Here is a 46,082-nt window from a genome sequence, read left to right on the forward strand (position 1 = left end):
CGGTCCGGTGGTGAAGTGTCCGTGGCGCGAGTGCGGAATGTCCGCGGTCCGGTGGTGAAGTGTCCGCGGCGCGAGTGCGGAGTGCCCGTGGCCCGACGCGACGTGCCCGCGCCTCGCGCCCGGAGGGGCCGTGCCTCGCGCCCGAAGGACCGGCGGTGCCCGGCGCGGGGGGCGTCGACGCGCCATGATTTCGCTCACTGTACGGACCGGTCCGGGCGGAACGCGAGAGGGACCGGGGGAAGTTGGGAAAGGAGCTGTCCATCCGGCTGCACCGCGCACCGCTCCCGGAGTACCCTTCCTTGATCGTTGGGACGGGGATGCTCGGGGGAGCGGAAGGCGGTGCACGGGTGGGCTCGGGAGGCCTGGAGCTTCCCCCTGGTGACGAGGGTCACGAGGGGAACTCCGCAGACGTCCCGCCCGGCGCGGTGTCCCTGGCGCGGCCGATGGACGCGGGTGCCATCGGCCCGGAGCTGGACTGGGACGCCGACGCCTGGCGCGAGGTACGCACCCGCGCCCAGCGGGCCGGCCGGGCCTACATCTGGCTGAACCTCGTCGAACAGCGGCTGCGCGCCGTCGTCTCCGCGGTGCTGCGGCCCGTCTACGAACCCGTCCACGGCGACGACTGGGTGGTCGCCGCCGCCGGACCCGCCGGACAGGAGTGGGTGCAGCGCGCGGTCGCCGTCCGCGAGGTCAGCCGCCGCAAGGGCTACCTGCTCGACCCGGCCGACGACAATGTCGTCAGCTTCCTCACCCTGCCCCAGCTGCGCGAGCTGATGGTGCAGCACTGGCCCTGCTTCGAGCCCTACCTCGACGAGCGCCGCGACGTCGAACTCGCCCTCGACGAGCTGGAGGTGACCCGGAACGTCGTCTCGCGCAACCGGGCCCTGTCGGAGGCCGTGCTCAACCAGGCCGAGCGGGCCTCCGCACGCCTCCTGGAGATCCTCGGCACCGGCGGCGACGTGCCCTCCGCGCGGCGGCTGCCGGTCGACGCCGTCGAGGACCTGGTCGGCGACCGGTACGCGGACGTGGTCGCCGTGCACCCGGACCGGGTGCGGCTGCTGCGCCAGTTCCCGGCCGAGGACATCTTCGGCGGCGCCCGCCGCCTGGACGCCATCGGCATCGGCCTGAACCTGCTGGTGCAGAACTTCTCCGGCCGCCGCCTGGTGCGCCTGGCCGAGTCCGGCTGCCGGGTGCGGCTGCTGTTCCTGAACCCCGCCTCCAGCGCCGTCAAGCGGCGCGAGCGGGAACTCGGGCTCAAGCGCGGCGAGCTGAGCCGGTCGGTGGAGATGAGCATCCTGCACATGCGGCGGGTCCGCTCCCGGCTGCGCGACCCGGACGCCTTCGAGATCCAGGTCTACGACGAGACGCCGCGCCTGACCGCCTACCTGGTGGACGGCGACGGATCCGACGGCATCGCGGTCGTCCAGTCCCACCTGCGGCGCAGCCGGGGCATGGAGGCGCCGGTGTTCGTCCTGCGCAACGGGAGCAAGGTGGTCAAGTCGGATGAGGTGGGCGAAGGGGGACTCTTCTCCGCCTATCGCGAGGAGTTCGAGATGATGTGGGCGGATTCGCGTCCGGTGTCCTGACCCGTCTGAGACACCAGGAACGCCCGAAGCCGCCCGCGAAAGCGGAACGCGGCCCTCGGATTGTCAGTGGCGCATGCGAAGGTGGGGACCACTGGGGGAAGCACCACCGAGAAGGGGGGCCGCCATGGGCTGGCACCGGGAGCTGCTGATCGGGTTCGACCTGGAGACGACCGGGACGGATCCGCACGAGGCGCGCATCGTCACGGGCGCCGTGATCGAGGTCAGGGCGGGCGAGCCGCTGGGACGCCGGGAGTGGCTGGCCGATCCCGGCGTCCCGATCCCCAAAGACGCGGTCGCCGTGCACGGGATCAGCAACGAGCGGGCCGCCGCCGAGGGCCACCCCGCCGACCGGGTCGCGGACGCGATCGCCGACGTGCTGACCGGATACTGGAAGACGGGCGTACCGGTCGTGGCGTACAACGCGGCCTTCGACCTGACCCTGCTCTCCGCCGAACTGCGCAGGTACGGGCTGCCGTCGCTGAGCGAGCGCCTGGGCGGCGCCGAACCCGGCCCGGTCGTCGACCCGTACACCATCGACCGCGCGGTCGAGCGCTACCGGCGCGGCAAGCGCACCCTCCAGGCGGTCTGCACGGAGTACGGCGTCGTCCTCGACTCCGCCCACGACGCCGCGGCCGACGCGCTCGCGGCGGCCCGGCTGGCCGGTGCGATAGCCGGCCGCCACCCCAAGGTCGCGGCCCTCGGCCCGGCGGAGCTGCACCGCCGCCAGATCGAGTGGTACGCCGCCTGGGCGGCGGACTTCCAGAGTTTCCTGCGCCGCAAGGGCGACACGGCCGCGGTGGTCGACGGGACGTGGCCCCTGCGGCAGCCGGCGGACGAGACGGTCTGACGGCCGACGGCCGAACGCCCCGCGCGGGCGGCGAGGGGGAGGAGAGGCGCGAGGGGAGAGCGAGCGCAGAGCGGGTGAAGGGCCGGTCAGAAGGGGTACCAGCGCACCGTCTCGTCGCCGTCCCGTAGGGACGCCACCCGGCGTTCGAACTCGGCCAGCGCCTTGGGGTTGCTCGGGGCGTGCTGGGCGACCCAGGCGCAGCTGGCCGTCTCCCGGGCACCGCGCAGCACCGAGCAGCCCGCCCACTCCCGTACGTCCCAGCCGTAGACGGAGGTGAAGGAGTCGTAGGCCTCGGCGGGCAGACCGTAGCGGTCCCGGGACAGGGCCATCACCACCAGGTCGTGCTCGCGCAGGTCGGCGGAGAAGGTCTCCAGGTCGACCAGGACCGGCCCGTCCGGCCCGACGTGCACGTTGCGGGGGAGCGCGTCCCCGTGGATCGGGCCCGGCGGCAGGTGCGGGGTGAGGGCGGCGGCGGCCGTCGCGAAGCCGTCGCGGCGCTCGCGCAGGTACGCCGCGTCGGCCGGGTCGATCGCGTCACCGGCCAGCCGCAGCCAGCGTTCCACGCCGCCCAGCAGTTCGCGGGGCGGCAGCGGGAAGGAGGGGGAGGGCAGCGCATGGACGGCACGGAGCAGTTCCGCGAGGTCGCGCGGCTCGGCCGGGCGTACCGCATCGGGCAGCCGGTGCCACACGGTCACCGGGTGGCCCTCGACGAGCAGCGCCTCGGGCTCCGCCGCCCGGACCGCGGGCACACCGGTGCGCGCCAGCCAGGCGGCGATGTCCAGTTCGCGGCGCGCGCGGTCGAGGAGTTCGGCGTCACGGCCCACCTTGACGACCAGGTCACCGGCGGCGAACACGGCGTTCTCGCCCAGCGCCAGCAGCCGTGCCTCCGCTGCCGTCGGCCCCAACACCGCCCCTGCCGCCGCCAGCACCTCGCGCGCCCGTGCTTCGTCCATCGTCCGCCTCCCTGTCCGCAGATTTCCCGCTGTGCGTCGGCCAGTCTCGCATTGGCACAGGTGGGACCGTGTGCGCGGTCTCTTGACGGGACGCGGCGCCTTCACGACCATGACCAGGCCCGTCCCCGCCGCGCAGAGGGTTGATGAGACGTGACATCGCTGACCGAGGTGAGGACGCCGGCGCGCCGCGTGCCCGGTCCGGGCCTGCCCCGGCGCGGCCACGACCCCGGCGCCTGGTTCCTGGTGCTGCCCGCGCTCGTCCCCGTCCTGGTGCTCAGCGTCGGCCCGCTGCTCTACGGCGTCCTGCTCGCGTTCACCGACGCCCAGGCCGGGCGGACGGACCCCACCCGCTGGACCGGCACCCTCAACTTCCAGGACCTCGCGCACGACACGCTGTTCTGGGAATCGTTCCGCGTCGGCCTGGTGTGGGCCGTCGGGGTCACGGTGCCGCAGTTCCTGCTCGCGCTCGGCCTCGCCCTGCTGCTCGACCAGAACCTGCGGCTGCGCCCGCTGGCCCGGGCGCTCGCCATCATCCCCTGGGCGATGCCCGAGGTCGTCGTCGGCATCATGTGGCGGCTCGTCTACAACCCGGACGCGGGGATCCTCAACGAGACCCTGCGCGACCTCGGCCTCGGCGACGGCCGCGACTGGCTCGGCTCACTCGCGACCGCGCTGCCGGCCGTCGTCGTCGTCGGAGTGTGGGCGGGGATGCCGCAGACCACCGTCGCCCTGCTCGCCGGGCTGCAGAACACCCCACGCGAACTGCACGAGGCCGCCGCGGTCGACGGCGCCGGAGCCTGGCGCCGCTTCCGCACGGTCACCTGGCCCGCCCTCAGACCGGTCGCCCTCGCCATCACCGCGCTCAACCTGATCTGGAACCTCAACTCCTTCGCCCTGGTCTACGTGCTGACGGGCGGCGGTCCCGGCGGCCGGACCCGGCTGCCCACGCTCTTCGCCTACGAGGAGGCCTTCCGCTACGGGCAGTTCGGGTACGCGGCGGCGATGGGCTGCGTCCTGGTCGCCGTCGTCTCGGTCCTGCTGGCCGTCTTCCTCGTCGGCCGGCTCCGGGGAGGTGAGCGCAGTTGAGGACCTCGCCCCGCGCCCGCGCGGGCCAGTACGCCGCGCTGCTCGCCTATCTCGTCTTCCTGGCCTTCCCGCTGCTCTGGCTCCTGTCCACGGCGTTCAAACCGCCGCGCGAACTGGCGGACCTGCACCCCACCTGGGTCCCCCGCCACCCCACCCTCGCCAACTTCCGGCAGGCCTTCGACGAACAGCCGCTGCTGCACGCCGCCCTCAACTCCCTGCTGGCCGCGCTCGGTGCCGCGGTGATCGCCGTGCTGATCGGCACGCCGATGGCGTTCGTCATGGCCCGGCGCCGCTCCTGGCTCACCAGGGCGGCCACCGGATGGGTCGTGGTCAGCCAGGCCTTCCCCTTCGTGCTGCTGATCATCCCGCTCTTCCTGGTACTGAAGAACCTGAGGCTGATCGACTCCCTCGCCGGGCTGGTGCTGGTCTACGTGGTGTGGTCGCTGCCGTTCGCGCTGTGGATGCTCACCGGGTACGTCCGCGCCGTGCCGGCCGAGCTGGAGGAGGCGGCGGCCGTCGACGGCGCCGGGCGGCTGCGGACGCTGGTCTCGGTGACGGCGCCGCTGCTCGCCCCGGGGATCGTGGCGACGGCCCTGTTCGCGTTCGTCACCGCGTGGAACGAGTTCTTCTTCGCGCTGGTCCTGCTCAAGACACCGGGAAAGCAGACCCTGCCGGTCGTCCTCACCCACTTCATCGGCGCCGAGGGTGTCGCCGACCTCGGTCCGCTCGCGGCGGCGGCCTTCCTGGCCACACTGCCCTCGCTGCTGGTCTTCGCCCTCATCCAGCGGCGGATCACGGGCGGCATGCTCGCCGGGGCGGTGAAGAGCTGATGCGCGGCCGGCCCTCCTGGATCCTCGCCCTGGTCCTCACCGTTGTGCTCGCCGGCTGCGCGGGCGGTGGTGGGGGCGGTGGCCACGGCCGGATCACCCTGCGCTTCCAGTCCCTGGCCTGGCAGCAGGAGTCCGTGGCGGTCAACAAGGAACTGGTGCGGGAGTGGAACGCCGCCCACCCCGACGTACGGGTCGAGTACGTCCAGGGCAGCTGGGACAGCGTCCACGACCAGTTGCTGACCTCCTTCGAGGGCGGTGAGGCGCCGGACATCATCCACGACGCCTCCGACGACCTCGCCGACTTCGCCTACGGCGGCTACCTCGCCGACCTGACCGGACTGCTGCCCGCACGGCTGAAGACCGGCATACCGCGCCGCAGTTGGGAGACGACCACCTTCGGGCACGGGATCTACGGCGTGCCGTTCCTCCAGGAGCCGCGGGTGCTGATCGCCAACGCGCGGCTGCTGAAGGAGTCGGGCGTGCGGATTCCGACGCCCGCCCGGCCCTGGAGCTGGGACGAGTTCCGGCAGGTGAGCAAGCGGCTGAGCGGCGCGGGCGGATACGGGGTGGCCTGGCCGCTGAAGGAACCCGTCTCCGCCACGCTGAACCTGTCGCTGTCCGCCGGCGGGAGCCTGTTCCACCGCGGCCCCGACGGCCGGGTCACCGTCCGGTTCGAGGCCGCCGACCAGGTGGTGCCGCGCACCCTGCGCGAGCAGGTCGGCACCGACCACAGCGCCTCCCCCTCCACCCTGGGCAGCGGCGGCTCCGACACCCTGCCCGGCTTCTTCGCCGGCAAGTACGCGATGGTGCCGCTCGGGTTCTCCTACCGGCAGCAGATCCGGCAGCAGGCGCCCAAGGGCTTCGCCTGGCAGGTGCTGCCCGCCCCGGCCGGAGCCGACGGACTCGCCCAGGGGGTCAGCCCGCAGACCCTGTCGATCGCCGAGGACAGCCCCCACAAGAAGGAGGCCGCCGCGTTCCTCGACTTCCTCCTCCAGCCGGAGAACATGGTGCGCCTGGCCCTCGGCGACTGGATGCTGCCCACCGGCACCCGCGCGCTGCAGGCCCCCGCCCTGCACCGGACGGCGTACGGCTGGGCCACGGGCACGGCCCTCGTCGCCGGCCTGCGCAGCGCACCCGCGCAGTCCGTGCGGGGGTATCCCGAGTGGAAGGACAAGGTGGCCACACCGGCGTTCCAGGAGTACTACAGCGGAGCGATCGGCCTGGGCGAACTGCGGGAACGCCTGGAGAAGGACGGCAACCTGGTCCTGGCCCGCTATCAGCGCTGAAAAACGCGTTGCACGAGACGTCTCGTCTCGCCTAAGGTCGGGTGCATGACCGCTCCCGCCCACATCGCCATGTTCTCCGCCGCCCTGCACGGCCACGTCAACCCCAGCCTGGAGGTGATCCGCGAACTCGTCGCCCGGGGGCACCGGGTCACGTACGCGATCCCGCCGCTGTTCGCCGAGAAGGTCGCCGAGACCGGCGCCGAACCCAAGCTGTGGAACAGCACCCTGCCTGGACCCGACGCCGACCCGGAGGCGTGGGGGACGACGCTCCTCGACAACGTCGAGCCCTTCCTCGCCGACGCCATGCAGGCGCTCCCGCAGCTCACCGAGGCCTACGAGGGGGACGAGCCCGACCTCGTCCTGCACGACATCACCTCCTACCAGGCCCGCGTCCTCGGTCGCCGCTGGGGCGTACCCGTCATCTCGCTCTCGCCGAACCTGGTCGCCTGGAAGGGGTACGAGCAGGAGATCGCCGAGCCGATGTGGGAGGAGCCGCTGAAGACCGAGCGCGGCCAGGCCTACTACGCCCGCTACGGCGCCTGGCTGGAGGAGAACGGGATCACCGACCACCCCGACGTGTTCGCCGGTCAGCCGGCCCGCTCCCTGGTGCTGATCCCGAAGGCGCTCCAGCCCAACGCCGACCGGGTGGACGAGACGGTCTACACCTTCGTCGGCGCCTGCCAGGGCGACCGCACCGCCGAGGGCGACTGGCAGCGGCCCGCCGGCGCCGAGAAGGTCGTCCTCGTCTCGCTCGGGTCCTCCTTCACCAAGCGGCCGGCCTTCTACCGGGCGTGCGTCGAGGCGTTCGGCGACCTGCCCGGCTGGCACCTGGTGCTCCAGATCGGCCGGCACGTCGACGCCGCCGAGCTGGGCGACGTGCCGGCGAACGTGGAAGTACGGTCGTGGGTACCGCAGTTGGCCGTCCTCCAGCAGGCCGACCTGTTCGTCACGCATGCCGGGGCCGGCGGCAGCCAGGAGGGGCTCGCGACCGCGACGCCGATGATCGCCGTCCCGCAGGCCGTCGACCAGTTCGGCAACGCGGACATGCTCCAGGGGCTCGGCGTCGCCCGGCGCCTGGACACCGAGGAGGCCACCGCCGAGGCGCTGCGCACCGCCGCCCTCGCCCTGGTCGACGACCCCGAGGTGGCGCGGCGGCTGACGGACATCCGGGCCGAGATGGCACAGGAGGGCGGTACGTGCCGCGCGGCCGACCTGATCGAGGCGGAACTGGCGGCGGCCAGGGCGGCCCGGACGGCGTGACGGCGACGGTCCGGCCGCCCGCCCGGTAGCCCGGCAGGACGGCGGCCCGGCAGGACGGCGGCCCGGCGTTCTAAGGTGGACGGATGACGACGTATGCGGCGCTGCTGCGCGGGATCAACGTGGGCGGCAACAGGAAGCTCCCCATGGCCGCGCTGCGCGCGCTGATGCAGGAGACCGGGTACGACGGCGTCCGCACCTACCTCCAGAGCGGCCAGGCCGTCTTCACCACCGGGCACGGTGACGAGGAGTCGATCGCGGCGGAACTCGCCGCCGCGATCGAGCAGCGCTTCGGCCTCGCCGTGGACGTCATCGTGCGCGACCACGCCTATCTGCGGGCCGTCGCCGACGCCTGTCCCTTCCCGGCCGCCGACCTGGAGCCCCGGCAGCTCCACGTCACCTACCTGTCGGCCCCCGCCGACCCGGCCCGCTACGCGCGGATCGACCGGGCCGCCCACCTGCCCGAGGAGTTCCGCCTCGGCGACCGGGCGCTCTACCTGTACGCGCCGGACGGACTCGGCCGCTCCCGGCTCGCCGAGCAACTGGCCAGGCGCCCCGTGCCCAGGGGTCTGATCGCCACGACCCGGAACTGGAACACGGTCCTCAAGCTGGTGGAGATGACGGCAGGGTGACCTTCCGCACGCCGGTGTGCGTGGTGTACGAGGTGATCACCTCCGGGACGGTCAGGCGCGGATCCTCCTTGTAGAGCCGCCGCAGCTCCGCCTCGGTCCGGGCGGCGGCGACCCGGTCCACCAGGGCGATGTCGTCCTCGGTGAGCGAGGCGTCGTCCGAGATCCCGCGGCCCCAGGAGTCCCAGGGCAGCAGCTCGACGCCGTTCAGCGCGGCCAGGTCACGCAGCACGTCGCCGCCGACGAACCACAGCCCGGCGATCCCCTCCAGCCCGATCACGCCGAACCGCCGCGGGTCGGCCCGCCCCGTCCGGCAGGCCCGCCAGGCGTCGGCGGCCACGAGGAAGCGGTCGCGCGGCACGTCGGTCGGATCGAAGTCCAGGCCGTCGTACGTGTGGTGCAACTGAGCGTCGGCGAGCCGCCAACCCCCTTGCGGGGTACGGAACTCCGTGACCCAGTGGTCGGCGTGGTCGCCGCCCTCGAAGTACGTCGCGAAGCCGCAGCGGACGCGGGCGGGCGTCCCCGTGGCCCGCAGCAGCGAGCAGTGCAGCAGGGCGAAGTCGCGGCAGGTGCCCACGAACCGCGTCCCGGGCGGCCGGCGCACGGTGAGCGGCGTGGCGGCGCGTTCGCGCAGCAGGCGCAGGATCTCGCGGACGTACCGGGACTCGGCGTCCTGGTGCAGCCGGTCCGGGGGAATGGCGTAGCCGAAACGCTCGCCCTCGCCCCGGTGGATGACCAGGTCCCGCACGACCCCCGCGAGCAGGCCGGGATCGCGCGGCAGTCCGCTGACGTCGAGGTCCCCCGGATCGCTGTACGGCGTCTGTCTCAGGTGGCAGTCGTCCATGCCGTCCATGCCGTCCATGCCGTCCGTGTCGTCCGTGTCGTCCGTGTCGTCCATGGACGCGACCCTCGGCCTTGACCCTGGGGCAGGGTCAAGGCGGGGGCACGTCAGACCAGGGCGTCCAGCCGGGACAGCTCGTCGGGCGACAGCAGCACTTCGGCCGCGTCCAGGTTCTCCTCCAGGTGGGCGAGCGTGCCCGTGCCGGGCGTCGGGCAGAGCACGGGGGAGTGGTGCAGCAGCCAGGCCAGGGCGATCTGCGCCGGGGACGCCCCGTGCCCGGCGGCGATCTCGGCGCACACCGGGTCCCCGGCCAACTCGCCGTTGCCCAGCGGGAACCACGGCAGGAAGGCGATACCGTGCTCCTCGCACAGCCGCAGCAGCGGCTCACTGGCGCGGTCGAGCAGGTGGTAGCGGTTCTGCACCGAAACCACCTCCGTCAGCTCCAGCGCGGCCGAGAGCTGTTCGGCGGTGACGGTGTCCAGGCCGATGTGCCGGATCTTCCCCTCGCTCCGCAACTGCGCGAGCGTGCCCAGCTGTTCGGCCACCGGCACGGCCGGATCCAGCCGGTGCAGCTGGTACAGGTCGATCCGCTCGCGCCGCAGCCGGCGCAGGCTCGCCTCGCACATCGCCCGCAGCGAGGCCGGCCGCCCGTCCACGTGCCAGGCGTCGTCCCCGGTGCGGACCACCCCGCCCTTGGTGGCGACGACCACCCCCTCCGGGTAGGGGTGCAGCGCCTCGGCCACCAACTCCTCCGCGAGATGAGGACCGTAGTTGTCGGCGGTGTCGATCAGGGTCACCCCGCGCTCCACCGCCCGCCGCAGCACCGCCACCGCGTCCTCGGTGGCACCGCGCGGGCCCCAGTAGCCGGGGCCGGTGAGCTGGGCGGTGCCGTAGCCGAGGCGGCGTACGGGCAGGTCGCCGCCGAGTGTGAAGGTCTGCCAGGGCTGCACGTGGACTCCTGGGTCTCGGGGGAGCTTTGGGTCTGCGGGGGCTGTCGACGGGCGGTGAGCGGCGCATGGGAGGCTGCTCCCATGCGCTACATCATCATCGGGGCAGGGGCGGTCGGCGGTGCGGTCGGGGGGCGGCTCGCGCAGAGCGGGCGCGAGGTGGTGCTGGTGGCACGCGGCGCGCACCTCGCGGCGCTGCGCGCGCACGGGCTGCGGCTGAGGGTCCCGCAGGGCGAGGCGGTGCTCGACCTGCCCGCCGTCGAGGGGCCCGCGGAGCTGGGCCCGCTGCGCGCCGACGACGTGCTCGTCCTGGCCGTCAAGACGCAGGACACCCAGGCGGCGCTCGCGGCCTGGGGGCCGGCGCCGGTCGAGGGCGGCGGCACGGCGGCACAGCGGCTGCCGCTGCTGTGCGCGCAGAACGGGGTGGAGGGGCAGCGGCTCGCGCTGCGCGGCTTCCGCCGGGTCTACGGCGTCTGCGTGTGGCTGCCCGCCACGCACGTCGAACCGGGCGCCGTCTCCGCCGCGGGCACCCCGCTCACCGGCATGCTGCACCTGGGCCGCTACCCGCACGGCACCGACGACACCCTGCGGCGGATCGCCGCCGACCTGGAGTCGGCGCACTTCGAGGCGCCGGTCGTGCCCGACGTGAGCCGCTGGCAGTACGCCAAGCTGCTCGGCAACCTCGCCAACGCGATGGAGGCCGTCAGCGGCCCCCTGGTGAGCGAGGAGGCCGTGGCCCTGTACGCCAGGGTGCGCGCCGAGGGCGAGGCCGTGCTCGCGGCGGCGGGCATCGCCTACGCGAGCGCGGAGGAACAGAGCACCCTGCGCGGCGACAAGATCACCCTGGTTCCGCTGCCCGGCGCGCCGCGCGGCGGCGGCTCCTCGTGGCAGTCCCTCACGCGCGGCACCGGCACCATCGAGGCCGACCACCTCAACGGCGAGATCGTGCTGCTGGGGCGGCTGCACGGCGTACCCGCACCGCTGAACGAACTGCTGCAACGCCTCGCCAACTCCTTCGCCCGAAAGGGCCGGGCCGCCGGGTCGCTGCCGGTGGCGGAACTGGTCCGGCTGGCCGACGAGGTGGAGCAGGAAAACAGCCGCTGATTGGGCCGTGATCGTGCGCCAATGGGCCACTAGCGTCCAGGGCATGACCAGTACCCGTACACATACCGATCCGGGCACCGCGGCCCCCACCCGGGTCGACTTCTACTTCGACCCCGCCTGCCCCTTCGCCTGGATCACCTCACGCTGGCTGCTGGAGGTCGAGCGCGAACGCCCGCTCGACCTCCGGTTCCACGTGATGAGCCTGTTCCTGCACAACACGGGCGACGAACTGCCCGACTGGTACCGCGAACTGGTCGGCAAGTCGATCGGCCCGGTGCGCGTGGCCGTGGCCGCCGCCGAGCGGTACGGCGACGAGAAGGTGCTGCGCGACCTGTACACCGCCTTCGGCACCCGCATCCACGAGCGCGAGGAGACGGACTTCGACGCGGTCGTCACCGGCGCCCTCGCTGAACTCGGGCTCTCCGCCGACCTGGCGGGCGCGGCCCACGACCCGGCGTACGACGACGCCGTGCGCCGCAGCCACGAGGCCGGTGCCGAAGCGGAGTCGGGCGGGTACGTGGGGACGCCGACGATCCACGTCGACGCAGCGGTGTGGTTCGGACCCGTCCTGCGGGCGGTTCCCCGGGGCGCCGAGGCGGCCAGGCTCTTCGACAGCTTCCGGGTCCTGGCCGGACATCCGGACTTCTTCGAACTCAAGCGCACCCGCACGGGAGCGCTGCGCTTCGACTGAACGGAGTCCGGGCCGCCCCCGGCCCGCCCCCGTGTCAGGCGCCGAGGGCCGCGACCAGTGGCAACCGTGCCGCGTCGTACCGTTCGAGCAGCACCCGCGCGACCTCGGGCGCCGGGCCGAGCACATCGGCGAGCACGTCCGCCCCGGCCGCGCCGCGGGCGATGCGGTCCGGCAGGAAACCGGGCGCCAGGACGTACGGCGCGACCGCCACCCGCGCACAGCCCAGCTCCCGCAGTTCCCGCACCGCGTCCTCGGTGCGGGGAAGGGACGCGGAGGCGAACGCAGGCCGCACGGCGCACCAACCGGTACGCCACCACTCCCGCGCGATGTCGGCGATCACTGCGATCGCCTCCGGGTCGGAGGACCCCGCCGAGGCCAGGACGACCCCGGTCGAGGACTTGTCGGCGGGACTCAGCCCCGCCTCGTGCAGCCGGCGTTCCAGGGCCGCCGTCAGCAGCGGCGAGGGCCCCAGCACGTCGGCCTGCCGGACCCGCAGCCCCGGCGGTGCCTGGCGCAGCACCGCCGGGATGTCCGTCTTGGCGTGGAAGGCGCGGGTCAGCAGCAGCGGCAGCGCCACCACGTCCCGGACCCCGTCGGCGGCCAGGGTCTCCAGCACGCCCGGCACGGACGGCACGTCGAAGTCCAGGAAGCCGGTCTCCACCCGCAGCTGCGGACGCACGGCCCGCACCCGCCGCACCAGGGCGTGCACGGTCGCGGCATGCCGCGGATCGCGGCTGCCGTGCGCGACGACCAGGAGGACGGGCTGCGGGGACACGGGCGTTCAGCTCTTCACGAAGAGGCCGCGGCTGCGCAGCACCCACCGCTCCAGCGGACTGAAGATCAGCAGGTCGATGGCGATGCCGACGAACAGGATGAGGACGATGGCCTGGAACACCATGGACATCGAGCTGGCGTTGCGGCCGTTCTCCAGCAGCGCGCCCAGGCCGATGCCGAGGTCCGGCGAGGAGGCGATGATCTCCGCGGCCATCAGCGAGCGCCAGGAGAAGGCCCAGCCCTGCTTCAGACCGGCGAGGTAGCCGGGCAGCGCGGCCGGCAGCACGATGTGCCAGGCCCCGCGCACGCCCGTCGCGCCCATCGTGCGGCCCGCCCGCAGGAACAGCGGCGGCACCTGGTCGATGCCGGAGACCAGGCCGTTGGCGATGGACGGCACCGCGCCGAGCAGGATCACCGCGTACATCATCGAGTTGTCCAGGCCCAGCCAGATCACCGCGGGCGGCACCCAGGCCACCGACGGCAGCGACTGGAGCCCCGACAGCACCGGCCCGATGGCGGCCCGCACGAACTTCACCCGGGCCACCAGCAGGCCCAGCGGGGTGCCGATGGCCAGCGCGAACAGGAAGCCCAGCAGGCCGCGCGAGACGGACGTCCAGATGAAGCCGAGGAGCGTGCCCTGGAGCCAGGCGTCCTTGAACTCGCGGCCCACGTCGGAGGGCGAGGGCAGCTTCGTCGGGTCGTCGACCACGTGGAAGGTGATCAGCGCCTGCCACAGCAGCAGGAGCACCACGGCGGCCGTGATCGGCGGCAGGATCTTGTCGACGAAGGTCCTGCGGAAGGGCGTACGGCCGCTCTGGGTGACCTCCAGCGCGTCGAGTCCCGCCTCCACACCCCCCAGGCCCGCGTCCCGGCCGGTGGCTTCGGCGTCCTGCGCCGACGTCGTCTCAGTGCTGGCCATGGCGGCGGATCTCCCCACGCAGTACTTCGGTGATCTCCAGGGACAGTTCCGCGACGGGCGCGTCCTCGATGCGGCGCGGCTGCGGGATGTCCACCGTCCACTGACGGGCCACCCGCCCCGGCCGCGAGGACAGCAGCACCACGCGCTGCGCGAGCCGTACCGCCTCGCGCACGTTGTGCGTCACGAACAGGACCGAGACACCGGTCTCCTGCCAGATCCGGGTCAGCTCGTCGTGCAGGACGTCGCGGGTGATGGCGTCCAGCGCCGCGAACGGCTCGTCCATCAGCAGCAGGTTGCTCTCCTGGGCGAGCGCGCGGGCCATCGCCACGCGCTGGCGCATGCCGCCCGACAGTTCGTGCACGCGCTTGCCGTACGCGCCCTTCAGCCGGACCAGTTCGAGCAGTTCCTCGGCCCTGCCGCGGCGGTCCTGCTTCGGCACGCCCCGCAGCCGCAGGGCGAGTTCGATGTTCTTGCCCGCGGTCAGCCACGGGAACAGCGCGTGCTCCTGGAACATCAGCGCGGGGCGGCCGTCCGTGGTGATGGCGCCGGCGCTCGGCCGGTCAAGGCCCGCCACCAGGTTCAGCAGCGTGGACTTGCCGCACCCCGAGGCCCCCAGGAGGGTGACGAACTCGCCCGGAGCGACATCGAGGCTGATGTCGTCCAGGACGAGTTGCTGCCCGCCCGGAGCCGCGAAGGACTTCGAGACGTTCTCAAGGCGTGCCGCGTGCTCGACGGCCTCGGGGGCCTTGGCGAGGGTGGTCGTGGCCATGGTCGTCACCTCCTGGGAACTCGTCGGTCAGGGTCTGAGGGCTCTACCGGGCGCCGAGTCCGGCGTCGCTGACAGTGGGCTTGCCCTCCGCCTTCAGGACCTTGTTCAGGAGGGAGAGGTCGTAGATGCCGTCCAGCTTCGGCCGCTGGAGCAGGCCGGCCTTGACGGCGTGCCCGGCCTCGGTGTTCAGGGTCGCGGCCAGCGGGTCGTCAGTGATCCTGATGGACTTCCACGCCGGGTCGAGCACGTCGGCCGGCAGGGCCTTGCCGGAGTCGACCGCCAGTTGCCTGTTGGCGGCCTCCTTCGCCTGGTCCGGGTTGGCGTTGATCCACTTGTTGGTCTCGACGGACGCCTTCAGGACGGCCTCGACCGCCTCGGGGTGGGCCTTGAGGAACTTCTGCGACACGATGACGTTGGTGATGACGAACTTCTTGTCCGGCCACAGCGCGGACTCGTCGAGCAGCACCTTGGCGCCCTCGGCGACCAGCTTGGACGCGGTCGGCTCCGGCACCCAGGCGCCGTCGACGGCACCCGACTTGTAGGCGTCCGGGGTGACCTTGTTGTCGGTGCGGACCACCGACACGTCGCCCTTGCCGCTTGGCGCGTCGACCTTCCAGCCCTGCTCGGCGATCCAGTTGAGGAACGCCACGTCCTGGGTGTTGCCCAACTGGGGCGTGGCGATCTTCTTTCCCTTGACGTCCTTCAGCGACTTGATCTTCGCCGGGTTCACCACGAGCTTGACCCCGCCGGACGCCGAACCGGCGATGATCCGCAGGTTCTTGCCGTCCGACTTGGTGTACCCGTTGATCGCCGGGGACGGGCCGATCCAGCCGATGTCGATGGAGCCGGAGTTCAGGGCCTCGATCTCGGACGGCCCGGCGTTGAAGACCTGGTACTTGGCCTTGGTCGCCCCCAGGGACTTCTGGAAGAAGCCCTTCTGCACGCCCACCAGGGCGGTGGCGTGGGTGACGTTGCCGAAGTACCCGATCTTGACGGAGTCCAGGCCGTCGGTCTTCTGCGCGCCCGCGGCGATCTTCTGGTCGGCGGAGTCGTCCTTGGCGTTGGATCCGTAGCCGCAGGCGGCGAGCGTGAGCAGGGGAAGCGCGGCGGCCACGGCGAGGCCGCGGCGCAGGGCGGTGGAGCGGATGGCAGGCACGGGAGGTGTTCCTCTCGTTGGCCCGGCGGTCACGGTCTCTCAGGTCGTGGCCGGGAGGTCGGCAGGTCTTCGTCTACTGCGCAGGTGGGGGATGAGGGCGCGCATGCGGTGCGCGTACGTCAGCGCACACATCGGGCCACCCCGCCCTGTCCGCTGCCGAGGGCACCGCTGCCGACCCGGCCGCCCTCCTTGGCGAACATCGAGTAGAAATCGCAGGAGTTCATGGTCAGAAGTCCCAGCCGTCCTCGTCGGCGTCACCCTTGACCGGGTCCGGCGCGGCGAACGACTCGCCGACCATGCCCGCGGTCAGCGTGGTGCCGTCGGAGGGGTCGATGAGGATGAACGAGCCGGTACGGCGCGAGTCGGCGTACGAGTCGGCCGGCAGCGGCTCCGCGGTGCGGATCTTCACCCGGCCGATGTCGTTGGCGACGAGCTGCCCGGGGTGCGGGTGCAGGGACAGGTCGTCCAGGGTGAGCCGGGACGGGATGTCCTTGACGATCGCCTTGACCGTGCGGGTGCCGTGCTTGAGCAGCACCCGGTGGCCGACCGTCAGCGGGGCGTCGGCGACGTGGCAGACGGTCGCCTCCACGTCCTGGGTGGTCGCCGGCGCGTCCGCGCTCGGCACGATCAGGTCGCCGCGCGAGACGTCGATGTCGTCCTCCAGCAGCACGGTGACCGACTGGGTCGTCCAGGCCGCGTCGACCGGCACGCCGAGCAGGTCGATGCCGGAGATCCGCGAGGTGCGGCCGGAGGGCAGCACGGTGACCTCCTCCCCGACGCGGAAGGAGCCCGCCGCGATCTGACCGGCGTACCCGCGGTAGTCCGGGTGCTCGGCGGTGCGCGGACGGATCACGTACTGCACGGGCAGCCGCGCGTGGCAGTGCGCCAGGTCGTGGCTGACCGGGACCGTCTCCAGGTGCTCCAGGACGGTCGGGCCGCCGTACCAGTCCATGACGGCGGACGGCTCCACCACGTTGTCGCCGGCGAGCGCCGAGATCGGGATCGCGGTGACCTCGGGTACGCCCAGCTCGGTGGCGTACGCGGTGAACTCCTCGGCGATCGCCGCGAACACCGGCTCCCGGTAGCCGACCAGGTCCATCTTGTTGACGGCGAGGACCACGTGCGGCACCCGCAGCAGCGCGGCGATCGCGGCGTGCCGGCGGGTCTGCTCCACGACGCCGTTGCGGGCGTCGACCAGGATCACCGTCAGCTCGGCGGTGGAGGCGCCGGTGACCATGTTCCGCGTGTACTGCACGTGGCCGGGGGTGTCGGCGAGGATGAACCGGCGGCGCGCGGTGGCGAAGTAGCGGTAGGCCACGTCGATGGTGATGCCCTGCTCGCGCTCGGCCCGCAGGCCGTCGGTGAGCAGCGCCAGGTCCGGGGCGTCCTGGCCGCGGCCGGCCGAGGCGCGCTCCACGGCCTCCAGCTGGTCGGTGAGGACCGACTTGGAGTCGTGCAGCAGCCGGCCGACGAGGGTGGACTTGCCGTCGTCGACGGACCCGGCGGTGGCGAACCGCAGCAGGGTGGTCTCCGACAGCTGCTCGACCGACAGCGGCTCGGTGGGTTCGGTGGTGCTGGTCATGGTTAGAAGTACCCCTCGCGCTTGCGGTCTTCCATCGCGGCCTCGGAGAGCTTGTCGTCGGCGCGGGTGGCACCGCGCTCGGTGAGGCGGGAGGCGGCGATCTCGGTGATCACCTTCTCGATGGTGTCGGCGTCGGAGTCGACCGCCCCGGTGCAGGACATGTCCCCGACCGTGCGGTAGCGGACCTGCCGCTTCTCCACGGTCTCGCCCTCGCGGGGGCCGCCCCACTCGCCCGCGGTCAGCCACATGCCGGCCCGCGCGAAGACCTCACGCTCGTGCGCGAAGTAGATCGCCGGCAGTTCGATGTCCTCCCGGGCGATGTACTGCCACACGTCCAGCTCGGTCCAGTTGGACAGCGGGAAGACGCGGACGTGCTCGCCGGGCGCGTGCCGGCCGTTGTACAGGTTCCACAGCTCGGGGCGCTGGCGGCGCGGGTCCCACTGGGAGAACTCGTCGCGCAGCGAGAACACCCGCTCCTTGGCGCGGGCCTTCTCCTCGTCGCGGCGCCCGCCGCCGAAGACCGCGTCGAACTTCTCCGCCTGGATCTTCTCCGTCAGCGGCAGCGTCTGCAGCGGGTTGCGGGTGCCGTCCGCGCGCTCCTTGAGGACGCCCCGGTCGATGTAGTCCTGCACGGAGGCGACGTGCAGGCGCAGCCCGTGCTCGTCCACCGTCCGGTCCCGGTACTCCAGCACCTCGGGGAAGTTGTGCCCGGTGTCCACGTGCAGCAGGGCGAACGGCACCGGCGCGGGCGCGAACGCCTTCAGCGCCAGGTGCAGCATCAGGATCGAGTCCTTGCCCCCGGAGAACAGGATCACCGGGTTCTCGAACTCGCCCGCCACCTCGCGGAAGATGTGCACCGCCTCGGACTCCAGCGCGTCCAGGTGCGTCAGGGCGTACGGTCCCGCCGTGCCCTCCCCGACCTCGGCGACGGTCGTCGTCATGCCAGTCCCCTTTCGCTGAGCAGCGCGTACACCGACGCCGCGGACTCCTGCACGCTCTGGTGCTGCGACTCGATCCGCAGATCCGGCGTCGCGGGCTCCTCGTACGGGTCGTCGACGCCCGTCAGGCCGGTCAGCTCGCCCGCGGCCTGCTTGGCGTACAGGCCCTTCACGTCGCGCACCGAGCACACCTCGACCGGGGTGGCGACGTGCACCTCGACGTACGCCGTGCCGTTCCCCTCGTGCCGCTTGCGGACCGCGTCCCGGCTGTCCGCGTACGGCGCGATCACCGGGACCAGCGCGAGGACGCCGTTGCGGGCGAGCAGTTCGGCGACGAAACCGATCCGCTGCACGTTGGTGTGCCGGTCCTCGCGGCTGAAGCCGAGGCCCGCCGAGATGAACTCGCGGATCTCGTCGCCGTCGAGCACCTCGGTGCGGTGGCCCTCCTCGCGGAGCCGGCCCGCCAGCTCGTGCGCGATGGTGGTCTTGCCGGCGCTCGGCAGACCCGTGAGCCAGACGGTGGCTCCGGTCGTCACGTGGTTCTCCTGTATGTGTGTCATGGTCAGCCGTGCAGCCCGCACTCGGTCTTGGCCCGGCCCGCCCAGCGGCCGGCCCGCGCGTCCTCGCCCTCCAGCAGCCGCCGGGTGCAGGGCGCGCAGCCGACGGAGCCGTAGCCGTCCGTCAGCAGCGGGTTGGTGAGGACGCCGTGTTCGCTGACGTAGGCGTCCACGTCGTCCTGCGTCCAGCGGGCGATCGGGGAGACCTTGACCTTCTGCCGTTTCTCGTCCCAGCCGACCACCGGGGTGTTCGCCCGGGTCGGGGACTCGTCGCGGCGCAGCCCGGTGGCCCACGCCCGGTAGCCGGTCAGGCCTTCCTGGAGCGGTCGTACCTTGCGCAGCGCGCAGCACAGGTCGGGGTCGCGGTCGTGCAGTTTCGGGCCGTACTCGGCGTCCTGCTCGGCCACCGTCTGCCGCGGCGTCAGGGTGATGACGTTGACGTCCATCACGGCCTCGACGGCGTCGCGGGTGCCGATGGTCTCCGGGAAGTGGTAGCCGGTGTCGAGGAACACCACGTCCACGCCGGGCATCGCGCGGGAGGCGAGGTGGGCGACCACCGCGTCCTCCATGGAGGAGGTCACGCAGAACCGCTTGCCGAAGGTGTCGGCCGCCCACTGGAGGATCTCCAGCGCGGAGGCGTCCTCCAGATCGCGGCCGGCCTGCTCGGCCAGCTCTTTCAACTCCTCGGCAGAGCGCTCTTGCTGAGTCGTCGTCATGTCCGCTCGTCCCCTCCGTCGTCGCCCGTCTGCCTGAGCCCACGGGCCAGCAGCCCGCGGAACTTCAGCTGGAAGCCCCGGTTGCACGCCGCGCACTCCCACATTCCGTGGCCCTCCTCACCCGGGCGCAGGTCCTCCTCGCCGCAGTAGGGGCAGTAGAACGGCGCCGCACGCTCGCTCACGACAGCGCCTCGTCCGACGCGCGCGCCGCCCAGACGGCGAAGCGCTCGCCGTCCTCGCGCTCCGCCTGGAAGCGCGTGAGGAGCCGCTCGATGTAGTCGGGCAGTTCGGCGGAGGTCACCTTCAGGCCGCGGACCTTGCGGCCGAAGGACGGCTCGAGACCGAGGGCGCCGCCCAGGTGGACCTGGTAGCCCTCGACCTGCCGGCCCTCGGTGTCGGTGACCAGCTGGCCCTTGAGACCGATGTCCGCGGTCTGGATGCGGGCGCAGGCGTTGGGGCAGCCGTTGAGGTTGATGGTGAGCGGCTCGTCGAAGTCGGGCAGCCGGCGCTCCAGTTCGTCGATGAGCTCGCTGCCGCGCTCCTTGGTCTCCACGATGGCGATCTTGCAGAACTCGATGCCCGTGCAGGCCATCGTGCCGCGGCGGAACGGAGTGGGGCTGACCCTGAGGTCCAGCGCCTCCAGGCCGTCGACCAGCGAGTCGACCCGGTCCTCGGGGACGTCGAGGACGATCATCTTCTGCTCGACGGTGGTGGAGACCCGTCCCGAGCCGTGCTCCTCGGCCAGCGCGGCGACCTTGGTGAGCAGCGAGCCGTCCATCCGGCCCACCCGCGGGGCGAAACCGACGTAGAAGCGGCCGTCCTTCTGCCGGTGCACGCCGATGTGGTCGCGCCACGCCTGGGCGGGCATCTCGGGCGCGGGCCCGTCGGTCAGCTTGCGTCCCAGGTACTCGTCCTCCAGCACCTGGCGGAACTTCTCCGCGCCCCAGTCGGCGACCAGGAACTTCAGCCGGGCCCGGTTGCGCAGCCGCCGGTAGCCGTAGTCCCGGAAGATCGAGGTGACGCCCTCCCAGACGTCCGGCACCTCGGCCTCCGGCACCCAGGCGCCCAGCCGCACGCCGAACCGGGGGTTGGTGGACAGGCCGCCGCCGACCCACAGGTCGAAACCGGGGCCGTGTTCGGGGTGGACCACGCCGACGAAGGAGATGTCGTTGATCTCGTGCGCCACGTCGAGCAGCGGGGAGCCGGAGACGGCCGTCTTGAACTTGCGCGGCAGGTTGGAGAAGCGCGGGTCGCCGATGAAGCGGCGGGCGATCTCGTCCAGCGCGGCCGAGCCGTCGATGATCTCGTCCTCGGCGACGCCCGCGACCGGGGAGCCGAGCATGCCGCGCGGGCAGTCGCCGCACGCCTCGGTGGTGGACAGGCCGACGGACTCCAGGCGCTCCCAGATGGCGGGCACGTCCTCGATGCGCACCCAGTGGAACTGGATGTTCTGCCGGTCGGTGATGTCGGCGGTGCCCCGCGCGTACGTCTCCGAGACCTCGCCGATCGCGCGCAGTTGCTCGGTGGTGAGCCGTCCGCCGGTGATGCGGACGCGCATCATGAAGTACTCGTCCTCCAGCTCCTCGGGCTCCAGCAGGCCGGTGCGCCCGCCGTCGATCCCGGGGCGGCGCTGGGTGTACAGACCCCACCAGCGGAAACGTCCCCGCAGGTCATTGGGGTCGATGGCGTGGAAACCGCGCTTGGAGTAGATCGTCTCAATGCGTGTCCGCACATTGAGACCGTCGTCGTCCTTCTTGAGCTGTTCGTTGCCGTTGAGCGGGGTCAGGTGCCCCACGGCCCACTGTCCCTCGCCACGGTGACGGCTCACCTTGCGGCGGGGCGCGACGGAGTTCTGCGAAGAGGCGGCGGCCATGGTCGATACGTCCTTCGGGACAGCGGGGTATGCGGCTCTGACCTGCGCGGATGCGGGCGCATGGGCAGACAGGCAGGCGGGCGCGTCGTTGCGCGGAGGAGGGGGAGGCAGAAGATCCGGGTGGTGCTGAGCCCGTGGCCTCAGGCCACTGCGGGCGAGTCAGCTCGCCGGACAGATGGCGCTGGACATGCGGCCGTGGTCGACGTGCCGTCGGCTCACCAAGGCGGTTCCAGTTCCAGACATGACGGCAGCGTGGCACGGCGATCTGGACACAGTCCACCTTTGTCCAAAGTGCGGACACCCTTGTCCCGGGATGCGGGACAAGGGTGTCGTCGGACAGGTGGGGGAAAGCGGTTGCCCCTGCCCGGAACAGGCCGGGGGCGCCGCCCGGAACAGGCCGGGGGGCGCCGGGCGGATCAGGCCGGGAAGGCGCCGGGCCAAGGACCCGGAGTGGCCACCTCCGCCTCCTCCTCGACCTTGGTGTCGAAGAGCTTGAACCCGCGGCGCCGGTAGTTGTCCATCGCGTGCTCGCCGTCCTTGCTGCAGGTGTGCAGCCACACCCGCTTCGTCGGCGCGAGACCCGGCCGGCGGTCGGCGAGGTCCCAGGCGCGGGCGGCACCGTACGACAGCAGGTACCCGCCGATCCGCCGGCCGCGGAAGGCGGGGATCAGCCCGAAGTAGACGATCTCGACCACCCCGTCGTCCTGCGCCTCCAGTTCGACGTATCCCGCGGGCGTGCCCCGGTCGTACGCCACCCACGTCTCGACCCCAGGACGCTCCAGGTACGCGCGCCACCGGTCGTACGACCAGCCGAGCCGGTCCGTCCAGCGGATGTCGCCGCCCACCGACGCGTACAGGAACCGGCTGAACTCGGGCGAGGGCACCTCGGAGCGGACGACCCGGACGTCCCCCTCGGGCGCGGTGGCCGGCAGGAGGTCGGCCGGGGCGCTCTGCTCCAGGGACCAGGTGGTCACGGCGATGTTCGTCATGGCGGCCAGGGAATCATCCGGCCGGGGTTCCTGTCGATCGAGGCGGTGTGCGGTCGATCGAGGGGCTGGTGCTGGTAGAGGGCCTGCTGCCGGTCGAGGAGAGGGTCGCGCCCAGGGGGTTCTGGCCGGGCGCAGGCGCGGTCGGACGACAGGGCCTGGGGCCCTAGTGCAGTTCGTGTTCGAGGGAGGACAGGGGGACCGCGAACAGGGTGCGTCCGGAGACGGACCACAGTTCGCCGGTCTGCGGCACGTAGGACAGGGAACCGGTGCCGTCGCCCCAGCAGCGGTGCGTGTCGCCCGACGCCCCGCACTCCGTGGCCTCGGCGCCGTTCACGTCCTGCCGCCACAGCGTGCCGTGGCCGCCCCGCTTCCCGGCCGTCCGGCCCAGGTACCAGTCGGTGTGGCCGGAGGGGCCCGTGCGGTGCGAGAGCACGCCCCGCACGCCGTTCGCCTCGGTCTCGTACGCCTCGCCCGCCGTCACGGTGCCGGAGGAGTCCGCGGCCAGGAGCCCGGCGCGCGCAGGGTCCGTGCTGAAGGGGTAGCGCCACAGGCGGGTGTGGCGGTCGCCGTCCGCGGCCGCCGTCTCGCTCGCGACCAGGCTGTCCGGCACGGAACTGGCGTCGAGGGAGAGACCGGTGGGACAGGGGGGCGCGGCACCGGCCGGGCCGGACGTACGGCCTGCCGCGGACGTGGTGCCCGAACCGCTCGCGGCCCTGCCCGTGCCGCCCGCGTCCGCCGTCCGGTCGCAGCTGCCCTCCGCCGGGCGGTAGGAGGCCACCGCCGGGAGGACCCAGCGGTAGCCGTGCGCGGACCAGCCGCCCGGGACCCGGCCGACCGCGTCGGCGGCGACGGTGGCCCGCTGGATGCGGCGCAGGTCGTAGACGTACAGCGCGTCGCGCTCGCCGTCCGAGGTGGTCACGAGCAGTTTGTCCTGGTACCGGACCATGCCCGAGACGCGGGACGCGAGCGCGCGGTAGTCGCGTCCGTCGGCGACCGGGACGGTCAGCAGCGCCCAGGTGTAGGTGAGGCGGGCCGGGTCGTCGGCGTCCACGAACGCCACCCGGGCCAGCCGCCCCCGCCCGGTGTCGTCGCCGCGGTGGGTCCAGCCGGAGAGGATCAGCCGGTGCGTGCCCCAGCGGCCGTCGCCCCCGGCGTCCCCCGAGGCGGCCACGGACTCCGGGCGCCACGCGTGGGTGGCCGCGTCCTCGGTGTCCCAGCAGTACGCGCGGGTGGCCGCCGGTTCGACGGGCAGGGCCTTCTTCTCCTCGCCCGTGCAGTCGGCGGCGTCGCGCAGGTTGCGGTCGGTGTCGCTCAGCACCGTACCGGCGTCGACCGGGCGGCCCATGGACGCGGCGAGCCGGTCCAGGGAGCGGGCGGGCACGGGCTGCTCGGTGAGTTTCAGCCCGCCCAGTTCGCCGGCCGAGGTGAGCGGCTGGAGAGCGCCGGGGTCGTCGGTGACCGTGGCCTGCGAGGCGCTGATCAGGGTGGCGGTGGCGGTCAGCGCCAGTCCGGCCCCGGCCAGGACCGCGCGCAGCGCCCTGCCCCGCCTGCGCCGACGGTGTCGCCCGCGTTGCCTCATCCAACCCCCTTGGTCCAGGGCTCGGCCCGCCTCCGGGACGCCCGCCGTCCGGGCGGGTCAACTGCGCCGCGCGATCCGAGCGTTGAGCAAGGAGCGGATGGGGCGACCCACAGTGATGCTACGGCAGTTGGGCGTGCCGTAGGGCGAAGACCCTGTAAACGTGGGTGAGATGTGAGGTCGCGCGGGTCCGCGTACCTGGGGCGCGCGGTCCCGCGGAACGGGCGCACAGCGGCTTTCGCGCGCGCTCCTCTCGCGCGCTCCCTCCCCTTCGACGCGCGGTCCTTCGAGGCACGGCGCCGCACGGCGCGGTGCCTCCAAGGCGCGGTCTCTTCAGGGCACGGTGCCTTCAGGGCGCGGTCTCTTCAGGGCACGGTGCCTTCAGGGCGCGGCCTCTTCAAGGCACGGTGGTCGGCGCCGGCCGCCCCCGGCGCACCGACGGGGCCGCCGAGTGCGGCAGCAGGTCGCGGGGGTCGGCCGGGAACAGCACCTGGACCTCGGCGTCCTCGCGGAAGCGGTACGGCCGGTGTTCGAGCAGCGGCCCCAAGTACCGGCGCACGCGCGACATCTCCGCCCGGACGGTGACCGTGCGGGACGGGTCCCCGAACACCTCCACGGCCAGGCCGGCGGCGCTGCGGCCGGCCCGGTGCACGGCGAGGAGGCACAGGAGTTCCGCGTGGCGCGGGCTCAGTTCGCGCGCCCAGGTGCCGGCGCCGCCCGAGACGGCGACCGACCAGCGGCGCGGACGGGACAGGTCCAGGACGATGCGGGCGTCGCCGTGCGGGGCGGCCTCCCCGCCCGCCCGCAGCAGCCAGCCGCCGGCCAGCGGCTCCAGCGAGCACAGCCCGACCGCCGGCAGCCGACGCCGGCCGGGCGTACAGGACGCGGGCAGGGAGATCCGCGCGGTGTACGGCATCCCGGTCACCGCCGCCGTCCAGCCGTCCCGGTCCACCACCGCGGCCGGGCCACGCAACCGGGCCAGCACCGGAGCGGCCACCGCGCGCAGCCGTTCCAGCGAGGCCGGATGCGTCTCCCGCGGCCCGGCCTCGGCCAGTCTGGCCACGGAGTCCACCCAGGCCAGCGTGGTGGGGTGCATGCTCTCCAGCGGTCCACTGGCGTCCACCACACCGATCAGCCGGCCGTCGCGCGGATCGGTGACGGGCGCCCCGGTGCAGGTCCAAGTGGTGTGCGAGCGCACGAAGTGCTCCGAGGCGAAGACCTGTACGGGCCGGCGCACCACCGCCGGAGTGCCGATCCCGTTGGTGCCGACGACGTCCTCCCGCCAGTCGGCGCCGAGTTCGAACCCGAGTCCGTCGGCCTTGCGCAGCACCGACGCGTGCCCCTCGCGCCACAGCACCCGCCCATCCTCGTCGGCGACCACCACGATGTGCCGCGCCGCGTCCGCGACCGACAGCAGCCCCTCGCGCAGCACCGGCAGGACGTGCCGCAGCGCGGAGGTCTCCCGGCGCCGCTCCACCTCGTCGTGGGGCAGCAGCCCCGAGCGGAAGTCGTGCTCGGGTTCGACGCCGCTGCGCAGCATCCGTTCCCAGGACTGGCCGATCACCGGTCGCGGGGCCACGCGGGTGCGCCGGCCGGCCAGTGTCCCGGAGCGCACCTCGCTGAGCAGGTGCGCCGCTCCCGCCGCGTCGACGGCGGCGAGCCGCGCCACGTTCACCGGCGCCTGTGCCACTGGGTCCTCCCGCCGGCAAGGGGCTACTGGCAACCGGTTGCCCCCGAGCGTTTCGGCCGCGCGCCGGCGCGCTCCTCGACTCCGCCCGGCTCTGCGGGGCTGTTCACGGCTGTCCGGTTCATAGTGCCGCCCGCCGCCATGGGAGGGGCCCGCTCCGGCCACCCCGGACGGCCCGTCGCAACCCTCTGCAACCCTGGCGCACCGCGCCGCGCCGCGCCGCTCGAGACTTGTCCTGTGCCGCCCTGCGCGGCGCCCGTGGCCTGCGACGGGCCGACGGCGGGGGTGGTGCCGTGTCGGCGCAGCACCACCCTCGTGGGGTGTCCGAAAAGCACCGCGGAACCAGGGCGACCGCCCGCCACGGACGCCCGCAGCCCGGCCACCGGCCGCCGGTCACCAGCCGCCGGCCACCGGCCGTCCGCGAGTCGACAGTCGGCCATCGGCCACCGGCCGTCCGCGAGTCGGCAGTCGGCCATCGGCCATCGGCCGCCGGCCACCGGCCGTCCGCGAGTCGACGCCGGGCCGTCGGTGGATCGGTGGATCGGCGGATCGGCGCTCGACCACCGGTCGCTCGGCGAGCCGGCGCCCGGCCACCGCTCACGCGCAGCGCCGCCTCTCAGGACCTCTCAGGGCCCCTCAGGACACCGGGCGGGCGCGTTCCACCAGCGACGCCAGGTCCAGGGTGTGCGGCAGGGTGCCGAAGGCCGCGCCGTGGTCGCCGCCCAGCCGGGAGGCGCAGAAGACGTCGGCGACCTCGGGCGGCGCGTGGCGCACCAGCAGCGCGCCCTGGAGGACCAGCGCCAGCCGCTCCACCAGGCGGCGGGCACGTGCCTCGACGCCCTCCAGGTCGGCGAGTTCGGTGAGCAGGTCCTTGATCGCGGCGTCGAGCCGGTGGTCGGCACCGCGGGCCAGGCCCACCTCCCGCAGATAGGCGTCGAGTGCCTGCGGCTCGCGGCGCAGCGCGCGCAGCACGTCGAGGGCCTGGACGTTGCCCGCGCCCTCCCAGACGGAGTTGAGCGGCGACTCCCGCACCAGGCGGGGCAGCCCGGACTCCTCGACGTACCCGTTGCCGCCCAGGCACTCCGCGGCCTCCACCACGAGTGGCGCGCAGCGTTTGGTCACCCAGTACTTGGCGGCCGGTACCGCGATCCGCAGCAGCGCGCGCTCCGTCTCGCCGCCGTCGTCCCAGGCCGCCGCGAGCCGCAGCACCAGTGTGGTCGCCGCCTCCGACTCCAGCGCCAGGTCGGCGAGGACGTTGCGCATCAGCGGCTTGTCGAGGAGCGGCCCGCCGAACGCCTCCCGGTGGGTGCAGTGGTGCACCGCCTGCGCCACGGCCTGCCGCATCAGCCCCGCCGAGCCGAGCGCGCAGTCCAGCCGGGTCGCCGCCACCATCTCGATGATGGTGGGCACCCCGCGCCCCTCCTCACCGACCCGGCGCGCCCAGGTCCCGGCGAACTCGACCTCCGCCGAGGCGTTCGACCGGTTGCCCAGTTTGTCCTTCAGGCGCTGGATCAGGAACACGTTGCGGGTGCCGTCCGCCAGCACGCGCGGGACGAGGAAGCAGGTCAGCCCGCCCGGGGCCTGGGCGAGGACCAGGAAGCCGTCCGACATCGGCGCCGAGCAGAACCACTTGTGCCCGGTCAGCGCGTACGTGCCGTCCTCGGCGAGCGGACGCGCGGCCGTGGTGTTCGCCCGTACGTCGCTGCCGCCCTGCTTCTCCGTCATGCCCATCCCGAACAGGGCGCCGGCCTTCAGGTGCGCGGGCCGCAGGTCCCGGTCGTAGACCATGGACGTCAGCCGGGGCTCCCACTCGGCCGCCAGCTCCGGGTCGGCGCGCAGGGCGGGCACCGCCGCGTGGGTCATGGAGAGCGGGCAGCCGTTGCCCGCCTCGACCTGTGTCCACACGAGGAAGCCCGCCGCGCGCCGCACATGCCCGGCCGGGCGGGTCCAGGCGGCGGTGAGACCGGCCGAGACGCCCTTGCCGAGCAGCCGGTGCCAGGCCGGGTGGAAGTCGACCTCGTCGATCCGGTGGCCGTAGCGGTCGTGGGTGCGCAGCCGGGGCGGGTTCTCGTTCGCCTGAGCGCCCCACTCCTGGAGCTGGGCCGAGCCCGCGGCCCGCCCGAGCGCGGACAGCTCGCCGCGGACCTCGTCGAGCAGGCCGGTTCCGGCGTCGACGTGCCGTGCGACCGCCTCGGTCAGCGCCCGGTCGGCGGCGAAGACGTCGTAGCCGACCAGCGGGGGCACCTGGTTGGTCACGGAGTGAGTGCTGGCTGCCATGGCACGGAACCTACCCGCGCCGCGGCACCCGCCACCACACCGGCGGCACCCGCCACCACACCGGCGGCGGCGATCCCCGCACGGCGGTGGCGGTCCCCGCACGGCGTTGGCGGTCCCCGTGCCGCCCCGGTGGACGGCGATCTCCGTGATGCCCCGGTGATGAGGGCGACAGGGCAGGACAGGGATACCTTTGGGTCGTGCAGCCAGCCAGTGAAACCCCCGACAGGCCGACCGGCCGCTTCAACCGGGCCCGTGCCCTCTACCGGAACGTCTCCAAGCGCAGGACCGCCTGGCTGCTGCTCAAGGACACCGTCAACTCGTGCATGGAGTACCGCATCCTCGGCCTCGCCGCCGAGGCCGCGTTCTTCACCCTGCTCTCCGTGCCGCCGCTGCTGCTCAGCCTCATCGCCCTGCTCTTCTACGTCGACTCCTGGACCGGCGCGCACACCATCGCCAGTCTGGAGCGCAACATCATGGACGCCTCCCGGACGGTCCTGTCCGACCAGGGCGTCAAGGAGATCACCCAGCCGATCCTGCGGGACGTGATGCAGGGCGGCCGGCCGGACATCATCTCCATCGGGTTCGTGTTCGCGCTGTGGTCGGGCTCGCGCGCGGTGAACGTCTTCATCGACACCATCACCGTGATGTACGGCCTCGACGGCGTGCGCGGCATCGTCAGGACCCGGCTGATGGCCTTCCTGCTCTTCGTGGTCGCGCTGCTGATCGGCTCCATCGCGCTGCCGCTGATGGTGGCGGGACCGGACGCGGTGGTCCGCGTCGTGCCGTGGTCGACGACCGTCGTGCAGGTGCTGTACTGGCCGGTGGTCATCGTGCTGTCCGTCGCCTTCCTGACCACGCTCTACCACGTGTCCGTGCCCGTGCGATCCCCGTGGATCGAGGACGTGCCCGGCGCGCTGGTCGCCCTGGCCATGTGGGTGGTGTGCAGTTTCGTGCTGCGCATCTACCTGACCAGCACCGTCGAGGGCCCCACCATCTACGGCTCGCTGGCCGCGCCGGTCGCCGTGCTGCTGTGGATCGGTGTGTCCGCGTTCGCCGTGCTCGTGGGGGCCGCGGTCAACGCCGCCATCGACCGGGTCTGGCCGGCCGCCGCGACCGCCGCGGCCCGTGCCGCCAACGAACGGGTGCGCGAGGCGCAGATCGCCGAGTACGTCGCGCGGGCCGCCGCCGTCCGGGTGGCGGCCCCGGGCGCCTTCGACGACTTCGACGACGCCGACGACGGCACGGACTGCGCCGACATGCCGTCCGAGTTCCCCGAGCGCTGGTCGCGTTTCCTGCCCCCCGAGGACGTGACCGCGCGCCTGCGGGCCCATGCGAAGAGCGCCCAGGCGCGCGGCCCGCACAAGGAGGAGCAGAAGGAGAACGGGAACGGATCGGCGCCGGACGCGTGAGTGCCGTCAGGCGCCGGCCCCAGCGTCAGGACTCCTTCCACACTCCGGCCGCCGCCGCCTGTCGCGCGAAGTCGGCGAAGTCCCGGGGCTCGCGTCCGAGCACCTGCCGCACCCCGTCGGACAGGTAGGAGTTCCGCCCGTCCAGCAGCGTCTCGAACAGTTCGACCAGGAACTCCGCCTCCTCGGCCGGCACCCCGAACCCGGCCAGCGCCTGCCCGTACGCCCGCGCCGGCACCGGCCGGTACGCCAGCGCGCGCCCTGCCGCCGCGGCGGCCTCCGCGACCGCGTCGCCGAACGTCAGCAGCCGCGGCCCGGACACCTCGATCACCTGGCCGGCGTACCGGTCGCCCGAGGTCAGCGCGGCCACCACGACGTCCGCGACGTCCCGCACGTCGACGAACGGCTCGCGCACGTCCCCGGCCGGGAACACCAGTTCGCCGCTCTGCCGCAGCTCCTCCACCAGCGGCCCCTCGCTGAGGTTCTGCGCGAACCACGCGGCCCGCACCACCGTCCAGCGCGCCCCCGACGCGCGCAGCGCCTCCTCGGTGGGCAGCGCCTGCTCCTCGCCCCGCGCCGACAGCAGCACCAGCCGCCGCACGCCGAGCGCGACCGCCTCGCGGGCGAGCCGCCCGACCGTGTCCGCCGCGTCCGGCGCGCCGACGTCCGAGGGGTACACCAGGTAGGCCGCGTCCGCGCCGCGCAGTACCGGCGCCCACGTCGTCGCGTCCCGCCAGTCGAAGCCCCGCGCCCGGGACGCCGCCCGCACCGTCAGCCCCGCCGCCGTGGCCGCCGCGGCGACCCTGCTCCCCGTACGGCCCGACGCGCCGGTCACCACCACGGTCATCGCCCGTGCCGCCCGCCCGCCGGTCCGCGTGCCCTGCGTCTCTCGCGTGTTCTGTGTCATGAAATGCAGTCAACTGCCGTGCCCCGTACGAGGACCATCGCTGATCCGCGCACGCGCATAAGCGCGCGTCCAGCCCGCGTCTACGCTGTCCCCATGGACGCACTCGCAGGTCTGCTGGAGGGCCCACGCGCGCGCGGCGCCTTCATGATCCGCGCCTGCCTCGATCCGCCGTGGGCGGTACGTGTGGAGGACGAGGCCCCGCTCACGGTGATGCTGATGGCCCGCGGCGGCGCCTGGATCGTGCCCGACGACGGGGAGAAGGTGCGGATCGGCCCCGGCGACCTGGCCGTCGCGCGCGGTCCCGACCCGTACACGTGCGCCGACGACCCCGGTACGGCCCCGCAGGCGCTGATCCTGCCGGGCGGCGAGTGCAGCTACCCCGACGGCCGCTCCCTGAACGGCTCCATGGATCTCGGCGTGCGCACCTGGGGCGACCGGCTCGACGGCGGGACGGTGATGCTGATCGGGACATACCTCATGAAGGGCGAGATCAGCAACCGGCTGCTGGACGCGCTGCCGCCGCTGCTCACGCTGACCTCCGACGTGTGGCAGTGCCCGCTCACGCCGCTGCTGGCCGAGGAGATCGTACGGGAGGCACCGGGGCAGGAGGTCGTCCTCGACCGCCTCCTCGACCTGCTGGTCATCGCGGCGCTGCGGGCCTGGTTCGCCCGGCCGGACGCGGCGGCGCCCGCCTGGTACGGGGCGCTCGCGGACCCGGTCGTCGGCCCGGTGCTGCGCCTGGTCCAGGACGACCCGGCGCACCCGTGGACCGTCGCCGCCCTCGCCGCCGAGGCCGGGGTCTCCCGGGCCGCGCTGGCCCGCCGCTTCACCGCGCTGGTGGGGGAGCCGCCGATGACGTACCTCACGAACTGGCGGCTGGCCCTGGCCGCCGACCGGCTGCGCGACACCGACGAGACCATCGCCGCCGTCGCCCGCCAGGTCGGCTACGGCAGCGCCTTCGCGCTCTCCACCGCCTTCAAACGCTCCTACGGCGTCAGCCCGCAGGAACACCGGACGCGGGCGGCGCACCACGGCGGACGAGCGGAGTGAGCGAGGCGACCGGGGCGAGCGGGGCGGGCGCGGCGGACCGTGCGCGCGGGGCTCGGACGGACCCCGCCCACGTGGCCACGGCACCGGGCGGGTACGCCGAACGGGCCGCCCGGCTGCCCGGCGCGGTGGTGTGGGCGAAGGCCCCGCCGGCCGGCGGCGCCGGGGCGGGGCTCGTCCTGCCCGACGGCTGCATGGACCTGCTGTGGAGCGAGGGCCGGCTGCTGGTCGCCGGGCCCGACACGCGGGCGTACGCCCCCGGTGGGCCACCCGCCCACTGGGCGGGCCTGCGGTTCTTCCCCGGCACCGCGCCCGCCTGTCTCGGCGTGCCCGCGCACGAGGTGCGCGACCGGCGGGTCGACCTGGCCGACCTGTGGCCCGCCCCGGCGGTGCGGCGGCTGCGCGCTCGCCTGGAGGCGGCGCGGGACCCGGCCGCCGTCCTGGAGGAGGTGGCCCTGGAACGGGCGGAGCGGGCCGGAGGGCCCGACCCGCTGCTGCGGCACCTGGTCGCGGCCCTGGACGCGGGCCGTCCGGTCGCCGCGACCGCCGACGAACTCGGGCTCGGCGCCCGCCGGCTGCACCGCCGCTCCCTGGCCGCCTTCGGCTACGGACCCAAGACGCTGGCCCGGGTGCTGCGGATGCAGCGGGCCCTCGCGCTGGCCCGCGGCGGGGTGCCGTTCGCGCAGACGGCGGTCCGGGCCGGCTACGCCGACCAGGCCCACCTGTCCCGGGACGTACGGGCGTTGTGCGGCAGGACGCCCGGTGAGCTACTGCGCCTCGGCGGGTAGCGGCGCGAACAGGTCGACGCCGTTGCCGTCCGGGTCGTGCACGACCGCGTACCGCATCCCCCAGAACGCGTCCCACGGCTTCAGTTCCCCGTGGTGGCCCGTGCCGACCAGATCCTCGTAGAGGGAGTCCACCTCGGCCGGTGTGCCGCAGTGGAAGGCCAGCGTCGTGCGCCCGCCCCCGGCCGGCGGCCGCCACCCGGGGTGGAAGGAGCGGACGGTGTCCTCGGTGTCCAGCGCGAGGGTCAGGCCGCCGGGCAACTCGGCCTCGGCGTGGGGCTGTTGTTCGGCACCGTCGGGGAAGACGAGCCCGAGGCGGCGGTAGAAGGCGAGCGAGGCGGCCAGGTCGGAGGTGACCAGCCCGACCATGGCGAATCGTGGAGTCATGCGGCCACGGTAGGCACGGCCCCGGCCGGTGGTCTTGAAGAAAACGGACAGCCGCCGCGTCGCCCCGGTGCCCGACACGCCGATCAGTGACGTTTCTCCGGTGAAGGCGTTCCGCCGTCCGGGTGAGTAAAGGGCATCTCAAGTACCGATCCCGGCATGGTCTAGGGAACCTTTTGTCTCGGTAAAGGGCCGCATGTCGCCGACCACCGGCACCGGCCGCCCCTCTGGGCGCCGTGCGCGCCCGAACCCCCCACCAGAGGAGTCACGTTGACCTACGGCAAGAAGCTGCGCGAACAGGTCGCCGGGCCGGGGACCACCCCGCTGATCGGTGTCTACGACATGTACTCGGCGTCGATCGCCGCCGAGCACTACGACGGCATGTTCGTCTCCGGATTCGGGTTCGCCGCGTCCTACTACGGGCTGCCGGACATCGGGTTCATCGCCTGGCCGGACATGGTGGCGTTCGTCCAGCGGCTGCGGGGCGCCTTCCCCGCGCACCACCTGCTGGTGGACATCGACGACGGCTACGTCGACCCCGAGGTCGCCTGCCACGTGGTGGAGGGGCTGGAGCGCATCGGCGCCTCCGGGGTGATCCTCGAGGACCAGAAGCGGCCCCGCCGCTGCGGGCACGCCGACGGCAAGCAGGTGCTGCCGCTCGACGAGTACCTCGCCAAGCTGGAGCAGGTGCTGGCCACCCGGCAGGACCTGGTCGTCGTGGCCCGTACCGACGCCACCGACGAGGCTGACATCCTGCACCGGGCCAAGGCGCTCGCGGCCACCGACGCCGACGTGATCCTCGTCGACGGCATCCGCAGCGTGGACTGGATCCGCCGGGTACGCGAGGTGGTGGGCGGCAAGCCGCTGCTGTTCAACCAGATCGCCGGCGGCAAGTCGCCGCGGCTCTCGCTGAGCGAACTGTCCGAACTGGGCGTGGACGTCGCGATCTACAGCACCCCGTGCCTGTTCGCCGCGCACGAGGCGATGGACACCGCGCTCGCCGAACTGCGGCGCGCGGACGGCCGGCTGCCCGAGGTGGACGCGGCCGGTGGCGTCGGCGTGCGGGCGGCGACCAGCCTGCTGGAGCGCAACATGGCCCACCGGCGGCCCGAGCGCGCGGGCGCGGGTGTGGGCGCGTGAGCGTCCGCCCGCCCCGGCTGCGCACGGCGGCCGCCCTCGCGGCGGCCCTCGTGGCGGCTTCGGCGCCCGCGGCGGCGGCCGGCAGCTTCATCACGGTCCTCGACAACTCGCACGCCGACTCGATCCTCGAAGTCGACCGCACGGCGAACCTCCAGACCGGCCGCGGCACCGCCGGCAGCGACCACGACGGCAGCGCCGTCGACGTCGTCGAAGCCCTCGTGGGCGCCTCCCGCGCCGGTGAGGAGGACGGCGGCTGACCCCTCCGTCCACCCCCCGCCCCCCTCTCACCCGCACCGGGCGCCGCGCGAACGCGGCGTCCGGTGCGGGCGTCCCGGCCCACCGCACGAGATCCGGCTCCGCGTACGCCGAACGGCCCCGAGCCGGACTCCACCGCCGGAATACCGCACGGCGGTGTGGTGCTCTTGAGTTACCGGGGCTCGTGCGCGGCGGTCCGGGCGCGAGCGGAGTGCAGCGAGCGCGCCGAAGGGCTGGTGGGCACATGACGGCGGACCGGACGACCCCCCTCATCAGAACGCCGTACGGGACGGTGCGTGGGCGCTACGAACAGGGGGTGGCCGCCTTCCGCGGCATCCCGTACGCGGCGCCCCCCTTCGGCCCCCGCCGGTTCCGGCCGCCCCAGCCGCCCGAGCCGTGGGACGGCGTGCGGGACGCGGGCGCCTACGGGCCGACCGCGCCGAAGCCGCCGTACTCCGAGGCCTTCTCCCAGTACCTGTCCGATCCGTCCGTGCCCGGCGACGACTGCCTCAACCTCAACGTCTGGACGCCCGACCCGAGCCCCCGCGCCCGGCTGCCCGTCCTGGTGTGGCTGCACGGCGGAGCCCTGACCCGCGGCTCGTCGGCCGTGCCGGTGTACGAGGGCCGTTCCTTCGCCCGGGACGGCGTCGTCCTCGTCTCCGTCAACTACCGGCTGGGCGTGGAGGGCTACGGACTGTTCCCGGACGCACCCGCCAACCCCGGCCTGCGCGACCAGCTCGCCGCGCTGCGCTGGGTCCACGAGGCGATCGGGGCCTTCGGCGGAGACCCCGGCCGGATCACCCTGTGCGGCCAGTCGGCCGGTGCCATCAGCGTCGGCGCCCTGATCGCCGCCCCGCAGGCCCAGGGACTCTTCCGGCGGGCCGTGCTGCAGAGCGGCCCGCCCGAGGCCGCCGACCGCGACAAGGTACGGCGGGTGGTCCGCCGCATGGCGACCCGGCTGAAGGTACCGGCCACCGCCGAGGCCTTCGCCGCCGTCGACCGCGACCTGCTGCTGCGCACCCAGGCCGAGGTCGGCCGGCTCAGCAGCCCGGTCCTCGGCGGCCCCGCCTTCGGCATCGTCGTCGACGGCGACCTCGTGCCCCGCGACCCGCTGGAGGCGCTCGTCGCCGGGGAGGCCGCCCGCGGCGCCGACCTGCTCATGGGCTGGACCCGTGACGAGTACCGGCTGTGGCTGGTGCCCGGCGGTCTCCTGGAGCGCGTCGACCGGCTCGGCCCGGTCGCCCTGGCCGGAGCCATGGCCCGCTGCCACTGCGGGCACGAGGTGGTCCGCGGTTACCGTTGCCTGCACCCTGGGGCCGGGGCCGCCGAGACCGTCGGCCAGCTGGTCACCGACCACCTGCTGCGCCGCCCCCTGCACCGGCTGGCCGACGCCCGCCCCGGCTCCGCGTACGTGTACGAGTTCGCGTGGCCCTCGCTCCTGCCCGGCCTCGGCTCCTGCCACGCCCTCGAACTCGGCTTCGTCTTCGACACCGGAGACGTGCCGGACGCGCGCCGGCTCGCGGGCGAGGGCGCCCCGCAGGAGCTGGCCGACGCCCTGCACGCCGCCTGGGTCCGCTTCGCCGCCGACGGCGACCCCGGCTGGGAGGCCTGGGAGGCGGCGCACCCGGTCCGGGTCTTCGGCGACGGCCCGCCGCACACCGCGTACGGCCCGCGGGACGCGGAACTCGCCCTGTGGGACACCCCGGCCGCACCGGCCCCTGCGGACACACTCACGACACCGGGCGCCCCGGCCCGCCGGTCCGTCCCCGAGGCCCCGCCGCTCCCGCAGCCGCCCGCGCCGCCGGGCGGCACCTCCGCGGCCAGGGGCGCTGAACTGCGCGCGGTGATACGGCGCCTGCGCCGCTCCGGCGGAGTCCGGGGCACCTGACCCGTCCGGTCGGCCCGGTCGCCTACTCCGCCGCCAGAACGCGGGCGATCTCCTTGATCGTCGCCGGGCCGACCCGGCAGCAGCCGCCGATCAGGCGGGCACCGCGGGTGCGCCACCGGTCGACCTGGGCCGGGGTGAGGGTGGAGCGCCCGGTCCAGGAACGGGACCGGGCGTCCCAGACCTCACCGCTGTTGGGGTAGGCCACGACCGGCTTGCCGGTCACCCGGGCGGCCGTCGCGACGGCCGCCTCCACGTCCCCGGGGGCGCAGCAGTTCACGCCCACCGCGATCACCTCGTCCGCGTCCGCCGCCAGTGCGAACGCCTCCTGCAGCGGCTGTCCGGCCCGGGTGCGCAGACCGTCGGCCGTGTACGACAGCCAGGCCGGCACGCCCAGGCCCCGCACGGCCCGCAGCAGGGCCCTGGCCTCGTCGGTGTCCGGGACCGTCTCCAGGGCCAGCACGTCGGGCCGGGCGGCCGCCAGCACCTCCAGGCGGGGCCGGTGGAAGCGCTCCAGCTCGTCCACGGTGAGCCCGTAACGCCCCCGGTACTCCGAACCGTCCGCGAGCATCGCACCGTAGGGACCGGCCGAGGCCGCCACCCACAGCGGACGCGTGACGCCCTTCGCCCTGGCCCGCCCCACGGCCTCCCGGGCCAGGCCGACGCCGGACGCGATGAGCGCGGCGGCCTCCTCGCGGCCAAAGCCGCGCCGCGCCAGCCCCTCGAAGGTGGCCTGGTAACTGGCGGTGATCACCACGTCCGCGCCCGCCTCGACGTAGGCCAGGTGCGCCTCGGTGACCGCCTCGGGCCGTTCGGCCAGCAGCCGGGCCGACCACAGTTCGTCCCCGAGGTCGTGACCGGCCGATTCGAGCTGGTTGGACAGGCCGCCGTCGAGCACGACCGGCCCGGCGGCCAGCGCCTGGGCGAGCCGGGGGGAGGCCGCGTCACCTGAGCCGTACGTCATGCCACGACGCTAACCGAGCGGCGGCCGGCCCCGGGCCGTCCCGCCACCGGGCGCCTTCCGCCGTTCGATAACCTGCCGCAATGGTGGGGATCGGGGAACGGCTCGTACCGGACCGAGCGCGGACGGCGGTCCGGCGCAGGAGCCGGGGGGCGCCGGCACGTTCGCAGGACGCGCGGCCGGCCGGGCCCGTCGGGTCCGCCGCGCCGCGCCGCCGCGCCGCCGCCTGGCTGCCGGTCCTCGCCGTCGTGCTGGCCCTGACCGCGGGGACCGGATGCGACGTCGGGGGCGCGTCCGGGCCGGGCTCGGGCCCGGGTGCGTCCGGGGCGGGCCACCGGACCGGGGCCGAGGCGCCGAGCCCGCCCCCGGGACTGCCCGCCGCCTTCACCACCGGCCAGCGGCTGCGCTGGGCCGCCTGCCCCGCGCCGTCCCCCGCGCACGGGAAGGGCGGCGGCTGGCAGTGCGCCACGATGAAGGCGCCCCTGGACCACCGGCGGCCCGGCCGCGGCACCATCGACGTCGCCCTGATCCGCAAGCGCGCCACCGGAGCGGACCACGAGCGGATCGGTTCGCTCGTCTTCGACTTCGGCGGCCCCGGCGAGTCGGGCGTCACCGGCCTTCCCGAGTACGCGGACGACTACACCAAGCTGGGCGAGCGCTACGACCTGGTCGGCTTCGACCCGCGCGGCGTCGGCCGGAGCGCCCCCGTCCGCTGCGGCAGGACGGAGTTCGAGAGCGGCGACGCCTGCGAGAAGTACTCCGGCCGGATCCTGCCGTACGTCACCACCTCGCAGACGGCCCGCGACCTGGACCTGCTGCGCTACCTTCTCGGGGACGGGAAGCTGAACTACTTCGGCATCTCCTACGGCACCGAACTCGGCGGCGTCTACGCCCATTTGTTCCCGAAGAACGTGGGCAGGGCCGTCCTCGAAGCCCCCGTCGACCCGACGCAGGACCGCCTCCAGGAGGAGCTGAGCCAGGTCAAGGCCGTCCAGAGCGCCTTCGACCGCTTCGCGCGGCACTGCGCGCGGACGTACGACGACTGCCCCACCGGCAGCGACCCCGAGCAGGCCGACCGGCGCGTCACCGCGCTGCTGGACCGGCTCCGGGACAAGCCCGCCCGCACCGACGGCGGCGAGGAACTGGACGCGGACCTCGCCGCGCACGCCATCTCCAACCACCTGGACCTCGGCGAGGACGGCTGGGAGCCGCTGGTGAAGGCCCTCGACGAGGTCATGCGGCGGGGCACCGGCAACGCGCTGCTGCGCGAGGCCTACGACCACGCCCCGGGCGCCCGGGCCAAGCGCCTGACCGGTGCCCGCACCGGCACCAGCACCGTCGCCGAGGCCGGCACCGGCCCCGCGGCCCCGGACGACAACAGCGTGTCCGCCTACGTCGCGATCACCTGCGCCGACTCCTCCAGCCGCCCCGGATTCACCGAGGCCGAGGACATGGTCAAGCGGATCGAGGCGGCCTCGCCCGTCTTCGGCGAAGCCTGGTCCTCGGCCGTCTACCTCTGCTACGACTGGCCGGTCAAGGGCGAGCGGGCCGCCCCCGACGTCCGCGCCGACGGCGCCTCCCCGATCCTCGTCGTCGCGGGCACCGGCGACCCGACGACGCCGTACGCGGGCGGCGAGCGCATGGCGGCCGAGCTGGGCGCGAAGGTCGGCGTCCTGCTGACCGTACGGGCCGAGGGCCACGGAACCTACCCCTACGACGACTGCGCGATTGAGGCCGTCGACGCCTACCTCCTCGACGGCACGCCGCCGGCGCGGGGCACGACGTGCTCCTGACCCGGCACCGCACGCCGGCCCCGCCGCCGAAAACCCGTGCCGCCGTGCCCGGCCGCCTGGCAGGATCGCGCGCATGACTTCGAAGATCCGCCATGTGACGATCGACTGCTCCGACGCGTACCGCCTGGGCAGCTTCTGGTCGCGGGTCCTGGACCTGCCGCTGCAGGAGGAGGACCGCCCGGGTGACGAGGAGGCGCTGATCGAGGGCGCCGGCCTGCTCTTCGTCACCGTGCCGGACGCCAAGACGGTGAAGAACCGCGTGCACGTCGACCTCCAGCCGCAGGACCGCACCCGGGACGAGGAGGTCGAACGGCTGCTCGGCCTCGGCGCCACGCTCGTCGACGACCGCCGCCGGCCCGACGGCACCGGCTGGGCGGTGCTCGCGGACCCCGAGGGCAACGAGTTCTGCGTGGAGCGGAGCGCCGCCGAGCGCGCGAACTGAACGGCGCACGGGGAGCGCGCCCGCCGAATGCCTCGTTCCGCGCGCCCCGCGCCCTCACCGAGCCCGGAACACTTCGGCCGGTACCGAACGGACCGGCCCCTAGCGTGGCCGCATGATCGAAACCACCACCCGCGACACGCCCGCCGCCGCGGTGACCGCCATGGTCGACCACGTGCTGGACCTGGCCGCCACCTGGACCGCCTGGGACGGCACGCCCGCCCACGTCGACGACCGCGTCTACACCCCGCACAAGGCGGTCCGCCGGGTCGCCGACCACATGATCGACCACCTCGCGGAGCTGGAGGCGCGGCTGGCGGGCGAGACCCCGCGGCCCGACCACTGGCACGCCTCCGCGATCACGACCGAGGCCGACCTCGCGCCTTTCACCGCGCAGGACCTCGACGAGGCCCGCAGCCGCCTCACCCGGCTGGCCCGGATCTGGGCCAACCGGCTGGACGCGCTCACCGACGAGCAGCTCGACCGCTCCCCGGGCGAGGGCTGGAGCTTTCGCGAACTCGCCCGTCACCTGGCCGGGTCCACCTACTACGCGGACGCTGTGGGGGACTTGTCCTGATCCGCCGCGGACCGGCCGAACACCTCGGCGAGCCGGTCCGCGAACGCCTCCGGCCGTTCGACGGCGCCGATGTGCCCGCCGGGGAAGCGGGCGAAGTCCGCGCCCAGCCGCTCGGCGAGGCAGGTGGCCGTGCGGTGCAGCAGCCGGCTGTGCGGGTCGTCGCCCGCGGCCAGCGTGAGCACGGCCGACCCCTCCCGCGTACCGGCACCCGCCTCGGGTGCCGGTACGGGCGGGACGTACTCGGTGAACGGCACCAGCACGTGGGCGAGGAAGAGGGCCATGGGGGAGGACAGTTCCTCCTGACGGGACAGGGGCCCGCTCTCCGCTGCGGGGCCCGGCTCCCGCTCCGCCAGCAGGGCGGCCAGGCGGGCACCCGCGGCCTGCGGGCCCGCCGCGCGGTAGGCGGCGTGCACCTCGCGCATCCCGGCCCGCTGCCGGGCCCCGTCCGGCAGCACCCCCACGCAGGGCGGCTCGTGCGCGACGACGTGCCGCAGCCGCTCCGCGTGCCGGGCCAGCAGGTCGAGCGCCACCACGCCGCCCGCACTGGTGCCCAGCGCGTACGCCGACTCGCCCTCGGGCAGCACCGCGTCGAGGACCCGGCGCGCCCCGTCTGCCCAGTCCTGGACCCGCTGGTCGGCGACGGGCTGTCCGAGGCGCCCGTGGGCGAGGCCGAGCGGGTCGTACGTGACGACGGTGAAGCGCCGGGCGAGCCGGGCCGTCATCGCCTCCAGCCCCATGGGGTGTCCGGCGCCGCCGGGCAGGACGAGCAGGACGGGGCCGGCGCCCTGGACGTCGTAGTACAGGTCAGTCATGGTGTGGGTGCTCCCGGGGCCAGTGGGTCAGGGCGGTGTGCAGGGCCTCGACGGCCTTGTCCCAGGACGCGTCCACGTCCCGCGCCGCGTTGAAGCCGCCGACCGCCTCCAGCGCGCAGAAGCCGTCGAAGGTGCTGCGCAGCAGCCGGACGGCGTCGGTGAGGTCGGGTTCGTCGAGGCCGTAGGCGCGGAGCATCCCGTAGGTGATCTCGGTGGTGCGCCGAAGGGCGGAGAAGTCGGTGACGAGGGCCGGGTCCACGCGCAGCCGGGTGGCGGCGTAGCGGCCGGGGTGCCGGTGCGCGTACTGCCGGTAGGCGCCGGCGAACGCGGCCAGCGCGTCCTTCCCGGCCCGGCCCGCCACGGCGGCGGCGATCGCGTCGATCAGCTCCCCGCCGGCCAGCAGGGCGAGCCGGGTGCGCAGGTCCTGGACGCTCCTGACGTGCGAGTACAGACTCGCGTCCCGGACGCCGAAGCGCCGGGCCAGCGCGGACAGGCTGACACCGTCGAGCCCCGCCTCGTCGGCGAGTTCGGCCGCCGCCGCGACGATGCGGTCCGCGGTGAGTCCGGCTCGGGCCATGCGGTCCCCGTCCCCTCGTTCCCTGGAGGCTCCGGTCCTTAAGTCTCCAGTTTCCTAGAGGCTCTAGGATGGCTCCTGGAGAGGGCAGGAATCAAGGGGTGGCGGGCGGCGATGTGGTCGTCAGTGGGCGAGCAGGTCCCCGACGAAGGCGTTGGTGAACTTCCCGGCGGGGTCCAGCTCGCGCGCCAGCGCGCGGAAGTCGTCCAGCCGCGGGTAGCGGTCGCGCAGCGCGGCGGCCGGGACGGTGAACACCTTGCCCCAGTGCGGTCGCGGGCCGAAGGGCTCCAGCGCCTCCTCCAGGCGCCGCACGGCCGGCAGCACCGCCGCGGTGTCCTCGACCCAGGTGAAGTGCAGGGCCACCGTGTCCCGTCCGTGGCTCGGGCTCAGCCACTGCTCGTCGGCGGCGACGGTGCGCACTTCGCAGATCTGGAGCACGGGGGAGAGCGCCTGCCGGATCGCGTCGACGGCGTGCAGGGCCGCCAGGGCGTCGCCGCGCGGCAGCAGGTACTCCGACTGGAGTTCGGCGCCGCTGCTCGGCGTGAAGTCCGCCCGGAAGTGCGGCAGCCGCTCGTGCCACGGCCCCGGCGTGGCGAACTGCTCGGTGCAGTTCTCCGCGGGCATGCCCGGCACCGGATGGAGCGCCACCTTGGCGGGCACGGCCCACGGGAAGCCGGGCAACGGCTGGTCGGTGCGCCGCTTGAGCCACACCTGCCGGAAACCCGCGTCCCGCCAGTCGGTGAACAGGCTGACGCTGTACGCGGCCCCGGCCACGGTCTCGAAGTCGAGCCCGTCCAGCGGGAGTTCGGTGAACAGGTGCTGCTCCACCTCGAAGGCCGGCTCCAGGTCGAGCGTGAGCGCGGTGACGACGCCGAGCGCACCGAGGGAGGTGACGGCCCCGCCGAAGCGGGCGTCGGCCCGGCCGATCCGCACGGCGGAGCCGTCCGCCGTGACCAGTTCGACCTCGCGCACGGCGGCGGCGAGCGGCCCGTTGGTCACTCCCGAGCCGTGGGTGCCGGTCGCCACCGACCCGGCCACCGAGATGTGCGGCAGCGAGGCCATGTTGGGCAGCGCCAGCCCGTGCGCGTGCACCCGCCGGGCCAGTTCCGCATACCGCACGCCGCCGCCGACCCGGACGGTACGGGCCGCCGTGTCCACCTCCACCTCCGCCGGCAGCGCGGCCAGCGACAGCAGGACACCGCCGGCACCCGGGTCGGCGATCGTGTTGAAGGAGTGCCCGCTGCCCAGGGCGCGCACCTTCGCGCTCCGGGCGACGAGCGCACGCAGGGCGTCGGCCGACTCCGGCCGGCACACCTGGGCGGCCGTGTAGGTGATGTTGCCCGCCCAGTTGGTCACGGCGCCGGTCGCGGCGCCGGTCCTGGCCTTGGTCATCGTGTCGTCCCTCCCGCGGTCGAGGCCCGACCGGAGCGGGGGCCTGTCCGGTGCCGACGGTGCCACGGTATTTGTCAATTGACAATACTAATTAGGCCGGGGGTGCAGGCCGGCCGCGGACCGGGCCGGTGGGCTCCCGGTGGGCTCCGATGGGCCCCGGTGGGCTCCCGTGGGCCCTCGCGGCCGGTGGGCCTCGCCAGGGGGGACCCGGCACACCCCGCCCCGGCGCGGGGGCATACCGTGAGGAGTCGTACGTACGAGCCAGGAGGAGAGACGGGATGGGCAGCCGTACCGCGCTGGTCGAGGATCTGATGGACCGCTTCCCGCACGTGCCGAGGGAAGCGGTCTTCAAGGAGGACCTGCTGCGAGGCGGTGTGGCCTTCGACCCCTCCGCACTCAGCGACAACGAGAGCGGGGAGGTGAAGCCCAAGTCGTACTTCATCTTCTCGTTCGACCACGGCACCCTTCCCGAGCTGGGCGAGGCCGCGCTGCGCCGCCCGCCCGAGGAGATCATCCTCACCGGGGGACCGTACGACCTGAGGCGCACCGTCGTCTCCGTACGGGTGAATCCCGCCTCGCCCTACCGGGTGGCCGCCGACGACGAGGGCCTGCTCGGGCTCTACCTCGACGGCAAGCGGATCGCCGACGTCGGCGTGCCGCCCATGCCGGAGTACTACCGGCACACCCTCGCCAACGGGAAGTCCGTGATGGAGGTGGCGCCCACCATCCAGTGGGGCTACCTGATCTACCTGACCGTCTTCCGGGTCTGCCAGTACTTCGGCGCCAAGGAGGAGTGCCAGTACTGCGACATCAACCACAACTGGCGCCAGCACAAGGCGGCCGGCCGGCCCTACACCGGCGTCAAGGACGTCGAGGAGGTGCTGGAGGCGCTGGAGATCATCGACCGGTACGACACCCAGAAGGCGTCCACCGCCTACACCCTCACCGGGGGCGCGATCACGTCGAAGGTGGCGGGCCGCGACGAGGCCGACTTCTACGGCCACTACGCCAAGGCCATCGAGGAGCGCTTCCCGGGCCGCTGGATCGGCAAGGTCGTCGCGCAGGCGCTGCCCAAGGACGACGTGCAGCGGTTCAAGGACTACGGCGTGCAGATCTACCACCCCAACTTCGAGGTGTGGGACCGCCGCCTGTTCGAGCTGTACTGCCCCGGCAAGGAGCGCTACGTCGGCCGGGACGAGTGGCACAAGCGCATCCTCGACTCCGCCGACATCTTCGGCGCGCGCAACGTGATCCCGAACTTCGTGGCGGGCGTCGAGATGGCCGGGCCGTTCGGCTTCACCACCGTCGACGAGGCCATCGCCTCCACCACCGAGGGCCTGCGCTTCTTCATGTCGCACGGCATCACGCCCCGCTTCACCACCTGGTGTCCCGAGCCCACCACCCCGCTCGGCAAGGCCAACCCGCAGGGCGCGCCGCTGGAGTACCACATCCGGCTCCTGGAGGCCTACCGCGCCACCATGGACGACTTCGGTCTCTCCTCGCCCCCCGGATACGGCCCGCCCGGACCCGGCCGCGCCGTCTTCTCGGTCAGCTCGTTCATGGACAGCCTGCCCGCGCGGGAGGAGGCCGGCGAAGGGGTCTGAGCGGGGCCAGGGGCACAGGGGGCGCCGGGGGTCTGCGCGGGACCTCGGTCAGGTGGTGCCGGGCGCCGGGCGGGACCTGAGCCGGGTGGCGCCGGGGGTCCGAGCGGGACCTCGGTGAGATGGTGCCGGGGGCCCGAGCGGGACCTCGATCGGGTGGTGCCGGGGGTCTGCGTGGAACCTGGGTCAGCCGGTGCCCGGGGACTCTGAACGGGAGGCGGCTCCGGTCCGTACCACACCGCGGGCCGGAGCTCCGCCGCGCGTCACGGCGCGCGGCTGCGCGCCTTGTCAGTCGTGCCGGGAACGTGAAAAGCTCGCGCTTCGCCGCGAACCGCCCCAACTCCGCTCCGCCCGGGGCCGGTTGCCCCTCCTCCGTGCACGCAGGAGTCCCATGCCCGACCAGCCGAGCCCCAAGGACGCCGCCGAGACCGTGCTGCCGGCCGAGTACTGGGACGCGATGCTCTCCTACGCCGACCTGTGCACCGCGGGTTCCCCGGCGGCCGGGGAACTGGCCAGGGAGGCGTTCGCGCTCGGCCTGCGCGAGGTGCGCGCCGCGGGCGCCGGCGCGGCCCGGGGCCGCCGTACGCCCCGGCTGCCCGCGCTGCCGCTGATGCTGACCGCGGTGCGCACCACCGCCGCGGCCTGGGAGGCCGCCGGGCTCGGTGACCGCCTCGACCCCGACCTGCGGCTCTGGCTCAACTCCCCGCAGGCGGCCCGCTATCCGGGCCCGCCGCTCCAGCGCCCGCCGGCGCTGCGCGGGCTGCGCGACCTCCAGGAGGCGGACGCGGCCCTGCTGTGGCTGGCCGAGGTCGAGGCGCTGCCCCTGGTCGTCGTGGCCCGCAGGCTCGGGCTCGACCCGGCCACGGTGTCGGAGGAACTGGAGCAGGTACGCGTCCTGTTCCGGGACCGGTGCCGGCGCAACCGCCCAGACACGCCGATGGACGCGGAGTGCCGGGGCTACGCCCGGCTGCTGGACGCGGTCACCCGTGCGGAGCCGCCCGTACAGACCCCCGAGGACCTCTCCCGGCACCTCGCCACCTGCGTGCCGTGCGCGGAGGCCGCCGCCTGCCTGCGCCCGCACGCGGGCACCCTGCCCGCCGCGCTGGCCGGTGGCGTGCTCGGCTGGGGCGGCCTCGCCTACCTGGAGCGCCGCCGCCGGGCCGCCGAGGTGCGCCTCGGCGCGCGCAGGCCCGCGGCCGGCCTGGGGCGCCGGGAGCCCGCGGAAGAGGGCGCCGGGCGGGCACGGCTCGTGCGCGGCGGCCTGCTCGCCACCGCGGTCGCGCTCTCGGTGCTGGCCCTGACCGTGTCGCTGATGCCGTTCGGTGGTGCGGGAGGCGACGCCGGGCACGGCGACGCGGACCGGCAGGCGGTCGCCGACTCCTCGGTCGGCCCGTCGCCGGCCGGCCGGGCCCCGGCCCCCGACTCGGCCCCGGCGCCCGCCGCCCGCCGGTCGAACGCGAGCGACCCGGCGCCCCGGCCGGGCCCCGACGACTCCGACCCGGAGCCCCAGGGCGTCCCCTCGGCCACCGCGGGGGGCGGTGCGCCCGGCCCGGACGCGAGTGCGCCGGCGCCCTGCCGGGTCCGCTACCACCTCGTCGACCGGTGGCCCGGCGGCTTCCAGGCCGCCGTCACCGTCACCACCGGCCGGGCGCTGGACGCCTGGCGGATCGCCTGGACCTTCGGCGGCGGCGGGCGCGTCACACAGATGTGGGACGCCACGCTCACCCAGAGCGGCGACCGCGTCACCGCCGCCTCCCTCGCCTACAACCGGTCCGTCCCCGCGGGCGGCACCCTCTCCTTCGGCTTCGTCGCCTCGGGCGACGGCGGCGACGCGACGCCCCACGGCTTCACGCTCGACGGACAGGCCTGCCGCCAGGGCTGAGCCGTCCGCCGGCGGACGGAGCGGCCCACGAGCGACTTCGGAGAACGGGGCTCGGGGCCGGGCGCGCCCATGCGCTGCGGGCGCCGGCGCTGCCCGCTCCGCCCGGTACGCCGGCTGTGGGCGTGCCGCCGCTCAGCGTCGCCCGGTCCTACGGCCGGTGGGTGGGCCGCCGCTGCCCGCTCCTCTCTGGCGCAGGGAGGGGGGAGCGCTGCCGCTGCCGACTCCTCTCCCGCGCGAGGGCGGGGAGCGTGGCCGCTGCCGACTCCTCTCTGGCGCAAGGGAGGGGGGAGCGCTGCCGCTGCCGACTCCTCTCCCGCGCGAGGGCGGGGAGCGTGGCCGCTGCCGACTCCTCTCTGGCGCAAGGGAGGGGGG

At 74.0% G+C, this 46,082-nt stretch carries 42 protein-coding genes and 1 pseudogene; 20 read left to right on the forward strand and 23 right to left on the reverse strand.

The window, feature by feature from the left end; translation table 11 throughout:
* The first annotated feature begins 317 nt into the window (after nucleotides 1-317).
* Complete coding sequence (locus tag AB0G56_RS05580; RefSeq protein ID WP_360964265.1) at nucleotides 318-1,586, forward strand: SAV2148 family HEPN domain-containing protein; 1,269 nt, start codon at nucleotides 318-320, stop codon at nucleotides 1,584-1,586.
* A gap of 124 nt (nucleotides 1,587-1,710) precedes the next feature.
* Nucleotides 1,711-2,433 carry a 3'-5' exonuclease gene (locus AB0G56_RS05585; RefSeq protein WP_360964064.1) on the forward strand — a complete coding sequence of 241 codons (723 nt, stop codon included), beginning with the start codon at nucleotides 1,711-1,713 and terminating at the stop codon, nucleotides 2,431-2,433.
* An 86-nt stretch (nucleotides 2,434-2,519) separates the two neighbouring features.
* On the opposite strand, the gene AB0G56_RS05590 is transcribed toward AB0G56_RS05585, so the two are convergent.
* On the reverse strand, nucleotides 2,520-3,386 hold the full coding sequence (locus tag AB0G56_RS05590; protein WP_360964067.1) for an aminoglycoside phosphotransferase family protein: 867 nt from the start codon (nucleotides 3,384-3,386) through the stop codon (nucleotides 2,520-2,522).
* Nucleotides 3,387-3,536: 150 nt separating this feature from the next.
* Here AB0G56_RS05590 and AB0G56_RS05595 point away from each other — a divergent pair, with 150 nt between their 5' ends.
* The 5 genes and pseudogenes from AB0G56_RS05595 to AB0G56_RS05615 all read left to right on the forward strand — a co-directional run bounded on the left by AB0G56_RS05595 (nucleotide 3,537) and on the right by AB0G56_RS05615 (nucleotide 8,477).
* Nucleotides 3,537-4,472, forward strand: a complete 936-nt coding sequence (locus tag AB0G56_RS05595; protein WP_360964070.1) for a sugar ABC transporter permease — start codon at nucleotides 3,537-3,539, stop codon at nucleotides 4,470-4,472.
* Nucleotides 4,469-5,302, forward strand: a complete 834-nt coding sequence (locus AB0G56_RS05600; protein ID WP_360964073.1) for a carbohydrate ABC transporter permease — start codon at nucleotides 4,469-4,471, stop codon at nucleotides 5,300-5,302. The genes AB0G56_RS05595 and AB0G56_RS05600 overlap by 4 nt, the downstream gene beginning before the upstream one ends.
* Entirely contained in the window at nucleotides 5,302-6,588 is a 1,287-nt protein-coding gene (locus AB0G56_RS05605; RefSeq protein WP_360964076.1) for a sugar ABC transporter substrate-binding protein, read from the forward strand. Before AB0G56_RS05600 ends, AB0G56_RS05605 begins: the two co-directional genes overlap by 1 nt.
* Nucleotides 6,585-7,848, forward strand: a pseudogene (mgt, locus tag AB0G56_RS05610) (macrolide-inactivating glycosyltransferase). Before AB0G56_RS05605 ends, mgt begins: the two are co-directional and overlap by 4 nt.
* A gap of 83 nt (nucleotides 7,849-7,931) precedes the next feature.
* Nucleotides 7,932-8,477 (forward strand): DUF1697 domain-containing protein, encoded by a 546-nt coding sequence (locus AB0G56_RS05615; RefSeq protein WP_360964079.1) that lies wholly within the window; start codon nucleotides 7,932-7,934, stop codon nucleotides 8,475-8,477.
* Here AB0G56_RS05615 and AB0G56_RS05620 read toward each other — a convergent pair.
* Nucleotides 8,449-9,372: a transglutaminase domain-containing protein gene (locus tag AB0G56_RS05620; RefSeq protein ID WP_360964082.1), complete on the reverse strand. Its 924-nt coding sequence runs from the start codon at nucleotides 9,370-9,372 to the stop codon at nucleotides 8,449-8,451. The two genes, AB0G56_RS05615 and AB0G56_RS05620, sit on opposite strands and share 29 nt — an antisense overlap.
* Nucleotides 9,373-9,422: 50 nt before the next feature.
* Complete coding sequence (locus tag AB0G56_RS05625) at nucleotides 9,423-10,265, reverse strand: aldo/keto reductase (protein WP_360964084.1); 843 nt, start codon at nucleotides 10,263-10,265, stop codon at nucleotides 9,423-9,425.
* A gap of 81 nt (nucleotides 10,266-10,346) precedes the next feature.
* Between AB0G56_RS05625 and AB0G56_RS05630 the strand changes: the two genes are divergently transcribed.
* Nucleotides 10,347-11,366: a 2-dehydropantoate 2-reductase N-terminal domain-containing protein gene (locus tag AB0G56_RS05630; protein ID WP_360964087.1), complete on the forward strand. Its 1,020-nt coding sequence runs from the start codon at nucleotides 10,347-10,349 to the stop codon at nucleotides 11,364-11,366.
* A gap of 43 nt (nucleotides 11,367-11,409) precedes the next feature.
* Nucleotides 11,410-12,057, forward strand: coding sequence for a DsbA family protein (locus tag AB0G56_RS05635; protein ID WP_360964090.1), 648 nt, complete (start codon nucleotides 11,410-11,412; stop codon nucleotides 12,055-12,057).
* Between the two features lie 34 nt (nucleotides 12,058-12,091).
* On the opposite strand, the gene AB0G56_RS05640 is transcribed toward AB0G56_RS05635, so the two are convergent.
* The 14 genes from AB0G56_RS05640 to AB0G56_RS05705 form a co-directional block, all read right to left on the reverse strand.
* Nucleotides 12,092-12,832 (reverse strand): sirohydrochlorin chelatase, encoded by a 741-nt coding sequence (locus AB0G56_RS05640; protein ID WP_360964093.1) that lies wholly within the window; start codon nucleotides 12,830-12,832, stop codon nucleotides 12,092-12,094.
* Between the two features lie 6 nt (nucleotides 12,833-12,838).
* Nucleotides 12,839-13,750 (reverse strand): ABC transporter permease, encoded by a 912-nt coding sequence (locus tag AB0G56_RS05645; protein ID WP_360964096.1) that lies wholly within the window; start codon nucleotides 13,748-13,750, stop codon nucleotides 12,839-12,841.
* The gene (locus tag AB0G56_RS05650) at nucleotides 13,737-14,519 is read right to left on the reverse strand and encodes an ABC transporter ATP-binding protein (RefSeq protein WP_360964099.1); all 783 of its coding nucleotides are present in this window, start codon (nucleotides 14,517-14,519) and stop codon (nucleotides 13,737-13,739) included. The genes AB0G56_RS05645 and AB0G56_RS05650 overlap by 14 nt, the downstream gene beginning before the upstream one ends.
* A 43-nt stretch (nucleotides 14,520-14,562) precedes the next feature.
* Entirely contained in the window at nucleotides 14,563-15,675 is a 1,113-nt protein-coding gene (locus AB0G56_RS05655) for an aliphatic sulfonate ABC transporter substrate-binding protein (RefSeq protein ID WP_360964102.1), read from the reverse strand.
* Between the two features lie 226 nt (nucleotides 15,676-15,901).
* The gene (locus AB0G56_RS05660) at nucleotides 15,902-17,257 is read right to left on the reverse strand and encodes a GTP-binding protein (protein ID WP_360964104.1); all 1,356 of its coding nucleotides are present in this window, start codon (nucleotides 17,255-17,257) and stop codon (nucleotides 15,902-15,904) included.
* Nucleotides 17,258-17,259: 2 nt separating this feature from the next.
* Nucleotides 17,260-18,198 carry a sulfate adenylyltransferase subunit CysD gene (gene cysD / locus AB0G56_RS05665; protein ID WP_360964107.1) on the reverse strand — a complete coding sequence of 313 codons (939 nt, stop codon included), beginning with the start codon at nucleotides 18,196-18,198 and terminating at the stop codon, nucleotides 17,260-17,262.
* A complete protein-coding gene (gene cysC / locus AB0G56_RS05670) occupies nucleotides 18,195-18,731 on the reverse strand; it encodes an adenylyl-sulfate kinase (RefSeq protein ID WP_360964110.1) in 537 nt (178 codons plus the stop codon). Before cysC ends, cysD begins: the two co-directional genes overlap by 4 nt.
* Before the next feature lie 26 nt (nucleotides 18,732-18,757).
* Complete coding sequence (locus AB0G56_RS05675; protein ID WP_360964113.1) at nucleotides 18,758-19,468, reverse strand: phosphoadenylyl-sulfate reductase; 711 nt, start codon at nucleotides 19,466-19,468, stop codon at nucleotides 18,758-18,760.
* Nucleotides 19,465-19,650, reverse strand: coding sequence for a hypothetical protein (locus AB0G56_RS05680; protein ID WP_360964115.1), 186 nt, complete (start codon nucleotides 19,648-19,650; stop codon nucleotides 19,465-19,467). The genes AB0G56_RS05675 and AB0G56_RS05680 overlap by 4 nt, the downstream gene beginning before the upstream one ends.
* The gene (locus AB0G56_RS05685) at nucleotides 19,647-21,341 is read right to left on the reverse strand and encodes a nitrite/sulfite reductase (RefSeq protein ID WP_360964117.1); all 1,695 of its coding nucleotides are present in this window, start codon (nucleotides 21,339-21,341) and stop codon (nucleotides 19,647-19,649) included. The genes AB0G56_RS05680 and AB0G56_RS05685 overlap by 4 nt, the downstream gene beginning before the upstream one ends.
* Nucleotides 21,342-21,757: 416 nt before the next feature.
* Nucleotides 21,758-22,330: a GNAT family N-acetyltransferase gene (locus tag AB0G56_RS05690; protein ID WP_360964120.1), complete on the reverse strand. Its 573-nt coding sequence runs from the start codon at nucleotides 22,328-22,330 to the stop codon at nucleotides 21,758-21,760.
* Between the two features lie 163 nt (nucleotides 22,331-22,493).
* Nucleotides 22,494-23,909 (reverse strand): hypothetical protein, encoded by a 1,416-nt coding sequence (locus AB0G56_RS05695; RefSeq protein WP_360964123.1) that lies wholly within the window; start codon nucleotides 23,907-23,909, stop codon nucleotides 22,494-22,496.
* A 394-nt stretch (nucleotides 23,910-24,303) separates the two neighbouring features.
* Nucleotides 24,304-25,596: a GAF domain-containing protein gene (locus AB0G56_RS05700; protein ID WP_360964125.1), complete on the reverse strand. Its 1,293-nt coding sequence runs from the start codon at nucleotides 25,594-25,596 to the stop codon at nucleotides 24,304-24,306.
* A gap of 633 nt (nucleotides 25,597-26,229) precedes the next feature.
* A complete protein-coding gene (locus tag AB0G56_RS05705; protein ID WP_360964128.1) occupies nucleotides 26,230-27,870 on the reverse strand; it encodes an acyl-CoA dehydrogenase family protein in 1,641 nt (546 codons plus the stop codon).
* A gap of 197 nt (nucleotides 27,871-28,067) precedes the next feature.
* Here AB0G56_RS05705 and AB0G56_RS05710 point away from each other — a divergent pair, with 197 nt between their 5' ends.
* Entirely contained in the window at nucleotides 28,068-29,279 is a 1,212-nt protein-coding gene (locus AB0G56_RS05710; protein ID WP_360964131.1) for a YihY/virulence factor BrkB family protein, read from the forward strand.
* Nucleotides 29,280-29,304: 25 nt separating this feature from the next.
* On the opposite strand, the gene AB0G56_RS05715 is transcribed toward AB0G56_RS05710, so the two are convergent.
* Nucleotides 29,305-30,123: an NmrA family transcriptional regulator gene (locus AB0G56_RS05715; RefSeq protein WP_360964267.1), complete on the reverse strand. Its 819-nt coding sequence runs from the start codon at nucleotides 30,121-30,123 to the stop codon at nucleotides 29,305-29,307.
* A 153-nt stretch (nucleotides 30,124-30,276) separates the two neighbouring features.
* On the opposite strand from AB0G56_RS05715, the gene AB0G56_RS05720 reads away from it, so the two are divergent.
* Nucleotides 30,277-31,233, forward strand: coding sequence for an AraC family transcriptional regulator (locus tag AB0G56_RS05720; protein WP_360964134.1), 957 nt, complete (start codon nucleotides 30,277-30,279; stop codon nucleotides 31,231-31,233).
* Nucleotides 31,234-31,304: 71 nt separating this feature from the next.
* On the forward strand, nucleotides 31,305-32,018 hold the full coding sequence (locus tag AB0G56_RS05725; RefSeq protein ID WP_360964137.1) for a helix-turn-helix transcriptional regulator: 714 nt from the start codon (nucleotides 31,305-31,307) through the stop codon (nucleotides 32,016-32,018).
* Here the strand turns inward: AB0G56_RS05725 and AB0G56_RS05730 are convergent.
* Nucleotides 31,998-32,402, reverse strand: a complete 405-nt coding sequence (locus tag AB0G56_RS05730; RefSeq protein WP_360964139.1) for a VOC family protein — start codon at nucleotides 32,400-32,402, stop codon at nucleotides 31,998-32,000. The two genes, AB0G56_RS05725 and AB0G56_RS05730, sit on opposite strands and share 21 nt — an antisense overlap.
* Before the next feature lie 267 nt (nucleotides 32,403-32,669).
* On the opposite strand from AB0G56_RS05730, the gene AB0G56_RS05735 reads away from it, so the two are divergent.
* The 3 genes from AB0G56_RS05735 (at nucleotide 32,670) to AB0G56_RS05745 (ending at nucleotide 35,682) form a co-directional block, all read left to right on the forward strand.
* Entirely contained in the window at nucleotides 32,670-33,539 is an 870-nt protein-coding gene (locus AB0G56_RS05735; protein ID WP_360964142.1) for an isocitrate lyase/PEP mutase family protein, read from the forward strand.
* Entirely contained in the window at nucleotides 33,536-33,796 is a 261-nt protein-coding gene (locus tag AB0G56_RS05740) for a hypothetical protein (RefSeq protein WP_360964145.1), read from the forward strand. The genes AB0G56_RS05735 and AB0G56_RS05740 overlap by 4 nt, the downstream gene beginning before the upstream one ends.
* Nucleotides 33,797-34,038: 242 nt before the next feature.
* Nucleotides 34,039-35,682 carry a carboxylesterase family protein gene (locus AB0G56_RS05745; protein WP_360964147.1) on the forward strand — a complete coding sequence of 548 codons (1,644 nt, stop codon included), beginning with the start codon at nucleotides 34,039-34,041 and terminating at the stop codon, nucleotides 35,680-35,682.
* A 22-nt stretch (nucleotides 35,683-35,704) separates the two neighbouring features.
* Here the strand turns inward: AB0G56_RS05745 and mmuM are convergent, their stop codons facing one another.
* Nucleotides 35,705-36,643, reverse strand: a complete 939-nt coding sequence (gene mmuM, locus AB0G56_RS05750) for a homocysteine S-methyltransferase (protein ID WP_360964150.1) — start codon at nucleotides 36,641-36,643, stop codon at nucleotides 35,705-35,707.
* 80 nt (nucleotides 36,644-36,723) lie between these two features.
* On the opposite strand from mmuM, the gene AB0G56_RS05755 reads away from it, so the two are divergent.
* From AB0G56_RS05755 to AB0G56_RS05765, 3 genes are all read left to right on the forward strand, one after another.
* Nucleotides 36,724-38,433 (forward strand): alpha/beta hydrolase, encoded by a 1,710-nt coding sequence (locus AB0G56_RS05755; RefSeq protein WP_360964153.1) that lies wholly within the window; start codon nucleotides 36,724-36,726, stop codon nucleotides 38,431-38,433.
* Nucleotides 38,434-38,506: 73 nt separating this feature from the next.
* Nucleotides 38,507-38,875, forward strand: coding sequence for a VOC family protein (locus AB0G56_RS05760; RefSeq protein ID WP_360964156.1), 369 nt, complete (start codon nucleotides 38,507-38,509; stop codon nucleotides 38,873-38,875).
* Between the two features lie 112 nt (nucleotides 38,876-38,987).
* A complete protein-coding gene (locus AB0G56_RS05765; RefSeq protein WP_360964159.1) occupies nucleotides 38,988-39,449 on the forward strand; it encodes a hypothetical protein in 462 nt (153 codons plus the stop codon).
* On the opposite strand, the gene AB0G56_RS05770 is transcribed toward AB0G56_RS05765, so the two are convergent.
* The 3 genes from AB0G56_RS05770 to AB0G56_RS05780 all read right to left on the reverse strand — a co-directional run bounded on the left by AB0G56_RS05770 (nucleotide 39,419) and on the right by AB0G56_RS05780 (nucleotide 42,227).
* Nucleotides 39,419-40,261, reverse strand: coding sequence for an alpha/beta hydrolase (locus AB0G56_RS05770; RefSeq protein WP_360964162.1), 843 nt, complete (start codon nucleotides 40,259-40,261; stop codon nucleotides 39,419-39,421). The two genes, AB0G56_RS05765 and AB0G56_RS05770, sit on opposite strands and share 31 nt — an antisense overlap.
* Nucleotides 40,254-40,838 carry a TetR-like C-terminal domain-containing protein gene (locus tag AB0G56_RS05775; protein WP_360964165.1) on the reverse strand — a complete coding sequence of 195 codons (585 nt, stop codon included), beginning with the start codon at nucleotides 40,836-40,838 and terminating at the stop codon, nucleotides 40,254-40,256. The genes AB0G56_RS05770 and AB0G56_RS05775 overlap by 8 nt, the downstream gene beginning before the upstream one ends.
* Nucleotides 40,839-40,958: 120 nt before the next feature.
* Nucleotides 40,959-42,227, reverse strand: coding sequence for an FAD-binding protein (locus tag AB0G56_RS05780; protein WP_360964168.1), 1,269 nt, complete (start codon nucleotides 42,225-42,227; stop codon nucleotides 40,959-40,961).
* A gap of 278 nt (nucleotides 42,228-42,505) precedes the next feature.
* Between AB0G56_RS05780 and AB0G56_RS05785 the strand changes: the two genes are divergently transcribed.
* Both AB0G56_RS05785 and AB0G56_RS05790 read left to right on the forward strand, forming a co-directional pair.
* Nucleotides 42,506-43,831: a radical SAM protein gene (locus AB0G56_RS05785; RefSeq protein WP_360964171.1), complete on the forward strand. Its 1,326-nt coding sequence runs from the start codon at nucleotides 42,506-42,508 to the stop codon at nucleotides 43,829-43,831.
* Between the two features lie 388 nt (nucleotides 43,832-44,219).
* Complete coding sequence (locus AB0G56_RS05790; RefSeq protein ID WP_360964174.1) at nucleotides 44,220-45,710, forward strand: cellulose-binding domain-containing protein; 1,491 nt, start codon at nucleotides 44,220-44,222, stop codon at nucleotides 45,708-45,710.
* Nucleotides 45,711-46,082 lie beyond the last annotated feature (372 nt).

Source organism: Streptomyces sp. NPDC021356 (assembly GCF_040641015.1).
In the GTDB taxonomy this organism is placed as follows: domain Bacteria; phylum Actinomycetota; class Actinomycetes; order Streptomycetales; family Streptomycetaceae; genus Streptomyces.

What these genes read in the sequence shown, in the direction of transcription:
- cysD (WP_360964107.1), bottom strand. Translation starts at nt 18,198, where the DNA reads ATGACGACGACCGTCGCCGAGGTCGGGGAGGGCACGGCGGGACCGTAC.
- AB0G56_RS05620 (WP_360964082.1), bottom strand. Translation starts at nt 9,372, where the DNA reads ATGGACGACACGGACGACACGGACGACACGGACGGCATGGACGGCATG.
- AB0G56_RS05580 (WP_360964265.1), top strand. Translation starts at nt 318, where the DNA reads ATGCTCGGGGGAGCGGAAGGCGGTGCACGGGTGGGCTCGGGAGGCCTG.
- AB0G56_RS05675 (WP_360964113.1), bottom strand. Translation starts at nt 19,468, where the DNA reads ATGACGACGACTCAGCAAGAGCGCTCTGCCGAGGAGTTGAAAGAGCTG.
- AB0G56_RS05630 (WP_360964087.1), top strand. Translation starts at nt 10,347, where the DNA reads ATGCGCTACATCATCATCGGGGCAGGGGCGGTCGGCGGTGCGGTCGGG.
- AB0G56_RS05730 (WP_360964139.1), bottom strand. Translation starts at nt 32,402, where the DNA reads ATGACTCCACGATTCGCCATGGTCGGGCTGGTCACCTCCGACCTGGCC.
- AB0G56_RS05720 (WP_360964134.1), top strand. Translation starts at nt 30,277, where the DNA reads ATGGACGCACTCGCAGGTCTGCTGGAGGGCCCACGCGCGCGCGGCGCC.
- AB0G56_RS05645 (WP_360964096.1), bottom strand. Translation starts at nt 13,750, where the DNA reads ATGGCCAGCACTGAGACGACGTCGGCGCAGGACGCCGAAGCCACCGGC.
- AB0G56_RS05770 (WP_360964162.1), bottom strand. Translation starts at nt 40,261, where the DNA reads ATGACTGACCTGTACTACGACGTCCAGGGCGCCGGCCCCGTCCTGCTC.
- AB0G56_RS05585 (WP_360964064.1), top strand. Translation starts at nt 1,711, where the DNA reads ATGGGCTGGCACCGGGAGCTGCTGATCGGGTTCGACCTGGAGACGACC.
- AB0G56_RS05660 (WP_360964104.1), bottom strand. Translation starts at nt 17,257, where the DNA reads ATGACCAGCACCACCGAACCCACCGAGCCGCTGTCGGTCGAGCAGCTG.
- AB0G56_RS05685 (WP_360964117.1), bottom strand. Translation starts at nt 21,341, where the DNA reads ATGGCCGCCGCCTCTTCGCAGAACTCCGTCGCGCCCCGCCGCAAGGTG.
- AB0G56_RS05650 (WP_360964099.1), bottom strand. Translation starts at nt 14,519, where the DNA reads ATGGCCACGACCACCCTCGCCAAGGCCCCCGAGGCCGTCGAGCACGCG.
- AB0G56_RS05745 (WP_360964147.1), top strand. Translation starts at nt 34,039, where the DNA reads ATGACGGCGGACCGGACGACCCCCCTCATCAGAACGCCGTACGGGACG.
- mmuM (WP_360964150.1), bottom strand. Translation starts at nt 36,643, where the DNA reads ATGACGTACGGCTCAGGTGACGCGGCCTCCCCCCGGCTCGCCCAGGCG.
- AB0G56_RS05615 (WP_360964079.1), top strand. Translation starts at nt 7,932, where the DNA reads ATGACGACGTATGCGGCGCTGCTGCGCGGGATCAACGTGGGCGGCAAC.
- AB0G56_RS05765 (WP_360964159.1), top strand. Translation starts at nt 38,988, where the DNA reads ATGATCGAAACCACCACCCGCGACACGCCCGCCGCCGCGGTGACCGCC.
- AB0G56_RS05705 (WP_360964128.1), bottom strand. Translation starts at nt 27,870, where the DNA reads ATGGCAGCCAGCACTCACTCCGTGACCAACCAGGTGCCCCCGCTGGTC.
- AB0G56_RS05785 (WP_360964171.1), top strand. Translation starts at nt 42,506, where the DNA reads ATGGGCAGCCGTACCGCGCTGGTCGAGGATCTGATGGACCGCTTCCCG.
- AB0G56_RS05590 (WP_360964067.1), bottom strand. Translation starts at nt 3,386, where the DNA reads ATGGACGAAGCACGGGCGCGCGAGGTGCTGGCGGCGGCAGGGGCGGTG.
- AB0G56_RS05715 (WP_360964267.1), bottom strand. Translation starts at nt 30,123, where the DNA reads ATGACCGTGGTGGTGACCGGCGCGTCGGGCCGTACGGGGAGCAGGGTC.
- AB0G56_RS05775 (WP_360964165.1), bottom strand. Translation starts at nt 40,838, where the DNA reads ATGGCCCGAGCCGGACTCACCGCGGACCGCATCGTCGCGGCGGCGGCC.
- AB0G56_RS05695 (WP_360964123.1), bottom strand. Translation starts at nt 23,909, where the DNA reads ATGAGGCAACGCGGGCGACACCGTCGGCGCAGGCGGGGCAGGGCGCTG.
- AB0G56_RS05690 (WP_360964120.1), bottom strand. Translation starts at nt 22,330, where the DNA reads ATGACGAACATCGCCGTGACCACCTGGTCCCTGGAGCAGAGCGCCCCG.
- AB0G56_RS05760 (WP_360964156.1), top strand. Translation starts at nt 38,507, where the DNA reads ATGACTTCGAAGATCCGCCATGTGACGATCGACTGCTCCGACGCGTAC.
- AB0G56_RS05780 (WP_360964168.1), bottom strand. Translation starts at nt 42,227, where the DNA reads ATGACCAAGGCCAGGACCGGCGCCGCGACCGGCGCCGTGACCAACTGG.
- AB0G56_RS05635 (WP_360964090.1), top strand. Translation starts at nt 11,410, where the DNA reads ATGACCAGTACCCGTACACATACCGATCCGGGCACCGCGGCCCCCACC.
- AB0G56_RS05605 (WP_360964076.1), top strand. Translation starts at nt 5,302, where the DNA reads ATGCGCGGCCGGCCCTCCTGGATCCTCGCCCTGGTCCTCACCGTTGTG.
- AB0G56_RS05755 (WP_360964153.1), top strand. Translation starts at nt 36,724, where the DNA reads ATGGTGGGGATCGGGGAACGGCTCGTACCGGACCGAGCGCGGACGGCG.
- AB0G56_RS05790 (WP_360964174.1), top strand. Translation starts at nt 44,220, where the DNA reads ATGCCCGACCAGCCGAGCCCCAAGGACGCCGCCGAGACCGTGCTGCCG.